The organism is Bradyrhizobium frederickii, from assembly GCF_004570865.1.
GTDB classification, from domain to species: domain Bacteria; phylum Pseudomonadota; class Alphaproteobacteria; order Rhizobiales; family Xanthobacteraceae; genus Bradyrhizobium; species Bradyrhizobium frederickii.
Genome location: NZ_SPQS01000002.1, coordinates 226192 through 283369 on the forward strand (window position 1 = coordinate 226192; position 57178 = coordinate 283369).

General features: G+C 64.8%; 51 protein-coding genes and 1 pseudogene (2 of these 52 running past the window's edge). 31 read left to right on the forward strand and 21 right to left on the reverse strand.

Going from position 1 to position 57178, the window contains the following annotated elements:
• On the forward strand, nt 1-873 hold the 3' portion of the coding sequence (locus E4K64_RS03870; RefSeq protein WP_135162252.1) for an FAD-dependent oxidoreductase. The gene continues 858 nt to the left of window position 1, outside the view; 873 of the gene's 1731 nt are visible here — the last part of the coding sequence; its start codon lies beyond the left edge, outside the window; the stop codon is at nt 871-873.
• A gap of 193 nt (nt 874-1066) precedes the next feature.
• On the opposite strand, the gene E4K64_RS03880 is transcribed toward E4K64_RS03870, so the two are convergent.
• Complete coding sequence (locus tag E4K64_RS03880; RefSeq protein WP_135162253.1) at nt 1067-4543, reverse strand: indolepyruvate ferredoxin oxidoreductase family protein; 3477 nt, start codon at nt 4541-4543, stop codon at nt 1067-1069.
• Nucleotides 4544-4709: 166 nt separating this feature from the next.
• Between E4K64_RS03880 and E4K64_RS03885 the strand changes: the two genes are divergently transcribed.
• The 3 genes from E4K64_RS03885 to E4K64_RS03895 all read left to right on the forward strand — a co-directional run bounded on the left by E4K64_RS03885 (nt 4710) and on the right by E4K64_RS03895 (nt 8366).
• The gene (locus tag E4K64_RS03885) at nt 4710-5663 is read left to right on the forward strand and encodes a hypothetical protein (RefSeq protein ID WP_135162254.1); all 954 of its coding nucleotides are present in this window, start codon (nt 4710-4712) and stop codon (nt 5661-5663) included.
• A 324-nt stretch (nt 5664-5987) separates the two neighbouring features.
• Nucleotides 5988-6686 (forward strand): cysteine hydrolase family protein, encoded by a 699-nt coding sequence (locus E4K64_RS03890; protein WP_135162255.1) that lies wholly within the window; start codon nt 5988-5990, stop codon nt 6684-6686.
• 12 nt (nt 6687-6698) lie between these two features.
• Nucleotides 6699-8366, forward strand: a complete 1668-nt coding sequence (locus E4K64_RS03895) for a regulator (protein ID WP_135162256.1) — start codon at nt 6699-6701, stop codon at nt 8364-8366.
• Nucleotides 8367-8418: 52 nt separating this feature from the next.
• On the opposite strand, the gene E4K64_RS03900 is transcribed toward E4K64_RS03895, so the two are convergent.
• From E4K64_RS03900 to E4K64_RS03945, 10 genes are all read right to left on the reverse strand, one after another.
• Complete coding sequence (locus E4K64_RS03900; RefSeq protein WP_167771790.1) at nt 8419-9243, reverse strand: carbohydrate ABC transporter permease; 825 nt, start codon at nt 9241-9243, stop codon at nt 8419-8421.
• Entirely contained in the window at nt 9240-10178 is a 939-nt protein-coding gene (locus E4K64_RS03905) for a carbohydrate ABC transporter permease (protein WP_135162257.1), read from the reverse strand. Before E4K64_RS03905 ends, E4K64_RS03900 begins: the two co-directional genes overlap by 4 nt.
• Entirely contained in the window at nt 10175-11500 is a 1326-nt protein-coding gene (locus tag E4K64_RS03910) for an ABC transporter substrate-binding protein (RefSeq protein WP_135162258.1), read from the reverse strand. Before E4K64_RS03910 ends, E4K64_RS03905 begins: the two co-directional genes overlap by 4 nt.
• An 80-nt stretch (nt 11501-11580) precedes the next feature.
• Nucleotides 11581-12360 carry a sulfur oxidation c-type cytochrome SoxA gene (gene soxA / locus E4K64_RS03915; protein WP_167771791.1) on the reverse strand — a complete coding sequence of 260 codons (780 nt, stop codon included), beginning with the start codon at nt 12358-12360 and terminating at the stop codon, nt 11581-11583.
• Nucleotides 12357-12674 carry a thiosulfate oxidation carrier complex protein SoxZ gene (gene soxZ, locus E4K64_RS03920; RefSeq protein WP_126256588.1) on the reverse strand — a complete coding sequence of 106 codons (318 nt, stop codon included), beginning with the start codon at nt 12672-12674 and terminating at the stop codon, nt 12357-12359. Before soxZ ends, soxA begins: the two co-directional genes overlap by 4 nt.
• Complete coding sequence (locus tag E4K64_RS03925; RefSeq protein WP_135162260.1) at nt 12674-13141, reverse strand: SoxY-related AACIE arm protein; 468 nt, start codon at nt 13139-13141, stop codon at nt 12674-12676. Before E4K64_RS03925 ends, soxZ begins: the two co-directional genes overlap by 1 nt.
• Before the next feature lie 8 nt (nt 13142-13149).
• Complete coding sequence (soxX, locus tag E4K64_RS03930; RefSeq protein WP_430642463.1) at nt 13150-13560, reverse strand: sulfur oxidation c-type cytochrome SoxX; 411 nt, start codon at nt 13558-13560, stop codon at nt 13150-13152.
• 255 nt (nt 13561-13815) lie between these two features.
• Nucleotides 13816-15087, reverse strand: coding sequence for an NAD(P)/FAD-dependent oxidoreductase (locus E4K64_RS03935; RefSeq protein ID WP_135162262.1), 1272 nt, complete (start codon nt 15085-15087; stop codon nt 13816-13818).
• A gap of 55 nt (nt 15088-15142) precedes the next feature.
• Nucleotides 15143-17329 carry a xanthine dehydrogenase family protein molybdopterin-binding subunit gene (locus E4K64_RS03940; protein ID WP_135162263.1) on the reverse strand — a complete coding sequence of 729 codons (2187 nt, stop codon included), beginning with the start codon at nt 17327-17329 and terminating at the stop codon, nt 15143-15145.
• A 12-nt stretch (nt 17330-17341) separates the two neighbouring features.
• Nucleotides 17342-17791 (reverse strand): (2Fe-2S)-binding protein, encoded by a 450-nt coding sequence (locus tag E4K64_RS03945; protein ID WP_167771792.1) that lies wholly within the window; start codon nt 17789-17791, stop codon nt 17342-17344.
• A gap of 313 nt (nt 17792-18104) precedes the next feature.
• Between E4K64_RS03945 and E4K64_RS03950 the strand changes: the two genes are divergently transcribed.
• On the forward strand, nt 18105-19709 hold the full coding sequence (locus tag E4K64_RS03950; RefSeq protein WP_135162265.1) for a B12-binding domain-containing radical SAM protein: 1605 nt from the start codon (nt 18105-18107) through the stop codon (nt 19707-19709).
• Nucleotides 19710-19713: 4 nt separating this feature from the next.
• Here the strand turns inward: E4K64_RS03950 and E4K64_RS03955 are convergent, their stop codons facing one another.
• Complete coding sequence (locus tag E4K64_RS03955; protein ID WP_135162266.1) at nt 19714-21102, reverse strand: MFS transporter; 1389 nt, start codon at nt 21100-21102, stop codon at nt 19714-19716.
• Between the two features lie 638 nt (nt 21103-21740).
• Here E4K64_RS03955 and E4K64_RS03960 point away from each other — a divergent pair.
• Complete coding sequence (locus E4K64_RS03960) at nt 21741-22496, forward strand: SDR family oxidoreductase (protein WP_135162267.1); 756 nt, start codon at nt 21741-21743, stop codon at nt 22494-22496.
• Between the two features lie 46 nt (nt 22497-22542).
• Here E4K64_RS03960 and E4K64_RS03965 read toward each other — a convergent pair whose 3' ends face one another.
• A complete protein-coding gene (locus E4K64_RS03965; protein ID WP_135162540.1) occupies nt 22543-22818 on the reverse strand; it encodes a hypothetical protein in 276 nt (91 codons plus the stop codon).
• Between the two features lie 248 nt (nt 22819-23066).
• On the opposite strand from E4K64_RS03965, the gene E4K64_RS03970 reads away from it, so the two are divergent.
• The 4 genes from E4K64_RS03970 (at nt 23067) to E4K64_RS03985 (ending at nt 27074) form a co-directional block, all read left to right on the forward strand.
• On the forward strand, nt 23067-24698 hold the full coding sequence (locus E4K64_RS03970) for a coiled-coil domain-containing protein (RefSeq protein ID WP_135162268.1): 1632 nt from the start codon (nt 23067-23069) through the stop codon (nt 24696-24698).
• Nucleotides 24699-24762: 64 nt separating this feature from the next.
• Complete coding sequence (locus E4K64_RS03975; RefSeq protein WP_135162269.1) at nt 24763-25806, forward strand: TAXI family TRAP transporter solute-binding subunit; 1044 nt, start codon at nt 24763-24765, stop codon at nt 25804-25806.
• Complete coding sequence (locus tag E4K64_RS03980; RefSeq protein WP_235884537.1) at nt 25803-26432, forward strand: hypothetical protein; 630 nt, start codon at nt 25803-25805, stop codon at nt 26430-26432. Before E4K64_RS03975 ends, E4K64_RS03980 begins: the two co-directional genes overlap by 4 nt.
• A gap of 24 nt (nt 26433-26456) precedes the next feature.
• Nucleotides 26457-27074, forward strand: coding sequence for a DsrE family protein (locus E4K64_RS03985; protein ID WP_235884539.1), 618 nt, complete (start codon nt 26457-26459; stop codon nt 27072-27074).
• A 113-nt stretch (nt 27075-27187) separates the two neighbouring features.
• Here the strand turns inward: E4K64_RS03985 and E4K64_RS03990 are convergent, their stop codons facing one another.
• Nucleotides 27188-27931: an SDR family NAD(P)-dependent oxidoreductase gene (locus tag E4K64_RS03990; RefSeq protein ID WP_135162270.1), complete on the reverse strand. Its 744-nt coding sequence runs from the start codon at nt 27929-27931 to the stop codon at nt 27188-27190.
• A gap of 144 nt (nt 27932-28075) precedes the next feature.
• On the opposite strand from E4K64_RS03990, the gene E4K64_RS03995 reads away from it, so the two are divergent.
• The 5 genes and pseudogenes from E4K64_RS03995 to E4K64_RS04010 all read left to right on the forward strand — a co-directional run bounded on the left by E4K64_RS03995 (nt 28076) and on the right by E4K64_RS04010 (nt 34171).
• Nucleotides 28076-28846: a methyltransferase domain-containing protein gene (locus tag E4K64_RS03995; RefSeq protein ID WP_135162271.1), complete on the forward strand. Its 771-nt coding sequence runs from the start codon at nt 28076-28078 to the stop codon at nt 28844-28846.
• A 194-nt stretch (nt 28847-29040) separates the two neighbouring features.
• Complete coding sequence (locus E4K64_RS04000; RefSeq protein ID WP_135162272.1) at nt 29041-30042, forward strand: DctP family TRAP transporter solute-binding subunit; 1002 nt, start codon at nt 29041-29043, stop codon at nt 30040-30042.
• 154 nt (nt 30043-30196) lie between these two features.
• Nucleotides 30197-30676 (forward strand): annotated as a pseudogene (locus tag E4K64_RS41590) (TRAP transporter small permease); the annotation flags it as partial.
• A gap of 216 nt (nt 30677-30892) precedes the next feature.
• On the forward strand, nt 30893-32173 hold the full coding sequence (locus E4K64_RS41075; protein ID WP_235884546.1) for a TRAP transporter large permease: 1281 nt from the start codon (nt 30893-30895) through the stop codon (nt 32171-32173).
• Nucleotides 32174-32242: 69 nt separating this feature from the next.
• Entirely contained in the window at nt 32243-34171 is a 1929-nt protein-coding gene (locus E4K64_RS04010) for an alkyl/aryl-sulfatase (RefSeq protein WP_135162274.1), read from the forward strand.
• Nucleotides 34172-34335: 164 nt separating this feature from the next.
• Here the strand turns inward: E4K64_RS04010 and E4K64_RS04015 are convergent, their stop codons facing one another.
• Nucleotides 34336-35406 carry a glycosyltransferase family 4 protein gene (locus E4K64_RS04015; protein WP_135162275.1) on the reverse strand — a complete coding sequence of 357 codons (1071 nt, stop codon included), beginning with the start codon at nt 35404-35406 and terminating at the stop codon, nt 34336-34338.
• Between the two features lie 273 nt (nt 35407-35679).
• Here E4K64_RS04015 and E4K64_RS04020 point away from each other — a divergent pair, with 273 nt between their 5' ends.
• The 4 genes from E4K64_RS04020 to E4K64_RS04035 are packed head-to-tail and all read left to right on the forward strand — an operon-like array spanning nt 35680 to nt 41554.
• Nucleotides 35680-37443: an ABC transporter ATP-binding protein gene (locus E4K64_RS04020; RefSeq protein WP_135162276.1), complete on the forward strand. Its 1764-nt coding sequence runs from the start codon at nt 35680-35682 to the stop codon at nt 37441-37443.
• Nucleotides 37444-37500: 57 nt separating this feature from the next.
• Nucleotides 37501-39705: an amylo-alpha-1,6-glucosidase gene (locus tag E4K64_RS04025; protein ID WP_135162277.1), complete on the forward strand. Its 2205-nt coding sequence runs from the start codon at nt 37501-37503 to the stop codon at nt 39703-39705.
• Between the two features lie 20 nt (nt 39706-39725).
• On the forward strand, nt 39726-40244 hold the full coding sequence (locus E4K64_RS04030; RefSeq protein WP_167767313.1) for a PRC-barrel domain-containing protein: 519 nt from the start codon (nt 39726-39728) through the stop codon (nt 40242-40244).
• Between the two features lie 23 nt (nt 40245-40267).
• Nucleotides 40268-41554, forward strand: a complete 1287-nt coding sequence (locus tag E4K64_RS04035; protein ID WP_167771793.1) for an MFS transporter — start codon at nt 40268-40270, stop codon at nt 41552-41554.
• Between the two features lie 52 nt (nt 41555-41606).
• Here E4K64_RS04035 and E4K64_RS04040 read toward each other — a convergent pair whose 3' ends face one another.
• The 4 genes from E4K64_RS04040 to fixL all read right to left on the reverse strand — a co-directional run bounded on the left by E4K64_RS04040 (nt 41607) and on the right by fixL (nt 45006).
• Nucleotides 41607-42305 (reverse strand): helix-turn-helix domain-containing protein, encoded by a 699-nt coding sequence (locus E4K64_RS04040; RefSeq protein ID WP_167771794.1) that lies wholly within the window; start codon nt 42303-42305, stop codon nt 41607-41609.
• Nucleotides 42306-42408: 103 nt separating this feature from the next.
• Entirely contained in the window at nt 42409-42825 is a 417-nt protein-coding gene (locus tag E4K64_RS04045; RefSeq protein WP_135162280.1) for a response regulator transcription factor, read from the reverse strand.
• Nucleotides 42826-42868: 43 nt separating this feature from the next.
• Entirely contained in the window at nt 42869-43486 is a 618-nt protein-coding gene (gene fixJ / locus E4K64_RS04050) for a response regulator FixJ (RefSeq protein WP_135162281.1), read from the reverse strand.
• Between the two features lie 2 nt (nt 43487-43488).
• Nucleotides 43489-45006 (reverse strand): sensor protein FixL, encoded by a 1518-nt coding sequence (gene fixL / locus E4K64_RS04055; protein ID WP_135162282.1) that lies wholly within the window; start codon nt 45004-45006, stop codon nt 43489-43491.
• Between the two features lie 216 nt (nt 45007-45222).
• Here fixL and E4K64_RS04060 point away from each other — a divergent pair, with 216 nt between their 5' ends.
• The 10 genes from E4K64_RS04060 to ccoS all read left to right on the forward strand — a co-directional run bounded on the left by E4K64_RS04060 (nt 45223) and on the right by ccoS (nt 54744).
• A complete protein-coding gene (locus E4K64_RS04060) occupies nt 45223-46056 on the forward strand; it encodes a universal stress protein (RefSeq protein WP_135162283.1) in 834 nt (277 codons plus the stop codon).
• Nucleotides 46057-46091: 35 nt separating this feature from the next.
• Nucleotides 46092-46517 carry a CBS domain-containing protein gene (locus E4K64_RS04065; protein ID WP_135162284.1) on the forward strand — a complete coding sequence of 142 codons (426 nt, stop codon included), beginning with the start codon at nt 46092-46094 and terminating at the stop codon, nt 46515-46517.
• 318 nt (nt 46518-46835) lie between these two features.
• On the forward strand, nt 46836-48485 hold the full coding sequence (ccoN, locus tag E4K64_RS04070; protein ID WP_135162285.1) for a cytochrome-c oxidase, cbb3-type subunit I: 1650 nt from the start codon (nt 46836-46838) through the stop codon (nt 48483-48485).
• Nucleotides 48486-48497: 12 nt separating this feature from the next.
• Nucleotides 48498-49232, forward strand: coding sequence for a cytochrome-c oxidase, cbb3-type subunit II (ccoO, locus tag E4K64_RS04075; protein WP_135162286.1), 735 nt, complete (start codon nt 48498-48500; stop codon nt 49230-49232).
• Nucleotides 49233-49245: 13 nt separating this feature from the next.
• A complete protein-coding gene (locus E4K64_RS04080) occupies nt 49246-49410 on the forward strand; it encodes a cbb3-type cytochrome oxidase subunit 3 (RefSeq protein WP_025034779.1) in 165 nt (54 codons plus the stop codon).
• A gap of 6 nt (nt 49411-49416) precedes the next feature.
• Nucleotides 49417-50292 (forward strand): cytochrome-c oxidase, cbb3-type subunit III, encoded by an 876-nt coding sequence (ccoP, locus tag E4K64_RS04085; protein WP_135162287.1) that lies wholly within the window; start codon nt 49417-49419, stop codon nt 50290-50292.
• 122 nt (nt 50293-50414) lie between these two features.
• The gene (gene ccoG / locus E4K64_RS04090; protein ID WP_135162288.1) at nt 50415-51881 is read left to right on the forward strand and encodes a cytochrome c oxidase accessory protein CcoG; all 1467 of its coding nucleotides are present in this window, start codon (nt 50415-50417) and stop codon (nt 51879-51881) included.
• Nucleotides 51882-51896: 15 nt separating this feature from the next.
• Nucleotides 51897-52382 carry a FixH family protein gene (locus E4K64_RS04095; RefSeq protein ID WP_135162289.1) on the forward strand — a complete coding sequence of 162 codons (486 nt, stop codon included), beginning with the start codon at nt 51897-51899 and terminating at the stop codon, nt 52380-52382.
• A gap of 11 nt (nt 52383-52393) precedes the next feature.
• A complete protein-coding gene (locus E4K64_RS04100; RefSeq protein ID WP_135162290.1) occupies nt 52394-54577 on the forward strand; it encodes a cation-translocating P-type ATPase in 2184 nt (727 codons plus the stop codon).
• Nucleotides 54577-54744 (forward strand): cbb3-type cytochrome oxidase assembly protein CcoS, encoded by a 168-nt coding sequence (gene ccoS / locus E4K64_RS04105; RefSeq protein ID WP_135162291.1) that lies wholly within the window; start codon nt 54577-54579, stop codon nt 54742-54744. The genes E4K64_RS04100 and ccoS overlap by 1 nt, the downstream gene beginning before the upstream one ends.
• Here the strand turns inward: ccoS and E4K64_RS04110 are convergent.
• Both E4K64_RS04110 and E4K64_RS04115 read right to left on the reverse strand, forming a co-directional pair.
• Complete coding sequence (locus E4K64_RS04110; protein ID WP_135162292.1) at nt 54741-55943, reverse strand: MFS transporter; 1203 nt, start codon at nt 55941-55943, stop codon at nt 54741-54743. The two genes, ccoS and E4K64_RS04110, sit on opposite strands and share 4 nt — an antisense overlap.
• A 93-nt stretch (nt 55944-56036) precedes the next feature.
• Nucleotides 56037-56519, reverse strand: coding sequence for a cupin domain-containing protein (locus E4K64_RS04115; RefSeq protein ID WP_135162293.1), 483 nt, complete (start codon nt 56517-56519; stop codon nt 56037-56039).
• 15 nt (nt 56520-56534) lie between these two features.
• Between E4K64_RS04115 and E4K64_RS04120 the strand changes: the two genes are divergently transcribed.
• Complete coding sequence (locus E4K64_RS04120; protein ID WP_167771795.1) at nt 56535-56708, forward strand: hypothetical protein; 174 nt, start codon at nt 56535-56537, stop codon at nt 56706-56708.
• A gap of 97 nt (nt 56709-56805) precedes the next feature.
• Nucleotides 56806-57178, forward strand: partial view of a peroxiredoxin-like family protein gene (locus E4K64_RS04125; protein WP_135162294.1) — the 5' portion only. Its footprint extends 344 nt past the window's final position; 373 of the gene's 717 nt are visible here — the first part of the coding sequence; it begins with the start codon at nt 56806-56808; the stop codon falls past the right edge of the window.

Below are 57178 nucleotides of genomic sequence, written 5' to 3' on the forward strand. Positions count from 1 at the left end.
GCCGGATTTGTCTCGGCGGCCAACACCTCCAGCAGCGGGGATGGGCTCCGGCTCGCGGCAGCGACAGGTGCCGCGCTCAACACAGACGCGACCAGCCCGGCCTATTGGGCGCCGGCCTCGCTATTCGCCCGGGCCGACGGCAGCCGCGGCGTATTCCCGCACATGGTGACCGACCGCGCCAAGCCGGGCGTGATCGCCGTCAATGCGGCGGGTCGGCGTTTCGTCAACGAGGCGCTGTCCTACCACGACTTCGTGCTGGCCATGCTGCGCGATGGCAAGGGCGAGCCGGACCGGCCGTTCTATTTGATCTGCGACCGCCGCTTCCTATGGGCTTACGGTCTCGGCCGTATCAGGCCGTTCACGCGCCTCTATCGGCGTTATGTAGCGAGCGGCGAATTGATCGAGGCGGCTGACATCGCGCAGCTCGCCGCCAGGATCGGCGTCAGGCCGTCCACCCTCACGGCGACGATCGTGAACTACAATGCCGATGCCGAGGAGGGCCGCGACCCCGAGTTCGGCCGCGGCAGCACCATCTATCAGCGCCATCTCGGCGACATCAGCCACAAGCCCAACCCTTGCGTGGCCCCGATCAGGCGGGCGCCGTTCTTCGCGATGCGCATTCATCCGGCCGATCTCGGCACCGCGATCGGCATGAAGGTCGACGCGCAGGCCCGCGTGCTGCGCGCGGACGGCACGCCGATCGCCGGCCTCTATGCCTGCGGCAACGACATGGGCTCGATCATGAACGGGCATTATCCGGGACCGGGGATCATGTTAGGACCGGCGCTGACCTTCGGCTATATCGCGGGACGGCATCTGGCGGAGGGTGGGGCGACACGTGAGACCGCTGCCAGCGTGTTGGCGTCGGTTTAGCCATCTCCACCGCTGTCATGCTCCGCGAAAGCGGGGCATCCAGTACGCCGCGGCCCATCGGTTGAATCATGACCGCCTCGGAGTACTCGATCGCCCGGTCAAGCCGGGCGATGACACGGAGAATGTGCGAGACTCTGGATTGCTTCGTCGCAAGGGCTCCTCGCAATGACGTGGAGAGAGCTGGCCCCAGTCTCTATTCCGCAGCCGCCGCAAAGCGGCTGTTCTCCAGCTCAGCCTCAAGCCGCGCCGTTTCGGCTGCCGCGAGCTTGACGTTGGCTTCTTTGACGTGGCCAAAGCCGCGGATCGTCTCCGGCACGCGGGCGAGCCTTGCCAGCAACGGAATCTGCTCCGCCTTCAGCCCGGCGATCCGCTGGTCGATCATCGCCAGATAATCCGCAACCAGCTTGCGCTCGGTCCGGCGCTCCTCGGTGCGGCCGAACGGATCGAACGCACTGCCGCGCAGGAATTTCAGCCTGGCGAGCACGCGGAAGGCATGGATCATCCAGCCGCCGAACTCCTGCTTCTGGAGTCGACCCGTCGTCTTGTCGCGCTTGGCGAAGATCGGCGGCGCCAGCTGGTACTTCAGCGTGAATTCGCCGTCGAATTTCTCAGACACCTTCTTGGCAAAGCTGCCATCCGTGTAAAGCCGCGCGACCTCGTACTCGTCCTTGTAGGACATCAGCTTGAACAGGTTCTTCGCGACCGTCTCGGTCAGCTCCGTAGACGTGGGCGAGGCGGCATTCTCCGCCTTGCGCACCTTGGCGACGGCTGCGAGATAGCGATCGGCGTAGGCCTTGTCCTGATAGGAGGTCAGGAATTCGGCGCGGGTCGCGATGATGTCGTCGAGCGACTTGGTCGGCGCGGACGCACGGTTCTTGAACTGCAGCACGCTGCGCACCCGCGACATGTCGTGGGCAGCGAGGCGGCCCCAGGTGAAGGCGAGCTTGTTCATCTCGATCGCGGCGCCGTTGATCTCGATGGCGCGGAGCAAAGCCTCCAGCGACAGCGGAATCGCGCCCTTCTGGAAGGCGAAGCCGAGCATGAAGGGGTTGGTCGCGATGGAATCGCCCATCAGCGCCGCGGCGATGCCGGTGGCGTCGATGATGTCGAGGTTCTTGTCGCCGACGGCATCGCGCAGCACGGTCTGCATCGTGCCCATCTCGAAGTCGAGATCGGGATTTTGCACGAAGCTGGCCGTGGGCTGCAGGTCGGCGTTGATATACGCTTTCGTCACGCCGCGCTCGGCGCGGCTGAGGGCGGCGGGGCCGGCCGAGACGATCATGTCGCAGCCGAGAATGACGTCGGCGCCGCCCGTGGTGATGCGGACGGCGGAGATGTCCTCCGGCTTCGGAGCGATGCGGACATGGCTCATCACCGCGCCGTTCTTCTGCGACAGGCCGGTGAAATCGAGCGCCGAGCAGCCGCGGCCGTCGACATGAGCGGCCATGCCGAGCAGCGCGCCGATGGTGATGACGCCGGTGCCGCCGATCCCGGTAACGAGGATGTTGTAGGGACCGTCCAGCTCACGCGCCGGCGGCAGCGGCAGGTCGGCGAACAGCTGGCCGGTGTCCACCGCCGAGGTCTTCATGCGCTTCAGCGTGCCGCCGTGCACGGTGACGAAGCTCGGGCAGAAACCTTCGACGCAGGAAAAATCCTTGTTGCAGTTGGACTGGTCGATCTGGCGCTTGCGGCCGAACTCGGTCTCCAGCGGCTGCACCGAGACGCAGTTGGACGCCTGCGAGCAATCGCCGCAGCCTTCGCAGACCAGCTCGTTGATGAAGGCGCGCTTGGCAGGATCGGGATAGAGCCCGCGCTTGCGGCGGCGGCGCTTTTCGGCGGCGCAGGTCTGGTCGTAGACGATGACGGTGAGGCCCTTGATGTCGCGCAGCTCGCGCTGCACGGCATCGAGCTCGCGGCGGTGATGGATGGTCGCGCCTTGCGGGAAGTAGTTGCCTTGGGGATACTTCCCCGGATCGTCCGAGACGATCGCAAGCCGCTTGACGCCCTCGGCCCAGACCTGGTGCGCGATCTGCGCGACGTTGAAGGCGCCCTCGGCCGGCTGGCCGCCGGTCATCGCGACGGCGTCGTTGTAGAGGATCTTGTAGGTGATGTTGATGCCGGCGGCCGATGCCGCGCGCAGCGCCAGCAGCCCGGAATGCGTATAGGTGCCGTCACCGAGATTCTGGAAGATGTGCTGCTCGCTCGTGAAGGGCGATTGGCCGATCCAGTTCACGCCCTCGGCGCCCATATGCGAGATCAGATCGGTGCGGCGGGTCGGCATGCTCAGGGCCATGCCGTGGCAGCCGATGCCGGCCATGGCGCGGCTGCCTTCGGGCACGCGCGTCGAGGTGTTGTGCGGACAGCCCGAGCAGAAGAACGGCGTGCGCGCGAGCTTGATCTGCGTGCTCGTGGTGACGGGATGGTCGAAAGCCTCGAGCCGGGCGAGGCGCTGCTCCAGCACCGGGCTGTGATGGCCGAGCTTGCGCAGGCGCGCCACCAGCGCTGATGCCACGATGGTCGGCGTCAGTTCGCCCTCGCTTGGCAGCAGCGGCGCGCCGCTTTCGTCGCGCTTGCCGGTGACGGTCGGGCGCTTTGAGGCATCGATGTTGTAGAGGATGCGCATCAGCTGGTCTTCGATGAAGCCGCGCTTCTCCTCGACCACGAGCACGTCCTGCAGACCTTCCGCAAAGCGCTTCGCGCCGCTTTCCTCCAGCGGCCAGGTCAGCGCGACCTTGTAGATGCGAAGGCCGAGATCCTGCGCGTCCTTGTCGGTGATGCCGAGGTCGGCCAGCGCCTGCCGCAAATCGAGATAGGCCTTGCCGGTCGCAACGATGCCGAGCCGCGCCGGCTTGGAATCGAGCACGATGCGGTCGAGCTGGTTGGCACGGGCAAAGGCCTGCACTGCGGCCATCTTCGGCCCGAACAGGCGCTTCTCCGCTTCCAGCGGCGGATCGGGCCAGCGGATGTTGAGGCCGCCGGGCGGCATCTCGAAATCGTCGGGCAGCACGATCTTGACGCGTTCAGGGTCGCTATAGATCGAGGCCGAGCTCTCGACGGTCTCGCTGATCGCCTTGAAGCCGACCCAGCAGCCGGAGAAGCGCGACAGCGCGAAGCCGTAGAGGCCGAGATCGAGATAGTCCTGCAGCGTCGCGGGGTTGATCACCGGGATCAGCGCCGCGGCGAACACCTGCTCGCTCTGATGCGCCAGCGTCGAGGACTGGCAACCATGGTCGTCACCGGCGAGCGCGAGCACGCCGCCATTGAGCGAGGTGCCCGCTGCATTGGCATGCTTGAGTGCATCGACCGAGCGGTCGACGCCGGGGCCCTTGCCATACCAGATGCCGAACACGCCATCGACCTTGGCGCCGGGAAACAGGCCGACCTGCTGGCTGCCCCAGACGGCGGTCGCGGCTAGATCTTCATTCAAGCCCGGGACGAACGCGATGTCGTGCTGCTGGAGGTGCGACTTCGCGCGCCACAGCGCGTGGTCGTACATGCCGAGCGGGGAACCGCGATAGCCGGAGATGAAGCCGCCGGTGTTGAGCCCCTGAAGCCGGTCGCGTTCGCGCTGCAGCATGGGCAGGCGGACCAGGGCCTGTGTGCCGGACAGGAAGATCCGCTTCGATTCGAGCCGGTATTTGTCGTCCAGCTCGACCTGCATCAGCGTCATTTCAAGAGTCCTTGGTGGCCTGGTTCGGCGGGAATATTGCGCTGCGGGAGGAGTCGCAGCTTGTGAGGCGGGGTGAGCGCAGTCAAAGGCATGGGCCGGCGAAGTCAATACGGCTAGCCGCATCCGTGGCGCTCCTGCTAGTCATGGCTTGCGAGCGGAGAACATCATGACTGCAAACGCATTCGACACCGAAATCACAGAGACGACCGAGACCCTGATCGGGCTGTGGCGCCAGCCGCGTCAGATGCTGCAGGCACAAACTTACGACGCACATGCCTCGATCCACGACGACGCCACCGCGCAGAAGCTCGGTTTCAAGGGCGGCACCATCGAAGGCCCGACGCATTTTAGTCAGTTCGCCCCGCTCGGCGCGCGATTGTGGGGACAGGCCTGGTTCGAGACCGGATGTCTGTCCGCGCACTATCGCAGCGTCTGCTACGAGGGCGAGGAGGTGCAGGCGATCCTGTCGAAGCCATTGCCCGGCACCAGCCAGTGCCAGATTCAGATGGTCAAGCGCGACGGCACCGAGGTGCTGCGCGGTACGGCTTCGGTCGGTGAACCGCACGCGGCGACGGCGCTGGAGGCCCGCCTTGCCGAGCTCAAGCCGCTGGCCGACCCCGTGATCCTGCGCGATGTGAAGGTCGCTCAGACCGGCAAGCGCCAGACGGTGCGAATGGCGTTCGACCAGATCATGGGTGATCTCTATCCCTTCTCGCTGCGCCAGAAGCTTGCCGCCATCACGGAGAACTCGCCGTATTACTCGGGCGCCGACAATCCGTGGCGCAGGCCGATCATCCCGATGGAGATGCTGAGCGTGCTATTCCAGTACCGCTCCAAGGACGATCCGCTGCCGGCCAAGGGTCCGGCCGTCGGCCTGTTCGCCGACCAGGAGATCCGCCTAGTGAAGGGCCCGCTCTTCGTCGACGAGGATTACGAGCTCGAGCGCGAGGTGATCGCGCTCTCCGGCAGCCGCCGCACCGAAAGCGCCTGGGCCAAGACGCGCGTGTTCGACAAGGCCGGTGCGGTGGTGGCGACCATGCTGCTCAACATGGCGACGCTGAAGGATTCCTATGCGCCCTATGAAGAAGAGCATCGGCGGCTGTATGGGGCGGGGCGGTAGACGCGAGGCGTCGCCATAGTCACTCTTCGTCATTCCGGGGCGCGCGTAGCGCGAACCCGGAATCCATTTCACCTCGCGTACTGCCGCCCGATGGATTCCGGGCTCGACGCTTCGCGTCGCCCCGGAATGACGGCGAAGGCCGCTCATCCTTTAAGCAATTGCACGCCGCAAAGCCGTCGCACAGGGAATGAGCAGGCGCCGACCGCTCGCGTAACCTTCTGAGCACGCAGCAAATTCTTCCGCGGCCTGAGCGCCATCGCAATTGTACACAATGGCACGCCGCTTGCAGAACTCCTGGCGCAGTTCTCGCAAGGGGCGGGCGTCATGCTGGACTTGAGCAAGCCGACATTGGGCGTCATCAGTGCCGAGCCCGAGCCGATCAGACTCGACTGGTCCGCCACCGCCCTTTTGATCATCGACATGCAGCGCGACTTCATGGAGCCCGGCGGCTTCGGTGAGACGCTCGGCAACGACGTCAGCCAGCTTGCGCGCGCGGTGAATCCGATCGGCGCGGTGCTGAAAGTGGCACGCGACACCGGCATGCTGGTGGTTCACACCCGCGAGGGCCATCTGCCCGATCTCTCCGACGCGCCCCCGGCGAAAGTCGAGCGCGGCGCGCCGTCCTTGCGTATCGGCGATCCCGGCCCGATGGGCCGCATCCTCATTCGCGGCGAGGCCGGCCACGACATCATCCCCGCGCTTTATCCGCTCGACAGTGAGGTCGTGATCGACAAGCCCGGCAAGGGCGCGTTCTACGCCACCGAGCTCAATGACGTGCTGGAGAGATACGGCATCGAAAACCTGCTGGTCTGCGGCGTCACCACTGAAGTGTGCGTCAACACCACGGTGCGCGAGGCCAATGACCGCGGCTACCGCTGCGTCGTCATCTCCGACGGCTGCGCGTCCTACTTCCCCGAGTTTCATGAGATGGGCCTGAAGATGATCAAGGCCCAGGGCGGCATCTTCGGCTGGGTCGCAACCTCAGCCGCAGTCTTGGAGGCAATGAGAATTTCGACCACTTGAGGGGGTGACATCATGAGCACATTGACGGGGACGGCCGGCAAGTCTGAGATCGATACGTCCGGGTTCAAGCCGGCATTATGGACGTCGGGCGACTGGAATGCGTTTTTCGGCTTCGGCACCAACATCCTCGTCAACATGCTGGTGCTCACGGGCCTGTTGCGCTTCGTCCTGAAGATGCCGGACAGTCTGGTGTTCGGCCGCATCCTGCCCGCGCTCGGGCTGATGATGTGCCTCTCGACCTTCTACTACGCCTACCTTGCCTACCGTCTGGCGCAGAAGACCGGCCGCAACGATGTCTGTGCGCTGCCCTCGGGCGTCAGCGTGCCGCACATGTTCATCGTCACCTTCGTGATCATGCTGCCGATTACCCTGAAGACTGGTGATCCGCTCAAGGGCTGGTCCGCGGGCCTGGTCTGGGTGTTCTTCCAGAGCTTCATTCTGATGATCGGCGGCTTCATTGCGCCGTTCATTCGCAAGATCACGCCGCGCGCGGCGCTGCTCGGCACGCTTGCCGGCGTCTCCGTCACCTTCATCTCGATGCGGCCGGCGCTGGAAATGTACATGACGCCGCAGATCGGTCTCGTCTGCTTCGCCATCATCCTGGTGAGCTGGTTCGGCGGTGTGAAGTACTGGCGCGGCATTCCCGCAGGCCTGGTCGCCATTGCCGTCGGCATGGTCATCGCCTGGGGCTCCAACCTGTTCGGGCTCGGCCTCGGCGGCTTGAGCATCGCCGGTGTTGGCGCTGCCTTCGCCAATTTCGGCTTCTCGGTGCCGATACCGGCGCTGGGCTACGTCTTCTCCGGCTTCGAATTCCTCGGCATCATTCTGGTCACCGCCATTCCGTTCGGCATCTACGACCTCGTCGAGGCCATGGACAATGTCGAAAGCGCGGAAGCGGCCGGCGACGAATATCCGACCACGCGGGTGCTCACGGCCGACGGCGTCGTCAGCCTGATCGGCTGCCTGATGGGCAATCCCTTCATCAACGCCGTCTATATCGGCCATCCCGGCTGGAAGGCGATGGGCGGCCGCATCGGCTACTCCGCCGCGACCGGCATCATGGTGGTCGTGCTGTCCTGGTTCGGCATCATCTCGGTGCTGCTGGCACTCGTGCCCGTCGTCGCGATCTCGCCTATCCTGCTCTATATCGGCATGCTGATCGGCGCGCAGGCGTTCCAGACCACGCCGGTCAAGCACGCGCCCGCGATCGTGCTGGCGCTGACGCCGCATCTGGCCGCCTGGGCCAAGCTCCAGATCGACACGATGCTCGGCTCGACCATGAATGCGGCGGCGACCGTCGGCGGCATGGCCGCCGACAAGGCCGACGCGGTGAAAGCGGCCGCGATCGCCGCGCTGCCGCAGCAGGGCGTGTTCTATCACGGTCTTGAGGTGATGGGGGGTGGCTCCATCCTCGGCGGCCTGGTCCTGGGCGCGATCGGCGTCTTCATCATCGAGCGCGATTTCGAGAAGGCCGCGGCATTTGCTCTGGTCGGGGCGGTGCTGACCTATTTCGGCTTCATGCATGGCGAGGCCGTCGGAATCGGCGGCGGCTTTGGCGTCACGCCGGCGGTGGCGCTGGCGTACGCTGCGATGGCCGCCGGCCTGTTTGCGGCCAGCAAGCTCGGCGCCAGCGAGCCCTACGCCGCGCATCCAGAGATGTCGGCGGCGCCGGCGGAATAGAGCACAGGCATTGATGGCGGGCGGGCGACGTTGTGTCGCCCGGCCGCTGTTTCTATCCGCCCTTGACCGCCCCCGCGGTCAGCCCGGCAACGATCTGCCGCTGCGCCAGCACCGTCAGCAGCAGCACCGGAAGTGTGACGATCAGGGCGGCGGCGGCGAGCGGTCCCCAACTCAACTGGTCGAACGAGATCATGTTGTAGACCGCGACGGGCAGGGTACGTGTCTCGCGCCCGGCCAGCACGATGCCGAACACGAAATTGTTCCAGGAGAAGATTACGGCCAGAATGAAGGCGACCGCGATGCCCGGCCGCGCGATCGGCAGCGCGACGTGGCGAAACACCTGCCAGCGGCCGGCACCATCGATGAGGGCGGCTTCCTCCAGCTCCATCGGAGTCGTCTCGAAATAGCCGATCATGATCCAGATCACGATTGGCACCGTCACTACGAGGTGGATGATGATCTGCGGAACCAGCGTGCCGAGCAGGCCGAGCCACTGGAATAGCAGAAACAGCGGGATCAGGTATGACAGGCCCGGCGTGATGCGGGCGATCAGGATCACGATCGCGGATTTATGCGCGGCCATACGCGCGATGCCGTAGCCCGCGGGCACGCCGACGAGCAGCGCCAGGGCTGTCGCGCTCCCGGTGACGATCAGGCTGTTGACGAAATAGGTCAGGAAGCGGTTGGAGGCGAGCACGTCGGCATAGTTCTTCCAGGCGATGCGCTCCGGGAAGAACACTGGCGGGTAGGCGGCATTGTCGACCTCGAATTTAAGTGACAGCGAGATCATCCAGAGGAAGAACAGGATTGCCGGAGAGACAATGACGAAGACGCAGAGCCACAGGCCGATCCTGCGGATGATCTGACGGGGCGTCATGCGCCGCTCGCGATTTCGGTCCAGAGCATGCGCTGGCGGGCGTAGAGCATGACTGCCGCAAGCAGGACAATCAGCAGGAAGAACACGACGGCAATCGCCGAGCCGTAGCCGAGGTCGTAATAGCTGAAGGCGACGCTGTAGAGATAGATGTTGATCGTCTCCGACGCGGAGCCGGGGCCGCCTTGGGTGATCGCAAAGATGATGTCGAAGCTCTTGACCGCGTCGATCATGCGGATCATGCCGGCGATGAACAGGAACGGCATGATCAGCGGCAGCGTGATGAAGCGGAACACCTGCCACAAGCTCGCGCCGTCGATCTGCGCGCTCTCGTAAGGTTCGGTCGGGATCGCAGCGAGGCCGCCGAGCACGATCAGCATCACCAGCGGCGTCCATTGCCAGGTCTCAACCAGCACCAGCGACGGAATCACGGTCGCGGGGTGGAAAACCCAGAGCTGTGCGGGAATCCCGACCAGCGACATCAAGTAGTTCAGCACGCCGAGCTGTGGATGGAACATCATGGTCCAGACCAGCGCGATCGCCACCGGCGTCGCCATCATCGGCATGATGAAGACTCCCCGCAAGAAACCGCGGCCGGCGAAGTTCTGGTGAAACACCACGGCTGAGAGCGTACCGAGAACCAGCGGCAGCACCACGGACAGCGCGGTGTAGACCAAAGTGTGGCCGGCGGCCTCGAGAAAGCGCGGATCGCTCGTGAGCCGCAGATAATTGGCGAACCCGACGAAGGTCGTGGGCGAGCCGACCTTCCATTCGTTCAGGCTCATCCAGATCGTGAAGACCCACGGGAAGATGATGATAGCGAGCACGACGACCAGCGCCGGCACCACGAAGGCCCAGTAGGACGGCGGCCGCAGCTCCTTCTCCGGCGTGGCCTCGGTCGAAGCCGCGGTTGGAGTCGATTGTATCAGCGCACTCACGTTTTCTCGCTGCGCTCCAGGATTGGCCGGAACTGGTCGTGAGCTTTCTTCAGTTCGGCTGCGGGATCGGCGCCGGACAGTGTCGAAGTGAGCGCCGCACCGACGAGATCGCGGAACTCGGCGACGGGAATCACGACGGGCAGACCGAGCTTGCTGATCTTGGCGGAATCGATCACCGATTGCAGCCACTCCCTGGGCATCTTCACACCCTGCTGGATCTCGGGATCGTTCAGGATCGAGTTGCGGAACGGCACACCGCCGCCGGCCTGCAGCAGCCGCGCGCCCTGTTTCTTCGAGACCACCCATTGGCAGAGCAGATACGCGGCTTCCTTGTTCTTGCTCGCCGCAGCAATGCCGATGCCGTCGCCATAGGTGGCCGAATATTGGCCCTTCGGTCCGGCCGGCACGACGGTGTAGCCGACCTTGCCCGCCACGCGCGAGGCCGCGGGATCCTCCAGCGGCGGCGCCCAGCCGACACCGTCGATCCACATCGCCGACCGCCCTTGCGTGAACGAGGCCATCGACTCCATCCAGTTGAAGCCGGCGACACCAGGCGGGGCGACTTTGGTTAGCAGCGTCTGGTAAAGTTTCGTCGCCCCGATGGCTTCCGGGCCGTCGGTCAGGATGTTGCCCTTGGCGTCGAGGAATTCGCCGCCATAGTTGAGGAAGAAGTTGGTCCACAACGTCATATTGGCGTTGCGCAGACCGCGCCCGACGAAGCCGTAGGTACCGTCCTTGGCGTCGGTGAGCTTTTCGGCGGCCAGGACCATCTCATCGAGAGTCTTCGGGATGGCGACGCCCTTCTTCTGGAACAGCTCCTTGTTGTAATAGAGGATGAAATAATCGACCGACCAGGGCAGAGACATCATCTGGCCCTTGTCGTTCTTGGCGTATTGCAGGCCGGCGGCCGAAAAATCGCTCTCGACGAGATCGGGCGCAGTCAGCGTCGGGTCTTTCATGAACGGCGTCATGTCGGCGAGCCAGCCGGCCTTCTCGAATTGCCGCTTCTGCACGTGATAGCTCAAATGCACGACGTCGAAGCTCGGCCGTCCCGAGGTGAGCTCGATCACGACCTTCTGGCGTTGCTGCTGCTCGGGAATCTGCTCAGACTCGACCTGGATGCCGGTGAGCTCGGTGAACTCCTTGATGTTCTTTTGCAGGTTATCGCCGCGTGGACCCTTGGCGAGGATCACCTCCAGCTTGGTCCCGGCGTATTTCTTCCAGTTCACCTCGGCGCGTGCCGGCAGGCCGGTCAGGCTGAGCGCACCCGCCGCGGCGGTGCCCGTCAGCAGCGTGCGGCGCGAAATCTTGTGGTCAGCCACTTTAGTCCCTCCCTGAGACTCGTTTTCTCGGGGGGATACTAGCGACCGTGTTGCGCCTGCCTAGTCCTAATCACGCGAAATCAGGGCCGCACCGCCGGCGTCTCCATCGGCAGGCCGCGCGCGCGCGACATCAGATAGAGCTCGAGCGCGACCAGTTCGGGCGAGCCGTAATCATAGGCCTGGGCGCGCACGCCGCTCATGCAGCTGCGTAAGCGCCGCTCCAGCGAACCCAGTGTCTGCCATTCCAGGCGGTAGAGCGGATAGCCGGTCGGTTGTCCCTGCGTGATCGGCGCGCCCGCGAGGCGCTTGTCGAAATTGTCGTCGTGGCAATTGGTGCAGGCGAGATTGAGCTGGCCCTCGCGCTGCATGAAGAGCTCGCGGCCTTGCTCCACGAAGGGTTTTGCCTGCGGATCGTCGCCGGCGGTGATTGCGGCGCCGCGCGATTGATGGGCGACGAAGGCGGAGAGCGCAAGGAGGTCGCGGCTCTCGTAGGGCAGCGGCGTTGCCTGCTGATGATTGGCGCGGCAGAGATTGATGCGCTGCTCGAGCGTGACGGGGCGGTGGAGCGTTTTGTCGATGGCGGGATAGCGCGCCGCGACGCCCTTCATGCTGTCGCGCGCCTCACCATGGCAGTCCGCGCAGGCCTTCTCCGCGCTGCCGGTTTTCTTGCCCCAAAGCTGTTCGCCATCGAGCACGAACAGCATGCCGGGATTGGAGGTGTCGTCATCCTGCATCGCGCGGGTGTCGTGACCCATGAACGAATAGCCGGACCGGCGCGCATCGCGCGGGATCTCACCGGCGAGCAAGGCAGGGGCCGCGGCGAACAGTGCCGCCGCTGCTATCGCACGCCAAGCGCTCATTCGACCGTGATCGATGCCGAGGCGGTGGACGAATAGCCGTTGTCGCCGATCCATTCGAATTCGAGCTTGCCGCTCTCCTTGGCGACGGTGAAGAACGACAAATACGGATTGGCCGCGATCGCCGGAAAGAGATCGGCGCGAAAGATCTCGGCGCCGTTGTAGCGGCAGGTGAAGCTGGTGATGATGTCGCGCGGCACCAGCTTGCCGTCCACAGTGTGGCGAAATCCAGTCTCCATGATGTGCGAGGTCAGCGCGCGGATCTCGATGACGTCGCCGCGCCTGGCCTTGGCGGGAACGTTGATGAGCGCGGCCATCAGTTCATCTCCTCGGTGCAGGCGGCCAGCGTCACGACCACGTCGGCGGCGACCTGCCAGAACGTGTCGTCGGACAGGCGCGCGATCGCCACCACTTTCTGGGTGTCGGCGAGGCGGATCCGGGTCGAGACCTGGGCCCGGCCGGAGGCGGGGCCGAGACAGAAATTGCCGATGTTCGGCTGCGGGTTCTTCTCGTTGAAGACGTGGATGCTCTTGACGTGGTCGTCTGCCGTCATCGGGCTTGCGACGCTCACGGTCATCGGCACCACGTTGCCGTTCTCGACCAGCGGCGGAATGTCGAGCTTCACCCTGCCGGTGCGAATCGGCGCCTCGCCGACGATATTGCGGATCGCGTGATTGAGCATCGCCGGCGTTGCTTGAAGCGGACGCAGGGTGACGACCGGGACCGTCCCGGCGGCCGTGACGCCTCCGGCGAGGCTCAGGAATTGTCGTCTCGTGGTTGGCATGAACAGTCCTAGTCGCGAAGCGTTGCAAGAAAGGCCACGATGTCCTCGATCTCGGAAGCCGACAATATCGGCTTGCCGGCGAAATTGCGTCCGACCCGCACGAGGCCGTCGGTGCGATAATAGGACGGCATGATGGTCTCAGCGTTGAATCGCGACGCATCGACCAGTCGAAGCCGCAACTGGCTCACCGTCCATCGGTTCCCGGCGCCGGCAAGGTCGGGCGCGAGGTCGCCTTGGAACCGCGTCTCTGGAAAGGGGCCGGAATGACAGAGGATGCAGGTTGTGGTGCGCGTGAGCACGAGTGCGCGTCCGCGCGCGGCATCGCCGGGTGAGCCGGTGAGCGATTGCGGGATGCCGTCGCCCACGATTGTGTAGGGGACGATCTCGTCCGCTTTGGCGTGCGAGGAGAAGCTCGCCACGATCAATGCCGCGATCGCAAGTGCCCGATGGGGCGACCGAGATCGCCGCGAACTCCTCTTGCCTCTCCCGCTTGCGGGAGAGGTCGCGCCCAACGGGTCGCGCCGAGGGCGCGCCCGATGACAGGCTCCGGCGCGGGTGAGGGTTCTTTCCTCTTGGGGGTTCTCGCCCGCGGGGACACCCTCTCCCCAACCCTCCCCCGCAGGCGGGGGAGGGAGCGCACCTTCGTCGTGGCGACAGCTTGCTCTCATCTTGCGCTAGCCAAAACATTCCGCCGTGATGGCTTCAAACCAACGCTCCGCCTCAGCGGCTTCGCGCACCCGCAATTCGCGCGGCGCTTCGAGCGGACTGGTGGCGCCGCCCTCGACCTCGGCGAAGATGTCGCCTTTTGGCTGGTAATTGCCGGCAAGGGAGAAGCCGTAGCCGGGTGCGACAATGTTGTAGCAGATGCCGGTCAGCCGTGGCGGCTCCGGCGTGCGGCCCGCGAGCAAAGCGACGATGGCGGCGGCGCAGGCCTTGCCTTGTCCGCTTGCGGCCGATGCCGATTTGGGAATGCCGCCGCCAAGGCAGGCATCGCCGATGACGTGGATGTTCGGGGCGAGTTTCGACTCGAAGCTCACGGGATCGATCGGGCACCAGCCGGTCGCATCTGCAGCGCCCGCAATCTCGGCAACGCGCCCCGCACGTTGCGGCGGGATGACGTTGGCGACATCGGGCGTGTAGTTGCCGAACTCGGTGACGATCGTCATGGTCGCCGGATCGACCGAGGTCACGCGGCCGCCTTGCGACAGCGCGATGCGCTCGATCATGTCGCCGTAGAGCTCCTTCCAAGCCTTCTCGAACAGCCGCTGCTGGGAGAAATTGTCCTTGGCATCGAGGATCAGAACCTTGGAGCGTGGCTTGTTCGTCTTCAGATAATGCGCGATCAGGCTGGCGCGCTCGTATGGCGCAGGCGGACAGCGCGAGGGATTGGCCGGGATTGCAATGGCGACCGTGCCGCCATCTTCCATCGCTTCCAGCTGCTTGCGCAGCAGCAGCGTCTGCGCGCCGGCCTTCCAGGCATGCGGCATCTTCTCCGATGCCGCCTCGTCGTAGCCGGGCAGGGCTTCGACATGGAAGTCGATGCCGGGCGACAGCACGAGACGATCATAGGCAAACGCGGTGCCATCGGCTGTGGTCACGCTACGCTTTTGCGTGTCGATGGTCGTCGCGGCCTGAGCGACGACGGCGATGCCCTCGGCAGCGAGCTTGCCATAGCCGAAATGTTGCGTCTCCATCTTGCGCAGGCCGGCGATCACTTCGTTGCTGAACGGGCAGGAGGTGAAGACCTTGTTCGGCTCGATCAGGGTGACCTGCAGGTCCGCGCCGGCGCGCTTGAGCGCACGCGCGCAGGCCGCGCCCCCGAAGCCGCCGCCGACCACGACGATGCGGCCTGCCGATTGCGCGCGCAGGATCGAAGGTGTGGCGAGCGATGCGGCCGCGGCGGTGATGCCGAGGACGGCATTCCGCCGTGTCACCGGCACATTCATGGGACTTGTCCGGAAAAGCGTGCGGCGGCGGCCATCGTGGCCGCCGCCGCGTATCTCAGGCGAAGGTGATGTTCTGGTCGCGCAGCGGCACCGAGCGGATGCGTTTGCCGGTCGCGGCGAAGTACGCGTTGAGCACCGCCGGCGCCGCGACGCCGATGGTGGGCTCGCCGACGCCGCCCCAGAACCCGCCGCTCGGCACCATCACCGATTCCACCTTCGGCATCTCGCTGATGCGCATCGAGTTGTAGGTATCGAAGTTGGTCTGCTCGATCTTGCCGTCCTTGACGGTGCAGCCGCCATAGAACAGCGCGGAGAGGCCATAGACGAAGGAGCCTGCGATCTGCCGCTCCACCTGCGCCGGATTGACGACGTAGCCGGGATCGGTGGAGGCGACGATGCGATGCACCTTGATCTTGCTGCCCTCGGTCACCGAAATCTCGGCAGCGCCGGCGACATAGCTGCCATAGCCCATCACTTGCGCGATGCCGCGATAGACGCCCTGCGGCGCCGGCTTGTCCCAGCCGATCTTCTCGGCGACCGCATTGAGCACCGCGAGGTGCTTGGGGTGATTGCCCATCAGCTTGCGACGGAATTCGAGTGGGTCCTGGCCTGCGGCCTGGGCCAGCTCGTCCATGAAGCATTCCATGTAGATCGCGTTGTGATTGACGTTGACGCCGCGCCAGAAGCCGGGCGGAACGTGCGGGTTGCGCATCGCGTGCTCGATCAACAGATTCGGCACCGAATAGCCGAACGCGGCCTCGCCGGATTGGGCGACGCCCTGGAAGGCGGCCGGATCCATGCCGTTCTGCAGCGCTTCGGGACGCAGCGAGAACAGGATCGATTGCCCGGACAGGCGATAGTGCAGCGCGACCAGATTGTTGTTGGCATCGAACGCGCCGGTCATCTTGCACTGGGTGATCGGGTGATACCTGCCGTGCGCCATGTCCTCTTCGCGCGACCACAACAGCTTGACCGGCGTGCCCGGCATCTGCTTGGCGATCATCACGGCCTGACGGACATAATCGGTCTGGCCGCGCCGGCCGAAGCCGCCCCCGAGCATCACCTTGTGGACGTCGCACTTCTCCGCCGGCAGGCCGGACGCCTCCAGCACCGCTGCGAACGCCGCTTCGCCGTTCTGCGTGCCGCACCAGACCTCGCATTTGTCCGCGGTGTAGAGCGCGGTGGCGTTCATCGGCTCCATGGTGGCGTGGTTCTGGTAGGGATAGGAGTAGACGGCCTCGACCTTCTTGGCCGCGCTGGCAATCGCCGCCTTGGCATCGCCGTTCTTGTTGCCGACATAGGCCGGCTGCGCATCGTCGAGGCCCTCGGTCAGCCATTTCGCGATCGACTCGCTCGAGACCTTGGCGTTTTCGCCCTCGTCCCAGACGATCGGCAGCGCGTCGAGCGCGGTCTTGGCGTGCCACCAGGTGTCGGCGACCACAGCAACCGCGGTGTCGCCGACCTTGACGACCTTCTTGACGCCTTTCATGCCGGCGATCTTGGCTTCGTCAAAACTCTTCAGCTTGCCGCCGAACACCGGGCAGTCCTTGATCGCGGCGTTCAGCATGCCCGGCAGCTTGACGTCGGCGCCGTAGATCATGGCGCCGGTGGTCTTGTCGAGGGTGTCGAGCCGCTTCACGCCCTTGCCGATCAGCTTCCAGTCCTTCGGATCCTTCAGCTTGACCTCGGCCGGCGGCGTCAGCTTCGCGGCGGCTTCGGCGACCTTGCCGTAGGTCGTGGTTCGGCCCGACGGCTTATGGGTGATGACGCTGTTTTCGGCCGTGCATTCGGAGGCCGGCACTTTCCATCCGTCGGCGGCGGCCTGGATCAGCATCACGCGCGCGGTGGCGCCGCCCTTGCGGACATAGTCCTGCGAGGAGCGGATGCCGCGGCTGCCGCCGGTCGAGAAATCGCCCCAGACGCGCTTGCGGGCGACGCTCGTGCCGGGTGTCGGGTATTCGGTCGTGACCTTGGTCCAGTCGCACTCGAGCTCCTCGGCGACGAGCTGGGCAAGGCCGGTCAGCGAGCCCTGGCCCATCTCGGAGCGGGCGATGCGGATCACCACGGTGTCGTCCGGCCTGACCACGACCCAGGCGCCGATCTCGGGCGAGCCGTCGGCGGCGCGGACCACGGCGGGGCCGCCGAAGGGGATGTCGAGACCGATGGCGAGGCCGGCACCGACCGCGGCCGTGCCGATGACGAAGGCGCGGCGGTTGAGCCGCGGCGAGACATGCTTGTTCATGTGGGGATTTCCTTACGCGCTGGCGATCGTGTGGATCGCTTCGCGCACCTGCTGGAAGGTGCCGCAGCGGCAGATGTTGGTGATGGCCTCGTCGATATCGGCGTCGGTCGGTTTCGGGTTCTCGTTCAGCAGTGCGGCCACCGCCATGATCATGCCGCTCTGGCAATAGCCGCATTGCGGCACGTCCTGGGCGATCCAGGCCTCCTGCACCTTGTGCAGCGTGTCGCCCGAGGCGAGCCCCTCGATCGTGGTGATCTTCTTGCCTTCGGCCTCGCTGACCGAGACCCCGCAGGAGCGGGTGGCGACGCCTTCGATGTGAACCGTGCAGGCGCCGCATTGTGCGATGCCACAACCGTATTTGGTGCCGGTCAGGCCGGCATTCTCGCGAATCGCCCACAGCAGTGGCGTATCCGGCTCGACGTCGAGGGTGAAGGTTTTTCCGTTGATTGTTAGGTTAGCCATCGCAGTCCCCTGATTGGCCCAATCCACCGATTGAACTCAGGCGCGCAATGTGTCCGGCAAACTGGAACGGTTCAAATCAACAGTCCGAGGGGTGGCGGCCCAAGAATCTGGTCGCCGCGTGAAGAACAGGGATCAAGCGGGGTTTGCCTTGCCCGGCTGTCGCCGGCCGCAAGACCCCTCTTCAGGCGCCAGTTGCCGGGCCTGAGGCGACCTCCGCGGTTCCAGCGCATGGGGCCAAGCGACAGTTTGTCCGTTTTGCCGGGATGCAAGACGACCGCGCTTTGCTACACTGCATCAACGCAAAAGGAGTTCCATCGACGTGCCAAGCCCCTGCAACGTGCTGATGCTCTACCCGCTGTTCTCGGCAGAGTCCTTCTGGAGCTTTGGCGAATCCTGCAAAGTGATGGGCGTCAAGCGCCCTGCCGCCCCCTTGGGCCTGATCACCGTTGCCGCGATGTTGCCCGAGAGCTGGACGGTCCGGCTGATCGACTGCAACACGGCGCCGCTCGGCGACGACGATCTCGCCTGGGCCGACGTCGTCTTCACCGGCGGAATGATGCCGCAGCAGGCCGACACGCTGCGCCTGATCGAGCTCTGCCGCGCGGCTGGCAAGCCGGTGGTGGTCGGCGGTCCCGATCCCACCTCGAGCCCCCACCTCTATGAGCGGGCCGACTTCCGGGTGCTCGGCGAGGCCGAGAGCGTCATCGACGAATTCATCGCGGCCTGGGAAAGCGGCGCGCGATCCGGCGTCTTCACCGCGCCGAAATTCCAGGCCGACGTCACCAAGACGCCGGTGCCGCGTTTCGACCTGCTCAGGTTCGAGGACTATCTCTATCTCGGAGTGCAATATTCGCGCGGCTGCCCCTTCACCTGCGAATTCTGTGACATCATCGAGCTCTACGGCCGCGTGCCGCGGACCAAGACGGTCGAGCAGATGTTCGTCGAGCTCGAGACGCTCTACAAGATGGGCTACCGCGGCCATCTCGACTTCGTCGACGACAATTTCATCGGCAACAAGAAGTCGCTGCGGCAATTCCTGCCAAGGCTCGCCGAATGGCAGCGCACGCACGGCTATCCCTTCGAATTCTCCACGGAAGCCTCGGTCAACCTCGCCGACGACACTGAACTCTTGGAGCTGATGGGGGCGGCCAATTTCTTCGGCATCTTCGTCGGCATCGAAAGTCCGGACCCGGCGACGCTAGTTGCGATGCGGAAGAAACAGAACACGCGGCGCAACATCGCCGAGAGCATCCACAAGATCTACGCCGCCGGCATGCTCGTCACAGCGGGCTTCATTGTCGGCTTCGACAACGAGAAGGTCTCGATGGCGGAGGCCATGATCGAATTCATCGAGGAGGCCGCGATTCCCGTCGCCATGGTCGGCCTGCTCTATGCCTTGCCGAACACGCAGCTCACGCGCCGCCTTGAGCGCGAAGGCCGGCTGCATCCGGGCCACGACGTGGCGCCGACCATCGGTGCCGATCAATGCACAGCCGGCATCAACTTCGATCCGGTCCGCCCGCTGCGCGACATTCTGACGGACTACAAGCGGGTGCTGGAGCACACCTACAGCCCCGCAGCCTATGCAGGACGCGTCGACCGCCTGATGACGCTGCTCGACCGATCCAGGCAGCGTCCCGAGCTCGCCGAAGGAGATATCCGCGCCAGGCTCGGGGCGATGGAGACGGTGCACAAGGTGGTCTCCGCCCTTCCCGAGGCACGGGGGCCGCTGTGGCAGACCTTCATGAATTGCGCCAAGCGTGACACCTCGTCCGCACGCATCGCCGTGCAGATGATCGCGGCCTATGCGCATCTCGGACCGTTCTCGCGCAAGGTGATCGCTGCCATCGATGAGCGTTTGGCGGCGCTGGACAGTGAGACCGTCATTCCGGCGAATGTCGGCGTGACGGCGGCCTGACGGCTTACTTCACCGCGAGCCGCAAGAAGCTCATCACGCTGCCGAGGGCGGCAAAGCCGGCACCGAGCGCCAGTGCCAGCGTTGCGCCCTCGTGGCCGGCGAGCGCAAAGCAGGCGGCGGCAAGCGCGGCGCCTGTCGTCTGTCCCGTCAGGCGTGCGGTGGCGACGATGCCCGAGGCGCTGCCGCTGCGATGTGGCGGCGCGCTCGACATCACCGCCTTCATGTTCGGCGCCTGGAAGAAGCCGAACCCCATCCCACAGATCACCATCCGCCAGATGATGTCGGCAATGGCGGGGTTGGCCGGAAGCGTCGCGAGCAGCGCCATGCCGAGGCCGAGCAGCACGAGGCCGATGCCGCCGAGCAGGCCGACGGCATAGCGGTCGGAGAGGCGTCCGGCGATCGGCGCCATGATGCCGACCACCAGCGGCCACGGCGTCATGAAGAACCCGGTCTCGACCTGCGAGCGGCCGAGCACGTCCTCGAAATAGAACGGCAGCGAGACGAAGGCGAGGCCCTGGACCGCGAAGGAGCACACGGCCGTCGCCGCCGACAGCGCGAACATCGGCCGGGCGAACAGGTCGATCGGCAGCATCGGCGCCGGGTGATCGGCGTGGCGGCGCATCAGGATGAATCCGAGCGCGAGCGCCGAGATCAACTCGGCGCCCACGACGACCGGCGAGAGGTTATGCGCAGCGCTGCCGATGCCGGTGATGAACAGGCCGAGGCAGGCCGACGCCAGGATCGCGCCGAGGAAATCAAAGCCGTGATCGGCGCGCGGCGTTTTCGGCAGCATCGCAAAGCCGATGCCGATCGCGACGAGGCCGAAGGGGATATTGACGGCGAACAGCCAGGGCCACGGGCCGAACGCCAGGATGGCCGACGCAATCGACGGCCCGAAGGTGAACGCCGTCGCGACCACCAGCGCGTTGTGGCCGAAGCCGCGGCCGAGCATCCGTCCGGGATAGACGAAGCGCACCAGCGCCGTGTTGACGCTCATGATGCCGCTGGCCCCGAGGCCTTGCAGCGTGCGCGCGACCAGGAGGCTGTCCAGCGACCACGCCAGCGCGCAGAACAACGAGGCGATGGTGAACAGGATCAAGCCGCCGAGATAGATGCGCTGGTGCCCGACGATCTCGCCGAGCGCTCCGAGCGGCAGCAGCGTTGCCACCAGCGCGATCTGGTAGACGTTGACGACCCAGACCGACTGCTCCGGGCTGACATGCAGATCGGCGGCAATGGCGGGCAGGGCGATGTTGGCGATCGCGGTGTCGAGCGAGGCCATCGCCAGCGCGGTGAAGATCGCGGCGATCGCCCAGCGCCGCCGCGCGGTCGGCAGGCCATCGGAGGCGGGGTGATCGGGCTCGCGCGCGGCGGCAGGTAACGTGATTGTCATTGCGTTGGCGCGTGGCTCCGGCGGCGCGGCTCAAGAAGGCATTTGGCATGTACTACGGCGGCACGGCCTTCCACAGGCATATGCGTGCATGCTGTGTATGCGCGAAGGTCGGGCGGTGCGCGGCGAGCGCACGCGCGCGCCGCATGGCGATGAAGCGGCGCGGGGGATCCTGCAGGCGGGGTGAGCGGTGCTTGCAGATTTTCTCGGGGGCAAGACAAAAAGTCGAAAAACAACCCCATGCACAGTAGAACGCCCCTTGATTGACAAGGGATTTTCGAATCGCGTCACGACTACATTCGCCGCCGCCACGACGTTGACCTGTCGGGCAAAACACTGGCAGGATGCCAACGTGACGGCGATCCGGGAAAGGATCGCTCGCGAGCGAGCGGCGACGCAGGCCGATTCGGCGCGCAACCTCCAGAGCTGCCGGTCGCGTGCCCCACCAAACTCCTACTGACCATCGACTTGATGACGGCCAAGGCGCTTGACCTCGTCATCCCCGAGAGTTTTCTGATCGGGCCGACCAAGTGATGGACTGAAGCGCCACTCGCGTTCGGCCCGGAGCGGAGACCCGGTACGGGTGATGGATGATCGATGCGCAGACATGGGATGGATCCTGGCTGTAGGGAGTCGAGCCGATGAATCTCGGACTGAAAGGCAAGACGGCGCTCATAACGGCGGCCAGTGGTGGAATTGGCAGCGGTATCGCCGGCGCGCTTGCGGACGCCGGCGTGCGTGTCGCGATCAGTGCTCGCAGCCGCGCTGCGCTGGAGCAGGTGGCCGCCTCGCTCGCCTCGCGTGCTGGTGGTCGTCCGGCCATCGTGGTGGGAGACGTCTGCGCGCAAGGCGGTCCGGCTCAAATCGCTGCCGAAGCCTCAGTCGCACTCGGCGGGCCTGTCGATATCCTCGTCAACAATGCCGGTGGGGCAAGGCCGGTGACAGGCGAGGTTGACGATGCCTTTTGGGACGAGGCAATGACGCTCAACTTTCTCGCGGCACGTCGGCTGACAGATATCATCTCGCCGGGAATGAAGGCTCGAAATTGGGGACGGATCGTCAACATCTCGGGCGCGCTGGTTGCGCCCAAACTCAATGGAGCGGCGCCGGCCAAGGCCGCTCTCGTCAGTTGGTCCAGAACATTGTCGTCAGAGCTCGGTCCATATGGTGTCACGGTCAACACGATCGCACCAGGTCGCATCAACTCGGTCCAGATTCAGAAATTGCATCCAACGGAGCAATCGAAGGCGGACTTCATCAAGCAGAACATCCCTGCCGGCTATTTCGGGGAGCCCTACGACATCGGGCATCTCGTCGCGTTTCTCGCCTCCCCGCTCGCCCGCTACATCAATGGTGCCGCGATCCCCGTTGATGGCGGCGCGGTGCGTCGCGTCTAGAGCGCCGTCATAAGGCGTTGGCAGGAAATTGGCTGCATTCCCGGCTTCACGGCAGAAGGGTCATGAACTCATAGCCGACGACGGCGGCGCCGAGACAGCGCCGCCAAGGATTCACGCCGCGAATGATCTCGTCGACGCCCCAGATAATGAGGCCGCCTTTCAACACGATCGTCAAGCCGACGCTGGCTTTGCCTGCGGAAGGCCAAATCCAAAGCAGAACGCCCGCAACGATCACGATCCACAAAAGGAGATTGGGCCACTGCGCGACGGTGATGGCACCGGTCTCGCGGTTCCGGAAGAACCATTGAAGACATCGTTGCACGATCACCTGACCAACCAGAGCTCGATTTCGCTTGCCCATGTGTTCAGGAAAGCCATCGGCGGTCGGCTTTCAAGCGCGGCGCGCCTCGGCGGCCGACGAATCCCTCCCGGCACTGATTATTTAATTTGACTTGGCGTACAGTTAAATTATATATAGTTTATATATTTAATAAATTTAAATCATGGCGGCATGCGAACAGGCCGAGCCATCCGCTCCATTTGGAGTTGCCGTCGAGGGAGGCGTGATGCATGCGCCGACTAATTGATACAGCACCGAGGAGCGGAGAAGACATCTGGTTAGAGGATGCGACCGGGGCTGCTGAGCTCGGCCACTGGTCACCTGGGGCGGGTCAATGGGTCTGGCGGGACGGCTCCCCAATCAATCCTGCGCCCACCCATTGGCATCCCGCAACGGAGGATGTCGATCCGGAAGACGAAAAATCGGGCGGCTGGCTCGTGGCGGCTGCAATTCTGATCCCCTTCATCTGCCTCGGAGCTTCACTGCTCGGCGTGTTCACACCATTCACGGCTCAACCGAACATGACGCGCATCGGCGGCGAGAGCGGCCTTAGCCTTGATCAGCGGCTGGAGATCACGACCGGTTCGCTGGCGCTCCTTCAGCGCGAAGCGACCGAGGCCCTGATGCAGGCGGAGCCGGCAAGCGTGGTGCAACCAAGCCCGCGACTGGACGAGGAGGCGCCGCGCATCGAAGCGCCCGCCAACGAGCTGGCCGAGGCGCGCAGGGAGCTCGACGAGGCGGTCCAGCGCACGCACACGGCGGAAATCGCCGCGGACGAGCTGCGGAAATCGCTTCAACAGGAGCGAGCCCACAACGCCGAGCTCGCGAACGAACTTGCCGGAGCGCGCCGCGAGATCGACGCCGGTAACGCGCGATCCCGCAACGCGGAAGATGCGGCCGCGCAGCAGAGAGATGCGGCGGCGCGAGAAATCGCGGAACTGCAGCAGTCCCTGCAGCAGGAACGGCAAAGAAGTGGCTTCCTCGTGAAGCAGGCCAACGCCGCGCGGGCGGCAGCGGCGAGCGCTCAGCAAGAGCGCCACGAGGCGCAGTCGCGTGCCGCCGCGCTCGCGAGCGAACTTGCCGGAATACCCCGTGGATCGCTCATGGCGGAAGCTGCGGCCACGGAACTGAAGGAGGCAGAGGTTGCGGAGCTCCGGCAGTCTTTGCAGGGCGAGCGGCAGAAGAACGCCGACCTCGTTGTCCAGGCCAAAGCCGCGCAAGCGGTAATGGCCAATGCCGAACCACAACGCCGCGCTCTCGAAGACGCTCAGGCGCATGTGGCCGCGCTGACGAGGGAACTTGCCGAAACGCGCCGTGAAATCGAAACCCGGAACGTGCAATTGCGCGAGGCGAATGATGCGGCCTCGCAGCAGAGACAGGCAGCGAACCGGGAGATTGCCGAACTGCGGCAGTCGCTGCACCAGGAGCGGAGCGGGACCGAAGCCAGGCAAAAAGACCGTGCATCGGCATCGGCTCCCATCGATGCCCGCCTCGAGGTGGCGAAAAAAGATGAAGGCCCGATCGTGCCGGCGACGCGGAGCGTGGAAGTGGCCCTCGGGGAGCCTCTGACAGCCGCAAACCAAAGCCAAAACGAGGCGGAGGCCCGATTGATCCCGCGCGCCAGGGCGTTGCTCGATCAGGGAAATATCGGCGCAGCGCGGATCGTACTCGAGCTCGCGGCTGAGAAGGACATTGCGCAGGCAAGCTTCATGCTCGCGGAGACATACGATCCGGCAGTTCTGTCCGCCTGGGGTACCTATGGAACGCGCGGCGAAGCGGCCAAGGCGCGAGAGCTCTACGCGAAGGCACACCGGGGCGGTATTCGCGAAGCGAAGGAACGGCTGGATGCGCTGCAGCGGTGAGAGTGCACTTGTTGCAGCCCTGCGGGACCACAGGTTGCGGTGACGAATTCGGAAGGGAAACGACATGAACAGAGCGCCAAAGTCACTCTCGTTGCTCCTGCTCACCTGGTTGGTGCCGGTCGCGATGATGCTTCAGACGTCCTGCTTGGAAGCGCAAACGGCGAGACATGCCAAGGCCGATGCTCAGCCCGTCCGAAGGTCGCTCCCCCAGGAGAATGAAAAGGACCGGATGAACGCCTGGACGGTCGGGCTCGCCGGTGGTCTGCTCGAGGGCGCACCGATCCGCCTCGCCGCAGAAATGGCGCGTGTCGTGGACGACGGAGCAGACCTGCATCTCCTGCCGATCGTCACGCGGGGAGCCACCGATAATCTGAATGCGCTGCTGTATCTGCGTGGCGTCGACACCGCCATCATCAATTCCGATGCGCTCGAAGAGTACAAGGTCCAGGCACCGCAGATCCGAAGCCGCATCACGTATCTGCTCAATCTCTTCCCATCCGAGCTGCATATCTTTGTGCGGCCTGAAATCACAAGCCTGCAGGATCTCGCCGGCAAGAAGGTGAACTTCAACACCCTGGGCACCGCAGCCGCCTATTCAGGACCACTGATCTTCAGCCGTCTGGGCATCGATATCGACAAGACGTTCATTCCGCATCAGGTGGCCCTCGAACAGATGCGCAAAGGCGAGATGTCTGCCGTCGTGTTCATTACCTCGAAACCCGTCGACGCCTTCGTAAAGGGCCGTTGGGAGGCTGGATTCAAGTTCCTGCCGGTCAACTACGACAGCAAGTTCGAGGACTATTATCTGCCCGCGACTCTGGATGCCAGCGAGTATCCCAATCTGATCAGGCAAGGCGAGCGGATCTCGACCATCGCGGTGCCGACAGCGCTCGTTGCGTTCAACTGGCCACAACATTCGAATCGCTATCAACGCGTGGCGCGCCTTGTCGAATATCTGTTCTCGCGAGTCGACCGGCTGCAGGCGCCTGGCTTCGATCCGAAATGGCAGTCGATCAATCTCGCGGCGACCGTGCCAGGGCTCACCCGCTTTCAGGCCGCGCAGGATTGGCTGGATCGCAAGGCGCGCAATGCACAGGCGCGGCCATGAAGCGTGCGGCTGCTCCGCTCGCCGTCGCTTTCAATGTGGCTTGCGGAATCGCCTACGCGCAAAACCCGAGCGATCCCATAGCAATACTTCGGTCTTGTTCGGCGATGGAGGGGCAAGCTCGGCTGGAATGTCTGCAAGATCTGTCACGTAAGATTCCACCGCCCGGGCGGCGGGCCTCAGACGATAACTGGCTGATCAGCGAGACCACTTCGCCAGTCGACTATTCACCAATCGTCACCGCCACGACCTCTTCCGTTGGCGGCTCGGATGGTGCCGCGATGCTACTCGCAATCCACTGCCGCAAAGGCCGTACGGAAGTCGTAGTCGCAGGACCGACGGTGGCACGCAGTGCCAATGAATATGCCGTCTCCCTTCAGCTCAATGCGGAGCAGCCAATGCAACTCACGGCAGCCTTGCCGCTGTTCGGTTCCGGCGTCGCTTTCGGCGGCGACGTCGTGCAGTTGCTGAAGTCGCTACCCGACGACGGGCACATCATCGTGCGTCTCACCATCCGCACCGGCGCGGTGCAAGAGGGAAAATTCTCGCTCAGCGGATTCAAGAACGTGCGCGAAAAAGTGGGGACGGCATGCAAATGGCCGCATGCCGTTGCCAGACCAGGACGGTGACCATCAGGTAACGGGAGAAACGAGATGATCAATCCAAAGTCGGCGATGGCAATTATCAGCGCCTTGGCGATGCTGCTTCTGGCCGGACCAAAGGCGCAGGCGCAGCAGGACAACCCGTGGATCCCGCAGGCGAGTGCGAAGAGCAAAGCGAGCAGTCCGAAGCAGTCAAGCACACATAAACAAGCGGGCAAGCCGGGGCAGAATCACACAGGCAAGCGGAACCCTGCGAGCGAGGGAGCGCTGGCTCAGATGATCAAACCTGAGGTCGCCCGCAAGCCCCATCGGTTGATCTTGCAGGTCAACTCCAACGAACCTGCGATGATGAACCTCGCCCTCAACAATGCGACCAACGTCGCGCAATATTACCGCGATGCTGGTGAGCCGGTGTCGATCGAGGTCGTCACCTTTGGTCCCGGGCTTCACATGCTGCGTGAAGACACCTCGCCGGTAAAGCCGCGCATCGAGGTTCTCGCGATGAGCCATCCCGAAATCTCCTTCAAGGCTTGCGGCAACACGCAGGAAAACATGCATAAGGCGGAGAACAAGGACATCAGCCTGATTCCGCAGGCCTCGGTTGTCAAATCCGGTGTCGTCCGCGTCATGGAGCTGCAGGAACAGGGCTGGAGTTACGTCAAACCGTGAGATCCGGCGGCAAGTCGGGCACGGCAGGCCTTCGCGAGCCGAGCCAGGGGGCATTCGCTGCCCGTCCTGCGGGCTTCCAAAGCGTGCGAAGATTGCCTCGCGGTTCGCAGCCTCTAGAACTGATACCGCCGCAAGCCCCCGTCCACCGGGATCACCGTCCCCGTGATGTACCGCGCCACCGGTGAGGCCAGGAAGACCGCGAGCGCCGCCAGATCCTCCGGCTCGCCCCAATAGCCGACCGGGATCTCCTCTTCCGCAAAGCGCTCGCGATAGTCGGGTGCGTAATTGCGGCGGATCTGCTCGCTCATGATGCGGCCGGGCGGGATGCAATTGATGGTGATGCCGTGCTCGCCGATCTCGCGCGACAGGCCCTTGGCCCAGGCGTGCACCGCAGCCTTGGCGGCGAACGCGGCGTTGAGGCCTTCCGGCTCGGACTTGCCGGTGATGTTGACGATGCGGCCCCATTTGCGTTCGATCATCTGCGGCAGCAGCGCATGTGCGATGCGGCGGTAGCTGGTGAAGTTCAGCGCGATCGCCTCGTCCCATTTGCTGTCAGGCGCGTCGACCGGCAGCGGACGGCTGCCGCCGGCATTGTTGACGAGGATGTCGACATGGCCGAGCTCCTTCAACGCGAAGGCCGCGATCCGCTCCGCCGCGTCCTTGGCCATGACGTCCTGCTCGAACGGCGTGATCAGCCCGCCGCCGACCTCCTTCACGAGCTCTGCGAGCAAGTCACCGCGCCGCGCCACGCCGACGACGCGCACGCCCTCGGCCGCGAGGCCCTTGGCAATGGCGCGTCCGATTCCGATGCTCGCGCCGGTGACAACAGCGGTTTTCGATTTGAGACCGAGGTCCATGGTCACACGCTCTCTTGGTTGTCTTCTTGCTTGTTGCTGATCGTTTCCTGTCCCGTCCCGCCTTGCGAATTGCCTGAGCGGGACGAGCAGTGGTAACCAAGGGCGACGTTGAAGGAAACACGAAAAAGAAAAAGGCGTTGAGCGATGGTCTGGGATCCGCAGCAATATCTGAAATTCTCCGGCCATCGGCTCCGGCCCGCCGTCGACCTCTTGATGCGGATTCCGGATTTCGGCCCACGCGAGATTGCCGATCTCGGCGCGGGCGCCGGCAACGTCACGAAACTGATTAGGGAGCGTTGGCCGGACGCGACGGTGACGGGTGTCGAGGGCTCGGCCGAGATGGTCGCCGCCGGCCGCAAGGCAGCACCGGATGTGGAATGGTTGCATGAAGATCTCGGCCATTGGCATCCGGCCAAGCAATACGACCTGATCTATTCCAATGCCGCACTGCACTGGCTGCCCAATCATGCGGCACTGTTTCCATCGGTGATGGAGAGGGTGAAGCCTAGCGGCATGCTTGCGGTGCAGATGCCGCGCAACTTTCTGGCGCCGTCGCATGTGTTGATCGGCGAGACCGCGCTCGATGGTCCGTGGCGGTCCAAGGTCGAGCATCTCGTCACGCCGCCGCCGGTCGAGGGACCGGCCTACTACCATGATCTTCTCGCGCCGATGTCGGCCAACATCGACATCTGGGAGATCGAATATCTGCAAGTCCTCGAAGGCGAGAACCCGGTCAAGGAATGGACCAAGGGGACCTGGCTGACGCGCTATCTCGACGTGCTCGCTGGCGACGAGAAGATCGCGTTCGAGGCCGCCTATGGCGCGCGCGTTGCGAAAGCCTATCCGAAGAATGCGGCGGGACAGACCCTGTTCCCGTTCCGCCGCCTCTTCATTGTCGCGCAGCGCAAGGGTTGATGCATTGCCGCAATGCGACATAAGCGCTCCTCGCCACGGACGGGCGCGCGTGCCGGGTTGCGCAGACAGCCTCCGTCAAGATAGCTTGGCTGCGGCAAATTGGGCTTAGGTCTAGTTGTTCGGCTTGCGGATTGCTGCCAGTACGGACCGCAAAACAAAAAGAACCCGGTTTCGAGGTTGTTGGGGAGGTCTTCATGCGCAAACTGCTTCTTGCGGTCGCGGCGGTCGCATTAGGTCTGGCGCCTGCCGCTGCGCCGGCCCAAGCTCCGATCGCCATCAAGTTCAGCCATGTGGTCGCCAACGACACCCCGAAAGGGAAGGGCGCGCTGAAGTTCAAGGAGCTGGCCGAGAAATACACCGACGGCAAGGTCAAGGTCGAAGTCTACCCGAACTCCACGCTCTACAAGGACAAGGAGGAGATCGAGGCGCTGCAGCTCGGCTCGGTGCACATGCTCGCGCCTTCCACGGCGAAATTCGCGCCGCTCGGCGTCAAGGAATTCGAAGCGCTGGACCTGCCCTGGCTGTTCAAGGACGATGCGACCTATGCCAACGCGATGAAGGGCACGATCGGCAAATGGCTGTTCCAGAAGCTCGAGGCCAAGGGTATCACCGGGCTTGCCTATTGGGACAACGGCTTCCACATGCTCTCCGCCAACCGCCCCTTGCTGAAGCCGACAGATTTCCAGGGACTCAAATTCCGCATCTCCGGATCGAAGATCGCCGACCAATATCTCCGCATCATGGGCTCGATCCCTCAGATCATGGCGTTCTCGGAAGTGTACCAGGCCCTGCAGACCGGCGTGGTCGACGGCTGCGAGAACACCGCGTCGAACTACCTGACGCAGAAGTTCTACGAGGTGCAGAAGGACATCACCGTGTCCTATCATGCCCATCTGCAATATGCCGTGATCGTCAATTCGAAGTTCTGGTCGGGCCTGCCGCCCGACATCCGCACCCAGCTTGACAAGGCGATGGCGGAGGCGACTGACTACACCAACTCGATCGCGCGCCAGGAGAACGAGGACGCACTGGCCGAGATCAAGAAGACGGGCAAGACCAATCTGCACTATCTCACCGACGCCGACCGCAAGGCGTGGCAAGAGGCGATGCAGCCGACGTATAAATGGGCAAAGGGGCGGGTCGGGCAGGAGGTGCTCGATCTCCTCGCCAAGGAACTCGACGTCAAGATGAACTGACGGCCGCGGGCCACAAGAACAACGCCAACGGTCGGGGGTGATCGCACTCCCGGCCGTTTCACTCTTGAATGGACGAGCCAATGCTGGGGGGACGAAGGTGCTGCGTGGGCTGAACCGTGTGCTCAATCATCTCGAGGAATGGCTGATCGCGACGATGATCGCGGCTGCGACGTCGCTGATCTTCGTCGCCGTGCTGCATCGTTACGGTGCCGGGCTGTCGATCGACATCGCCAAATGGGCGGAAGCCCGCAATCTGGCCTTCCTGGCCGTCCCGGCCCGCGCGGCGTTCGTCTGGCTTGCCGCGCTCGACCTGTCCTGGGCGCAGGAGCTCTGCATCTACATGTTCATCTGGATGGCGAAGTTCGGCGCCGCTTACGGCGTGCGGACCGGCATCCATGTCGGCGTCGACGTGCTCGTCAACATCCTTCCGGGCGGATCGCGCCGGCGCGTCATCACCTTCGGGCTGTTGTGCGGCGCGCTCTTTACCGCCATCGTCGCCTATTTCGGCGCCGCCTTCGTCGGCCAGATGTGGCAGACCGGCCAGCAGTCCAACGATCTGGAGGCGCCGATGTGGATGGTGTATCTCACCATCCCGCTCGGCTCCGGCTTGATGTGTTTCCGCTTCCTGCAGGTCGCCTGGTCGTTCTACCGCACCGGCGAGCTGCCGCATCACGACGTGGCGGGCGTCGAAGGCGTCGAGGTCGACCCGGTGCATCCAGCCCCGGTCACGCCTACCCAGGTGATCCGGGACGAGCGCAGCCCGCTCGGCTGGATCCTGATGCTGCTGCCGGTGCTGATCGTCGCCGTGTGCTTCGCGCATGCAGGCCACATCATCACGCTGCCGGAAGGCCTGCGCGTCCTCATCGTGTTCGCACTGCTGCTCTCCTTGATGCTGACGGGCATGCCGATCTCGATCGCGCTGGGTCTCACCGTGCTCAGCTTCATGTTCACGCTGACCGACGTGCGAACCGAATCGGTGGCGCTGAAGCTGTTCACCGGCATCGAAAACTTCGAGATCATGGCGATCCCGTTCTTCATCCTCGCCGGTAACTTCCTGACCCATGGCGGGGTGGCGCGGCGGATGATCGCCTTCGCAACTTCCCTGGTCGGCCATTGGTACGGCGGTCTCGCTCTGTCGGGCGTCGTGGCCTGCGCGCTGTTCGCCGCGATCTCCGGCTCGTCGCCGGCGACCGTGGTGGCGATCGGATCGGTGATCCTGCCGGCGATGGTCGCGCAAGGCTTCCCGAAGCGGTTCGGCGCCGGCGTGATCACGACCTCTGGTTCGCTCGGCATCCTGATTCCGCCGTCGATCCCGATGGTGCTCTACGCCGTCTCCACCAACAGCTCGGTGGGCAAGCTCTTCATCGCCGGCATCGTGCCGGGACTGGTGCTGGCCTCGTTGCTCGGCGCCACGACGTTCTATCGGGCCTGGCGCAACGACTATCCGCGGATGCCGAAGGCCACCTTCCTCCAGCGACTCGACGCCTTCCGCAAGTCGATCTGGGGCATCCTGCTGATCGTGATCGTGATCGGCGGCATCTACAGCGGCCTTTTCACGCCGACGGAAGCCGCCGCCGTCAGCGCGGTCTACGCCTTCATCGTCGCGGTGTTCATCTACAAGGATCTGAAGCTGAGCGACGTGCCGCGGGTGCTGCTGTCATCGGCGAACCTTTCGGCGATGCTGCTCTACATCATCACCAACGCCGTGCTGTTCTCGTTCCTGATGACCTACGAGAACGTGCCGCAGGCGCTGGCGCAATGGATGATCGACCAGGGCCTGGGGTGGATCGGCTTCCTGCTGCTCGTCAACCTGCTGCTGCTGGTGGCGGGCAACGTGATGGAGCCGTCCTCGATCATCCTGATCATGGCGCCGATCCTGTTTCCGGTCGCGATCAAGCTCGGCATCGATCCCATTCATTTCGGCATCCTGATGACGGTCAACATGGAGGTCGGCCTGTGCCATCCGCCTGTCGGTCTCAATCTCTACGTCGCCTCAGGAATCGCCAAGATGGGCATCACCGAGCTCACGGTCGCGGTGTGGCCATGGCTGCTCACCATGCTGGGCTTCCTCGTGGTGGTGACGTACTGGCCCGGCCTGTCGCTGTGGCTGCCGCGGCTGCTGGGAATGTAGCCGCCGCGGGCGGTGTACCTTCTCCCACAAGGGAGAAGGGAAGAGACCACCGTCCCGGGAGGAGCAAGCATGACCGAACTCAGCAATGAGCCGAAGGACGCAACGCCCTCCGTCATCGCGCAGCAAGCGGCGATGCTGAACGCGTTGCCGTTTTCCGACACGCGGGATTTCGACGATGCCGCACGCGGATTCCTCGGCACCATCGAGAACGCGGAGATCACGAATCCGCAAGGGCGGACGGTTTGGAGCCTTGAGCCCTATGGCTTCCTGTCCACCGAGGAGGCGCCGCCCACAGTCAATCCGAGCCTGTGGCGGCAATCGCGTCTCAACATGCAGCACGGCCTGTTCGAGGTCGTGCCCGGCGTCTACCAGGTGCGCGGGCTCGACATCGCCAACATGACGCTGATCGAGGGCGACAGCGGCGTCATCGTCGTGGATACCCTGACCTCGATCGAAGGGGCCCGCGCCGCGCTCGACCTCTATTTCAGGCATCGGGGCTTGAAGCCCGTTGCGGCCGTCATCTTTACCCACACGCACACCGACCATTGGGGCGGCGCCCGCGGCGTGCTGGAGGAGGATGCGCTCGCGACCTGCGGCGTGCCCATCATCGCGCCGAACCTGTTCATGGAGCATGCCGTCTCCGAGAACATCATTGCGGGACCGGCGATGCTGCGCCGGGCGCAGTACCAGTTCGGGCCGCTGCTCGCCAAGGGGGCGCGCGGACAGGTCGATTGCGGTCTCGGCAAGTCGATGGCGGCGGGATCGGTTGCGCTGTTGCGCCCCACCGACCTGATCATGGCGACCGGCGATACGCGCGTGATCGATGGCGTCGCGTTCGAATTCCAGATGGCGCCGAACAGCGAAGCGCCGGCGGAGATGCACTTCTTCATCCCGCGCTACAGGGTGCTGAACCTCGCCGAGAACTGCACGCACAATTTTCACAATCTGCTGCCGTTCCGCGGCGCCGACGTGCGCGACGCGCTGGCCTGGTCGAAATATCTGGGCGAGGCGTTGCAATTGTGGGACGGCAAGGCCGAGGCGGTGTGCGGCCAGCATCACTGGCCGGTGTGGGGACGTGAGCGCATCGGCACGATGATCCGGCAGCAGCGCGACCTCTACAAATTCGCGCATGACCAGACCATCCGCCTGATGAATCACGGCCTCACCGCGGCCGAGATCGCCGAGACGATCAAGCTGCCGAAGAGCCTGGAAGGCGCCTGGCACGGCCGCGGCTATTACGGCCACATCCGCCACAATGTGAAAGCGATCTACCAGAAATATCTCGGCTGGTACGACGCCAATCCGGTCAATCTCGATCCGCTGCCGCCGGTCGAATCCGGCAAGAAGTATGTGGAGTACATGGGCGGGGCCGACGCGATCCTGGCGCGGGCGCGCACCGATTTCGACAAGGGTGAGTTTCGCTTCGTCGCGCAGGTGCTCGGCCATCTCGTCTTCGCCGAGCCTGACAATGCGGCGGCACGCGGTCTCCTGGCCCATACGCTGGAGCAGCTCGGCTACGCCGCCGAAAGCGCGACCTGGCGCAACGCCTATCTGTTCGGCGCCCAGGAGCTGCGCCATGGCATGCCGAAGGTGCCGGCACGCCCGCCGATGCCGCGCGAGACGCTGGCCGCGCTGCGCACCTCCCAGCTCTGGGACGTGCTCGGCATCCGCCTCAACGGTCCCAAGGCGGACGGCAAGCACATCGTCTTGAACTGGAGCTTTTCCGACACCGGCGAGACCTTCGTGCTCAATCTGGAGAACTGCGCGCTGACTTACACCGAGGGCGCGCAGGCGGAAAACGCGGACGCCAGCTTCACGCTCGCGCGCGCAACGCTCGATGAGGTGATCGCGAAGCTGACGAGCTTTCCGGAAGCGGTCGCCGCCGGCAAGATCGAACTATCGGGCAACCCGATGCGCCTCGCCGAGCTGATGGGCCTGATGGATGAATTCCCGAGGATGTTCGAGATCGTCGAGCCGAAGCGGGCGGTGGTGAGATAGGCGGCTCGTGCCCCGGACGCAGCGCAGCGCTTCTTCAGCGGTGCGCTGCAGAGCCGGGGCCCATGTTTCCGCGAGCATGCCCGACCGCGTGGGTCCCGGCTCTGCGCCGCAACGCCAAAGAGCGTTGCAGCGCGTCCGGGACACAAGAGTGGTAAGTGGCTGCGCTACTCCGCGCTGCTCACCAGCTTGATCCGCGGCGCCTTTTCTTCGGCGAGGCTGCGGTAGGCCGCGAGATAATCCAGCGCCATGCGCCGCGCCGTGAAGCGCGTCTCGAATTGCTTGCGGATCGCGGCGCGGTCGAGTTGCGGAAGGCGGTTCACCACGCCCGCCGCGCTGATCACGTCCTCGACGATGAAGCCGGTCAGGCCTTCGTCGATGATCTCCGGCACCGAGCCGCGGTTGAAGGCGACGACCGGCGTTCCGCAGGCCATGGCTTCGATCATCACGAGGCCGAACGGCTCCGGCCAGTCGATCGGCAGCAGCAGCCCGAGCGCGCCGCTGAGGAAATCCGACTTCTCGTGATCGCCGATCTCGCCGATGAACTCCACCAGCGGGTTGTTCTCGATCATCGGCCGGATCAGCTCGTCGTAGTAATCCTGATCGGCACGATCGACCTTGGCCGCGATCTTCAGCGGAATGCCGCAATGGGTCGCGATCTTGATGGCGCGGTCGACGCCCTTCTCGGGCGCGATGCGGCCGAGCACGGCGAGATATTCCTGCCGCATGGGCTTCGGCGTCAGCAGGTTCTCCGGAAGACCGTGATGGATCGTCGTCACCCAATTGGCCTGCGGCACCGGCCGCCGCTGTGCGTTGGAGATCGAGATGACGGGCATCTTGGAGAAGGTGTTGAAGACCGGCTGATGCTCCGGCAGGTCGAGCCGGCCGTGCAGCGTGGTCAGGAACGGCGTCGGCTGCCGGTGGAACAGCGACCAGGGATAATAGTCGAGATGGAAGTGGAGGAAGTCGAATTCCTCGTCATCACATTTCTGCCGCACACGCTCCAGCAGCACCATGTGCAGCGCATTGGGATCGCGCACGGAACCGTCGAGGCGAAGCGCCTTCGGCCACAGGGCATCGAGCTTGGCCGAGGTCTGCGAGTCGCCGCTGGCGAACAGCGTCACGTCGTGTCCAAGGGCCACCAGCTCCTCCGTCAACCAATGCACCACCCGCTCGGTGCCGCCATACAGCTTGGGTGGAACAGCCTCCGTCAACGGAGCTACCTGCGCGATGCGCATCTCACCATCTCCTCTGCGATCATGATTGTCGAAACCCCCCGCCAGTACGGCACCGGCATGCCAGATAGGGGAACGTTCCCGCAGTTGCGAAGTTCCTTCTCCCAAATGTTACTTCTTCGACACGTTGGAGAGCGCCGCGATCCTGCCACCACATCTTCGCAGATCGTCCGCATCCGCATGTCGTGATCGTCGAGCCCGGGAACCCGGGCGAAGAGATCGATGTTCAGTCGATCAGTCACCAACGAAAAACCAGCATAATGGGGCGATAGCCATATGGATCAGCTTTCTGGATACGCGCGCAGGCCATTTGCCTTTGTCTTGCGCTATCTCCGGCGTCGTCTCGCGTCGCATTTGGTGATCCTGACCGCGGTCGTTGCCGCGGTTGCCTGCTCGGTAGGCACCCAGTACGGGGTCAAATCCCTGGTCGACAGCCTGTCGGCCGGCCCCTCGCATGGAGGCAGCGTATGGCTGGCATTCATTTTACTCATGTCGCTGATCGCTGCCGACAACTTCCTGTGGCGGATCGCGAGCTGGACGGCGAGCTTCACTTTCGTTCGTGTCACGGGTGATCTGCGCCGCGACATCTTTCGTCATCTGACCGGGCACGCGCCGAGCTATTTCTCCGACCGCATGCCGGGCATGCTGACGAGCCGCATCACGGCGACGTCGAACGCGGTCTTCACGGTCGAGAACATGTTCGTCTGGAACGTGCTGCCGCCCTGCATCGCCACAATTGCGGCAATTGCCCTGATTGGAACCGTCAGCCCTTATATGGCGCTCGGGCTGACCGTGATTGCCGGCGGCATGGTGGTCGCGATGTTCCACCTGGCCGCCGCCGGCAAGCCCCTGCACGACGATTTCGCCGACAAGGCGGCGGTCGTGGACGGCGAGATGATCGACGTCATCAGCAACATGCCGCTGGTGCGGGCCTTCTGCGGCATCGGCCACGAACATGAGCGGTTCGACGCGACGGTGAATCGGGAACTCACCGCGCGAAGCCGCAGCCTGCGTTATCTGGAGAAGCTGCGGCTGTTGCATGCCGCTGTGACCGTGCTCCTGACGGTGGCGCTGATGGCCTGGGCAGTCACGCTCTGGCAGAAGGGGGAAGCGACCACGGGCGACGTCGTGTTGGTCTGCACGCTCGGCATCTCCATCCTGAGCGCCACGCGCGATCTCGCGGTGGCACTGGTCGACGTCACCCAGCACGTCGCCCGTCTGACCGAGGCAATCGCCACGCTGCTGGTGCCGCACGAGCTGCGCGACCACCCCGAGGCGGAGCCGCTGGTCAAGAGCGGCGCCTCGATCGCGTTCAACAACGTCACCTTCGGCTATCCCGGCGGGGAGAAGATCTTCGAGCGGTTCAGCCTTCGCCTGCAACCCGGCCAGCGCGTCGGCCTGGTCGGCCAGTCCGGCGGCGGCAAGTCGACGCTGTTCACGCTGCTGCAGCGCTTCTACGATGTCGACGACGGCAGCATCACCATCGACGGGCAGGACATCTCGAAGGTCACGCAGCTCAGCCTGCGCGAGGCGATCTCCGTCGTGCCGCAGGACATCTCCCTGTTTCATCGCTCGATCCGCGAGAACATCCGCTACGGCCGCCCGAACGCGACCGACGACGAGGTGCTGCGCGCCGCGATCGCGGCACGCTGCGATTTCGTCGAGAACCTGCCGGATGGTCTCGACACCATGGTCGGCGACCGCGGCGTCAAGATGTCGGGCGGCCAGCGCCAGCGCATCGCGATCGCGCGCGCCTTCCTGAAGGACGCGCCGATCCTGCTGCTGGACGAGGCCACCGCCGCGCTCGACAGCGAATCCGAGGAGGCGATCCGCGAGGCACTGTCGCGCCTGATGCGCGGCCGCACCGTGGTCGCGATCGCGCATCGGCTGGCAACGCTGCGTAATTTCGATCGCGTGGTGGTGCTCAGAAATGGTAAGATCATCGAAGACGGATCGCCCGAGCGCCTGATGCAGGGTCACGGACCCTATCGTGAACTGGTCACGCAGGAAATGAGTAGGCTGGCGCAAGCCGCCGCGTAAGCCAACAATCGCGTTCTCGAGTCGGTCGCGTTTCAAACAAGCGCAGGGGAGCTGCTCATGTCGGCCGAAGCCGTAACCCAACTCGTCTCCGTGACACGGACCTCCGAACAGGTCGCGGAGCAACCTTTCTATATTCCGATGACCGGGCCCTCGGCACGGCCGCGGCGGTCCCTCAAGCACGACGACATGTTCATCGTGCTCGACAGCCATGGCGACATCGGCGCCTCGGCAGGCGGGCCGGATGGCCTGTTCCATCACGATACGCGCTACCTCGCGCGGCTCGAGCTCGTGCTCGACGATCTCCAGCCGCTGCTGCTCGGCTCCAACCTGCGCGACGACAATTCGGCGCTGACCGTCGATCTGACCAATCCGGACATCTACCGGCGGGAAAGTCTCGTCCTGCAGAAGGATCTGCTGCACATCGTGCGCACGATCTTCCTGTGGCGGGGCACCGCCTACCAGCGCATCGGCGTGCAGAACCATGGCGAGCAGCGCACCAGCTTCGAGCTGACGCTGCTGTTCGACAACGATTTTGCCGATCTGTTCGAGGTTCGCGGCGAGCGCCGCCCGCATCGCGGGACCGGCACGAGCAGATTGCTCGGGCCGACCGACGTGCTGTTCGAATATCGCGGTCTCGATGACATCGAGCGCACCACGGGGCTGCATTTCGACCCGCGTCCGACGCGGCTGTCGGTGAACGCGGCGACCTGGCAGATCGAGCTGGACCCGCACGAATCGACATCGCTGTTCGTGGCCGTGTCCTGCAACCGGCCGATGGCGGAGAGGCCGGCGCGCTTCTTCCGGGGACTGCTCGCTCATCGCCGCGAGATGCGCCATTCCACCATGGGCGCCGCCAGCATCGAGACCTCCAACAACATCTTCAACGAGGTGCTGTGCCAGGCCATGGCCGACCTCAACATGCTGATGACGGAGACGCCGCAGGGGCGTTATCCCTATGCCGGCATTCCCTGGTACTCGACGACGTTCGGCCGCGATGGCCTGATCACCGCGCTCCAAATGCTGTGGGTCGATCCGCGCATCGCCAAGGGCGTCCTGCGCCGGCTCGCGCATTTCCAGGCCAAGGCGGTCGATCCGCTTGCCGATGCCGCGCCCGGCAAGATCCTGCATGAGATGCGCGGCGGAGAGATGGCGGCGCTGCGGGAGGTGCCGTTCGCGCAATATTACGGCAGCGTCGATTCCACCGCGCTGTTCGTCCTGCTCGCCGGCAGCTATTTCGAACGGACCGGCGACGAGAAGACCTTGCTCGAGCTATGGCCGGCGATCGAGGCGGGGCTGGCCTGGATCGACGGTCCCGGCGATCCCGACCAGGACGGCTTCGTCGAATATCAGCGCGCGACCGAGAAGGGGCTGGCCAACCAGGGCTGGAAGGATTCCTACGACGCGATCTTCCACGCCGACGGCCAGCTCGCGGAAGGCAATATCGCGCTCGCCGAAGTCCAGGGCTACGTCTATGCCGCCAAGCAGCTCGCCGCGCGTTGTGCCTTGCGGCTCGGCAAGCCGGACCGCAGCCGCAAGCTCGAGGCCGAGGCGAGCGCGCTGGCCGAACGCTTCGAGCAGGCGTTCTGGTGCGAGGAGCTCGGCACTTATGCGGTCGCGCTCGACGGCAAGAAGCGGCCGTGCAAGGTGCGGACCTCGAACGCCGGTCAGGTGCTGTTCAGCGGCATGATCCGCGAGGACCGCGCCCGCCTCGTCGCCGCCGATCTGATGCGGCCGCACTTCTTCTCGGGCTGGGGCATCCGCACCGTCGCGCAGGGCGAAGTGCGCTACAATCCGATGTCCTACCATGACGGGTCGATCTGGCCGCACGACAACGCGCTGATCGCGCTCGGGCTCGCGCGCTACGGCCTCAAGCACTCGGTGGCGCATGTCTTCAAGGGGCTGTTCGACGCGGCGACCTACATGGACCTGCGGCGGCTGCCCGAATTGTTCTGCGGCTTCCGGCGCGAGAAGCGGCGAGGTCCGACGCTCTATCCGGTCGCCTGCGCGCCGCAGGCCTGGGCCAGCGCGACGCCTTTCACGCTGCTGGAAGCGGCGCTCGGTCTCGAGTTCGACGTGGCGCGCGGTGAGATTCGCCTGCGCAACCCGCATCTGCCGGCGTTCCTCAACGAGGTGTTCTTGCGCGATCTGCGCCTGGGCGATTCCAGCGTCGATCTGCGCGTCAGCCGCCACGGCGACGACGTGGCGCTGGAGGTGATGCGCACGCGCGGCCAGATCCAGGTCTCGATCGTGCTGGCGCGCTAGCGGCGCGCAAGGAGGGCGTCATGCGTGCGATCGGAGCCTTGATCCTTGGTGCAGCCCTCGTTGCGAGCCTGGCGGTCGCCACCTCGTACGCCGCAGACGAGCCGCCGACAGGCCCGCATGAGGCCAATGCGCCGGCGACCCACCCGCCGGCCTCGACCGTGCCCGTCACGCCGAAGGATGCCGCCCCGCCGCCGTCGGTGACCATCATCGGCGCCAGCGAGGCCCATGGCGTGCTCGGCCGCGACGTGCGCAGCGCCGCCGGCGAGGACATGGGCCGCATCGTCGACGTCATCGTCGATCGCACCGGCCATGTGCGCGCCGCCGCGATCGATTTCGGCGGGTTTCTCGGCGTCGGCAGCCGCAAGATCGTGGTGGACTGGAACGCGCTGCGCTTCGGCAAGATTGCCAACAAGAAGGACAGCATCACGCTGGAATTGACCAAGGCGCAGGTCGCGGCCGCGCCGGAATACAAGGAAGACACGCCGATCGTCGTGCTCGGCGCGTCCGGCAGCCTTCAACCGCTGCAAGCGATCCAGTGAGGTGCGGGGAGGGCGGACCGCCTGTGCTGTTGTCGAGGAAGCTGAACCATGCAGATCGCGACGGCCGCGTTGACCAGGACGACGTCGCCGCGCCATCGGTCAACGGCATCCCGGCGCCGTCGCGCCAGAGCCTGCGTGGCCTCGACTGGTTCATCTTCTTCCTTGCCGACGTGCAGACCGGATTCGGTCCCTTCATCGCGGTCTATCTGACCACCCAGAAATGGACCCAGGTCGAGATCGGCCTCGTGCTGTCGATCGGCGGCATCGTCGGGTTGATCGGGCAGATGCCCGGCGGGGCGATCATCGATGCCGCGAAGTCGGAGCGTCTGGTTGCCGCCCTCGCGATCGCGACCATCGGCGCTTGCGCGCTGGCCTATGCCGCGATGCCGATCTTCCCGATCGTGGTGGCGGCGGCCACCTTGCACGCGGCGGCGAGCTGCGTGCTGGGGCCGGCGATTGCGGCGATCAGCCTTGGCCTGGTCGGTCCACTCGCGATCGGCGAGCGGCTCGGCCGCAACGCGCGCTTTGCCTCGCTCGGCAACGGGGTCGCGGCGGCGGTGATGGGCACCGCGGGCTATCTGCTGTCGAGCCGCTCGGTGTTCCTGGTCACCTTTTTGCTCGCGATTCCTACCCTGATCGCGCTCTCGCGTATCCGCGAGAACGAGGTCGATATCAGGCGCTCTCACGGCGAGATGCCGCCTGAAGCCGCCGACCGTGCCGACACCAACATCTGGCACCTGATCCGGCAGCGTCCGCTGATCGTCTTTGCCCTGAGCGTTCTGCTGCTGCAACTGGCGAACGCCTCGATGATGCCGCTGATGGCAAGCGCGGTGACGGCGCGGTCCGCCCAATGGGCGACGGTGCTCGTCGCCTTTTGCATCGTCGTCCCGCAGGCGATCGTGGCGCTGCTGTCGCCGACGGTCGGGCGCAAGGCGCAAGCGTGGGGCCGGCGACCGCTGCTGCTGATCGGTTTCGGCGCGCTGGCGATTCGCGGCCTGTTGTTTGCGACCGTGCGCGATCCCTATCTGCTGGTCGCCGTGCAAGTGTTCGACGGCATCACCGCCGCAGTATTCGCGGTGATGATTCCGCTGATCGTCGCCGACGTCGCCTTCGGCAGCGGCCATTTCAATCTGGCGCAAGGAATCGTCGGCACCGCAACGGGCATCGGCGCGTCGCTGAGCACCGTGCTCGGCGGCTATGTCAGCGACAAGTTCGGCAACGCAACCGCCTTCATCGGGCTGTCCGGCGTTGCCGCGACCGGGCTCTTGCTGATTCTCCTGGTGATGCCGGAGACGCGGCGCACGGCATGATCGGCGGCCAAAAAGAAAATGGCCGGCCGAAACGAGTTCGGCCGGAGGAAGATCAGGCGTCGAGATGTTGCAGGCGCTGACGGTTGCGCAGCACGATCTGGCGGGCGCCGGAGAAGCCGAGGATACCCTGAGTGTGCAGCTGCGACAGCGCGCGCGACACGGTTTCAAGGGTGAGGCCGAGATAGTCGCCGATGTCGCGGCGGCACATCGGCAGCGCCATCATGCCGGCAACGGCGAGGCGGCGGTCCATTTCGAGCAGGAAAGTCGCGACCCGCTCCATCGCGGTCTTGCGGCCCAGCAGCAGCATGTGGTCCTCGGCATGGCGCAGCTCGGAGGCAGTCATCGCCCAGAGCTTGCGGGCGACCTGGACGTCGGTGCCGGCGGCCTTCTCGAGGCTCGCGCGCTTCACGAGGCGCACGGTGGTGTCGATGATGGCTTCGGCGGCAAGGCGGTGGGCGGGACCGGATTCGAGGCCGAACACGTCGCCGGGAAGATGGAAGGCGCCGATCTGGCGGCGGCCGTCGGAAAGCAGCTTGTAGCTGCTCACTGCCCCTGAAACGACCTGGTAGACATATTCGGCCGGCTCGTCCTCGCCATAGATCTCCTCGTCCTTGCGGTAGGAGAACTCGGTGGCGACCAGACCCACGTGGCCGGTGATGGCGCCGAACTGGTCGGTGACGGGATGGGCGGGCGCAGCCTTGCCGATAATCTGGGTGTTGATCGCCGGGGTGTTGATCGTCTGGGTCAGCATCTGCGCCATCTCCGTTGTGATGGCGCCTTGGTACGCGGTATCCGGGGCTTCGAAAATTTCGATCGATATCTTAAGGGGGGTGCCTTACGTAGAATCCCGTAGGTCAGGCGCCGGGACGGTCCTGGATGGCGTGGCGGATGCACTTGACCAGGTTTTCGTCGAGAAGCGGCTTCAAAACCACGTCTTTGATGCCTGCCGTCGCAGCCCGGGCCGAGATGTTCTCGTCGGGATAGCCGGTGATCAGGATCACGGGCACATCGCGGTCGGATTTGCGCAAGCGGCCGGCCAGCTCGATGCCGTTGATGTCTGGCATCTTGTAGTCGATGACGTAACAGTCCGGTCCAGCCGCGCCGCCGATGTTGAGCAGCGCCGTGCCGCTCCTGAAGGTCCGCACGGCAAAGCCGTCGGTCTCCAGCAGGAACCGCAGGGATCCCAGGACGGCGGCGTCATCGTCGACCACAAAGACGGTGGGTCGTGCCGGGGATGACGCACGCGCAGGATGTGAGCTGACCTCGATCATGTTGTCTGGCTAGCATTGCGCCGGGAAGGTGCCTTGACCTGCCTCAATCGTTGAGCATGCCGGCGCGCATCGCCAGCCTGACCAGTTCCGAGAGGCTGTTGGCCTGCATCTTGGTCATGACATTGGCGCGGTAGACCTCGATGGTGCGCGGGCTGATGTCGTATTCGCGGGCGATCAGCTTGTTGGAGAGGCCCGCAATCAGCCCTTCCATGACCTGGCGCTCCCTGGGACTCAAGGACGCGACGCGGGCGGCGATGTCCTGCGCGACGACTTCATTCTTGGCGGCGGGCTCGGCCTGGCGGATCGCCGACTCGATCATGGCGGTGAGACGGTCGTCATCGAATGGTTTTTCCAGGAAGTCGACCGCCCCGAGCTTCATCGCCTCGACCGCGAGCGGCACGTCGCCATGACCGGTCATGATCAGGATCGGGAACGAGCTCTGCTGCGCCTTCATCCGCTTGAGCAGCTCGATGCCGTCGAGGCCGGGCATGCGCACGTCGGAGACGACGCAGCCGAAGCCGAGGCCGGGCAGGGCTTCGAGAAAAGCGAGGGCGTCGTCGAACAGCGTGACGTCGAATCCGGCGGAATCCAGCAGGAAATTCAACGAATCGCGCATCGCTGCATCGTCGTCGATGACGTAGACATGTCCCTTGGTCGTCATGATCAGCTTTCGTCAGTTGCCGGCAAGGTGAAGCGGAATGTCGCTCCGCCCGCTGCGTTGCTCTCGGCCCACATGCGGCCGCCGTGGGCCTCGATGATCGAGCGGCTGATGGAGAGCCCCACGCCCATGCCGGTATCTTTGGTGGTGAAGAAGGTCTGGAAGAGATTTGGAAGAACGTCGTCCCGGAAGCCGGAGCCGGTGTCGGAGACCTCCACCTCGATCATGTCGTCGGCGACGCGGGCGTTGGCAACGACGAGCTCGCGGCGCGGCGACTGCGCCATGGCCTCCAGCGCGTTGCGGAACAGGTTGACCAGCACCTGCTGGACCTGCACCCGGTCCGCGAGCACGAGATCGGCGTCGGGATTGAGGCTGAAACGGAGCTGCACGTTCTGCTCGCGCGCGCCGGCAAGCCCGAGCGCGCCGGCCTCCTCGATCAGCTTGGACAGGCTCTCGACCCGCTTCTCCGACTCGCCGCGCGAGACGAAGTCGCGCAGGCGCCGGATGATCTGGCCGGCGCGCAGGGCCTGCTCGGCCGCGCGATCCAGCGCGTTTTCGACCTTCGGCGTGTTGGGATCGCTGCTGCCGGCGAGAAGGCGCCGCGACCCCTTCATGTAATTGCTGATCGCCGCCAGCGGCTGGTTGAGCTCGTGGGCGAGCGCCGAGGCCATTTCACCCATCGCGGTCAGCCGCGAGACGTGGACCAGCTCGGATTGCAATTCCTGGAGCCGGGCCTGGGTCTGCTGGTGCTCGGTGAGGTCGCGGACGAAGCCGGTGAAATAGGGCTCGCCCGCGCGTTGCGTCTGCCCGACGGACAGGTGCATCGGGAAAGTCGTGCCGTCGCGGCGCTTGCCCGTCACAATCCGGCCGATGCCGATAATGTGCGGATCATTCGTCCTGAGATAGCGCACGAGATAGCTATCGTGACGCGACTGATCGGGCTCCGGCATCAGGATGCTGACGTTTCGGCCGATGGCTTCCTGCTTGCTGTAGCCGAACAGCCGCTCCGCGGCGCTACTGAAGAGCTGCATGATGCCGCGGGAATCGATGACGATCATGGCGTCGGGCACGGTCTCGAGAATCGAGCGAAGATGATTCTCCTGGGAACGCAGGGCGTCCTCGAGTTGCTTTTCCTCGTTGATGTCGAGGAAGATGCCGCTGAGATGACGTGGCGTTCCTGAATCGTCGCGGATCACGCCGGCCCTGGCCCGGATCCACTGACCGGTCCCGGAGGCGACGCCCAGCCTGAAGGACAGGTCAAGTCCCCCGCCGCCTTCCAAGGCGCGCCCGATCGCCTTCAGGAAGAGGTCCCGATCGCCCGGCTCCAGCAAAGAAAGAAAGAGATCGTAGCTGACGGTCTGGTCCCGCTCGAGGCCAAACAGCCGCCTGGCCATGTCCGACCATTCGAGTTCGTGCGTCTTGAGATCAAGGTCCCAGGTGCCGACCCCGAATCCCTCGATGCGGACGCGGAAATGGTCGCCCCGACCGTCGTCTGCCGGTTGGGTTACCCGGGTCGGCGCCAATCTCTGCTCCTCATCTCAGAACGGTCGGCAGGATGCCGTTACCGCTAGCACAATTTCGCCCAAGGCGCGTTCCGAGGCAAGCGCGGACCTTGAATTCACTGGCGTATTCCTTTGGGCAACGGCCGGGGAGCCACAACGCTCATTTTGATCTATCTCATCCTGCTGCACGGCAGCGGGCTTAGGCTTCAACAAAACCCGGTGATGTGGAGATACCCGATGACATACGCGACGGTGATGGTCAGCCTGGCGCTCGATCAGCCCAACGAGGCGCGTCTTCAGGTCGCCGGTGAGCTCGCCGAACGATTCGAGGCGGCCATCGTCGGGGTCGCTGCGGCGCAGTTCGCGCCGCCGCTCTATTTCACCGACGGCGCCGAGGCACAAGCGCTGATTGACGAGGGCGAAGCTTCGGTCAAACGGCGGCTGGCCGGCCTCGAGGCGCAATTCCGGGCGGCGACCAAGAATCGCGGCGGACATGCGGAGTGGCGCAGCGCCATGGACTTCCCGGCGCGATTCGCCCTGGCGCAGGCGCGTTGCGCCGACATCATCGTCAGCGGCGGGCAGAGCCCGGCCTTCTCTGACGCGTTCGCGCTCGCAAGCGCCAAGGATCTGGTGATGCAGGCCGGCCGCCCGCTTCTCGTCGTCCCCGATCGGGTCACCTGGCTCGACCTGCGCAGCGTGCTGGTGGCCTGGAAGGACACGCCGGAGGCGCGGCGGGCGGTGGCCGACGCGCTGCCGATGCTGCGCAAGGCGAGGGACGTCACCATCGCAACAATTCCCGAGCGCGACGAGGACCGTTTGGTGGTGATGGCCGGCGTCACCGACGTTGCCGCCTGGCTCGCCCGCCATGGCGTCACCGCGACGGCGCGCATCTGCGAAGGCGCCCGGAATGAAACTGCCGCGGCGCAGCTGGAAAAAGTCGCAGGCGACGTTGATGCCGGCCTGATCGTTGCGGGCGCTTATGGTCATTCGAGGTTTCGTGAGCTGATCCTGGGAGGCGTTACCCAGTATCTGGTCACGCAGACCGCCCGCTGCGTGCTGCTGTCGCACTGACGGCCCGGCCGGAATCGAATCGAGGAGGACGCGCCGTGTACAGATTTCTTGAACAGACCGTCGACGGCTACATGACGCGCAACGTCAAGGCGGTGCAGCGCGACCGTGACTTGTTCGAGCTCAGCGAGATGTTCGAGACCGACGATTTCAACTCCTATCCGGTCGAGGACGACGGGCAGGTGGTCGGCATCGTCACCAAGTTCGACATCCTGAAGTGCTTCGCCTTCACGCCGAGCCAGATGATGCCCCGCTATCACGACCTGATGAGCCGCAAGGTCGGCGACGTCATGACGCCGGAGTTCATCTATGTCGGCCCCGATACGCGGCTGACGCGCGTGCTTCAGATCATGGTCGAGCACCGCATCCGGAGCATCATCGTGCTCAACACCGCGCAGAAGCTGGTTGGAATCATCGCCCGCGAGGACGTCATCGCGGCGCTCAAGGCCACGGCACGCGACTGACGGGGCCCCTTCCTGATCGAGAAGCTCATTGTGGCCTCCGTGATCCTACGGAGGCTGTTTCCGTTTGCGGCGTCACGCCGGACCAGCTCCCGCGGAAAGACGCCCGATGTGGCGCCAGCCCCACATTCGGTTGAGTTTCCCCCATGGTCCTTGCCTCACGAAGGGACAAGGCAATTCGTGTCGCCCACGGCGGAAATGCGGGGAACCAGCGAGATCTTCGGCCGCCGCGGAGAACTTAAGTGCCGCTCTTGATTTCAATCAATTCCCGGTGAGAGTGAATGTGGTTTCTGGCGGTGTGTTCTTTCAGAGAGAATCCGCATGAGCCAGCCCTCCATTTCCAAATCCATGACTATCGGTGAAAGCGGCTTGGCTGTCGTGTTCGCAGTCACCGCCTTCCTCTGCGTGGTCGCTTCGGCCAAGGCGCTCGATGCGCCCTTCGCCTTCCATGCCGCGCTCAGCGCGGCGGCGAGCCTCGCGGCGCTGTTCGTCATCGTCAACCGCTACCTCGATCGCCCGGCGGCGCTGCCGCCGGCGGAGATCAACGGACGCCCCAACTACAATATGGGCCCGATCAAGTTCTCGGCGTTCATGGCGATGTTCTGGGGTATTGCCGGCTTCCTGGTCGGCCTCATCATCGCCTCGCAGCTGGCCTGGCCCGCGCTGAACTTCGATCTGCCCTGGATCAGCTTCGGCCGCCTGCGGCCGCTGCACACCTCCGCCGTGATCTTCGCCTTCGGCGGCAACGTGCTGATCGCGACCTCCTTCTACGTGGTGCAGAAATCCTGCCGCGCGCGCCTCGCCGGCGACCTCGCGCCGTGGTTCGTCGTCCTGGGCTACAATTTCTTCATTCTGATCGCCGGCACCGGCTATCTGCTGGGCGTCACTCAGTCGAAGGAATATGCCGAGCCGGAATGGTATGCCGATTTGTGGCTGACCATCGTCTGGGTCGTCTATCTGCTGGTCTTCCTTGTCACGATCATCAAGCGCAAGGAGCCCCACATCTTCGTCGCGAACTGGTTCTATCTCGCCTTCATCGTGACGATCGCGGTGCTGCATCTCGGCAACAACCCCGCGCTTCCCGTCTCGGTGTTCGGCTCGAAGTCCTACGTCGCCTGGGGCGGCATCCAGGACGCCATGTTCCAGTGGTGGTACGGCCACAACGCGGTCGGCTTCTTCCTGACCGCCGGCTTCCTCGCCATCATGTACTACTTCATCCCCAAGCGCGCCGAGCGGCCGATCTATTCCTACCGGCTGTCGATCATCCACTTCTGGGCGCTGATCTTCCTCTACATCTGGGCAGGTCCCCACCATCTGCACTACACGGCGCTGCCTGACTGGACGCAGACGCTGGGCATGACCTTCTCGATCATGCTGTGGATGCCCTCCTGGGGCGGCATGATCAACGGCCTGATGACGCTGTCGGGTGCCTGGGACAAGCTGCGCACCGACCCCGTGCTGCGCATGCTCGTGGTCTCCGTCGCCTTCTACGGCATGTCGACCTTCGAAGGCCCGATGATGTCGATCAAGGTGGTCAACTCGCTCAGCCACTACACCGACTGGACCATCGGCCACGTGCATTCCGGCGCGCTCGGCTGGGTCGGCTTCGTCTCCTTCGGCGCGCTCTACTGCCTGGTGCCGTGGGCCTGGAATCGCAAGGGCCTCTACAGCCTGAAGCTCGTCAACTGGCACTTCTGGATCGCGACCCTCGGCATCGTCCTCTACATCTCGGCGATGTGGGTGTCCGGCATCCTGCAGGGCCTGATGTGGCGCGCCTACACCTCGCTCGGCTTCCTCGAATATTCCTTCATCGAGACCGTCGAGGCGATGCATCCCTTCTACATCATCCGCGCCGCAGGCGGCGGCCTGTTCCTGATCGGCTCGCTGATCATGGCCTACAATCTCTGGATGACGGTTCGCGTCGGCGAGCAGGAAGTCCAGATGCCCGTCGCTCTCCAGCCGGCGGAATGAGGAGCTAAAGCAATGTCGTTCTGGACACGCCACCAAGTCTTCGAAAAGAACTCGATCATCCTGATCGTCGGCATCCTGCTGGTGATCGCGATCGGCGGTCTCGTCGAGATCACCCCGCTGTTCTACCTCAAGAGCACGATCGAGAAGGTCGACGGGGTCAGGCCCTACACGCCGCTGGAGCTGGCAGGGCGCAACGTCTACGTCCGCGAGGGCTGCTATCTCTGCCACTCGCAGATGGTCCGCCCGCTGCGTGACGAGGTCGAGCGCTACGGCCACTTCTCGCTGGCGGCCGAGAGCATGTTCGACCACCCGTTCCAGTGGGGCTCCAAGCGCACCGGTCCGGACCTTGCCCGCGTCGGCGCCAAGTATTCCGACGACTGGCACGTGACCCATCTGACCAACCCGCGCGCGATCGTGCCGCAGTCGGTGATGCCGGGCTATCCGTTCCTCAGCAGGAGCGAGGTCGATCCGGACGCGATCGCCGACCACATGCGGACGCTGCGGACCGTCGGCGTGCCCTACACCGACGATCAGATCGCCAGCGCGGCTGCCGATTTGAAGGCCCAGGCCGATCCGGACAATGCCGGCGGCGACGCCTTCACCAAGCGTTACGCCAAGGCCGTCGTGCGCAATTTCGACGGCAAGGCCGGTACGCCGACCGAGATGGACGCGCTCGTCGCGTACCTGCAGATGCTCGGCACGCTGGTCGACTTCAAGATCTACAACGAGAAAGCCAATCTTCGCTGAGAAGGCATGAACGATGAAAGCCATCCTTACAGTCCACAATCTTGCGTCAGATCTCGTGACGACGATCTGGACACCGGTGTTCGTCGCGATCTTTCTCGCGATCATCGCCTACGCATTTTGGCCCCGTAACAAGGCTGCGTTCGACAAGGCAGCGCACCTGCCCTTGCGGGAGGAGTAGAGAACCATGACCGATCATTCTAGCGACATCGATTCCGTCTCCGGCAAGTCAACGACCGGCCACGAATGGGACGGCATCAAGGAGCTCAACACGCCGCTGCCGCGCTGGTGGGTGATCGCCTTCTACCTCACCATCATCTGGTCGATCGGCTATTGGGTCGTCTATCCGGCCTGGCCGCTGATCTCCAGCAATACCACCGGCATGTTCGGCTACTCCTCACGCGCCGACGTCGCGGTCGAGCTCGCCAACCTCGAGAAGATCCGCGGTGACAAGATGGCGGCGCTGGGCACGGCCTCGCTCGTCGATATCGAGAAGGACCCGGCCTTGCTGGCGCTCGCCCGCGCCAAGGGCAAGACCGTGTTCGGCGACAATTGCGCGCCTTGCCACGGCTCCGGCGGTGCCGGCGCCAAGGGTTATCCGAACCTGAACGACGACGACTGGCTGTGGGGCGGCACGCTCGACCAGATCATGCAGACCATCCAGTTCGGCGCGCGTTCCGGTCATGCCAAGACGCATGAGGGCCAGATGCTCGCCTTCGGCAAGGATGGCGTGCTGAAGCCGGACGAGATCGTCACGGTCGCCAATTACGTGCGGTCGCTGTCGGGCCTGTCGACCCGCAACGGATTTGACGCCGCCAAGGGCCAGAAGATTTTCGCGGAAAACTGCGTCGCCTGCCACGGCGACGCCGGCAAGGGCAACCCGGAGATGGGCGCACCGAACCTGACCGACAAGATCTCGCTTTACGGCTCCGACGAAGCGAGCCTGATCGAGACCATCAGCCAGGGTCGTGCCGGCGTGATGCCGGCCTGGGAAGGGCGGCTCGATCCCGCCACCATCAAGGCGATGGCGGTCTACGTCCACTCGCTCGGCGGCGGAAAATAGCGGATCCGCGACACAAAGGCTTCAAACGGGGGTGAACAAAAGTGCCCCCGTTTGAGCTGGATCAACTGACGCGGCGGTGTCGGGTCTAGGTTTAATCGCACCTCTTTTAGAAGTTCCAAGCGATGAACAAGACCGTCAATCCGAACGAGCTGAAGCCTGTGGACGACGTCGGGCCGCTCTATGCGGCCCACCAGAAGGTCTACCCCCAGAGCGTCTCCGGCACGTTCCGCCGGATCAAGTGGAGCCTGATGGCGATCTGCCTCGGCATCTACTATTTCCTGCCCTTCGTGCGCTGGAACCGCGGCCTCGGCGCCCCCAGCCAGGCGGTGCTGATCGATCTGCCCAACAGCCGCTTCTACTTCTTCTTCATCGAGCTGTGGCCGCAGGAGGTCTACTACTTCACCGGCCTGTTGATCGTGGCCGCGGTGGCGCTGTTCCTGATGAACTCGGTCGGCGGCCGTATCTGGTGCGGCTATCTCTGTCCGCAGACGGTGTGGACCGATCTGTTCTACGCGGTCGAACGCCTGATCGAGGGCGACCGGCGCGAGCGGATGAAAAAGGCCAAATCGTCCGATCCGTTGAAGCTCGAGCGCGTCTCCGAGATCGTGCTCAAGCATTCGATCTGGCTGATGATCGCCTGGTGGACCGGCGGCGCCTGGGTGCTCTACTTCAACGACGCGCCGACCCTGGTGAAGGAGCTCGTCACATTCCAGGGGCCGATGCTCGCCTATATCTGGATCGGCATCCTCACCGCGACGACCTATATCCTCGCCGGCTACATGCGCGAGCAGGTCTGCACCTATATGTGCCCGTGGCCGCGCATCCAGGCCGCGCTCACCGACGAATGGGCGCTCAACGTCACCTATCGCTACGACCGCGGCGAGAAGCGCACGTCGGTCAAGAAGGCCGCCGAGCTGCGCGCGCTGGGCCAGCAGGTCGGCGATTGCGTCGATTGCTACCAATGCGTCGCGGTCTGTCCGACCGGCATCGACATCCGTAACGGACCGCAGATGGAATGCATCCAGTGCGGCCTCTGCATCGATGCCTGCGACAACGTGATGGCCAAGATCGGCCGGCCGAAGCGGCTGATCGGCTACGACAACGACATCAACATCCATCGCCGCCAGGAAGGCAAGGCGCCGATCTACCGGATCGTCCGGGCCCGCACCATCGTCTACAGCGCGATCATCGCGGCGGTCGGCAGCTTCATGGTCTATACGTTGGCGACCCGCAGCCTGCTCGACGTCAACGTGCTGCACGACCGCAACCCGGTCGCGGTCAAGCTCAGCGACGGCTCGATCCGCAACGCTTACACGGTGCGGCTGCTGAACAAGAGCGGCTACGATCGCGCCATCGCCATCGACGTGGAGGGACCGATCAATCCCACGATGCACGTCGTTGGCGTCGATTCGGTGACGCCGGATCGGCCGATCATCGTGATCCCGCGCGACTCCACCAGCGAGCTGCGGCTGCTCGTCACCGCGCCGGCCGAGAACAATCCGGAGAAGTCGATTCCGGTCCGCTTCCACGTCATGGACATCGGACTGGGCGTGGCCGCGAGCGCCACCGACAATTTCGTCGCGCCGTAAGTCGAGGAGACCATCATGTCATCCAAGCCGCTGACCGGAACCAAGGTCTTCCTGATGCTGGTCGCTTTCTTCGGCCTCGTGATCGGCGTCAACGTCACCATGATGAAGCTGGCGATCGCGACGCTGCCCGGCACCGAAGTCGACAGCGCCTATGCTGCCGGCCTGACCTACGACCGCGAGATCTCGGCGGCGCAGGACCAGGCGCTGCGCAAATGGAAGGTCAATGCCCATATCGAGCGCCGCAACGACGGCGGTGCCGTGGTCCAGGTCGAGGCGCGCGATGCCGGCGGCCAGCCGATCTCGGGGCTGAAATTCGGCGGACGCCTGGAGCGGCCGACCGACAAGCGCGCAGATCTCGCCGTCGAGCTCACCGAAGCCGGTATCGGCCTCTATCGCGGCGATGCCGCATCCGTCGCGCCAGGCCAGTGGGACCTGGTGATCGAGGGCGAGGCGCGGGGGACGCGCGTGTTCCTGTCGCGCAACCGCGTGATCCTGAACTGAAGGATTTTGTCATGCACGTCACGCGGGATTTCTCGCACTACGTCCGGGCCGCGGGCGAGGGCGTCCAGCACATCGATCTCGCGGTCGAAGGCGTTCATTGCGCCGGCTGCATGGCCAAGATCGAACGCGGCCTGTCCGCCATCCCCGACGTCACGCTGGCGCGCGTCAACCTCACCGACCGCCGGGTCGCGCTGGAATGGAAGGCGGGCACGCTCGACCCCGGCCGCTTCATCGATCGGCTCGAGGAGCTCGGTTACAAGGCCTATCCGTTCGAGACCGAGAGCGCGGAGGTGGCGGAGGTCGCCGAATCGCGTTTCCTGCTGCGCTGCCTCGGCGTCGCCGCCTTCGCCACCATGAACGTGATGATGCTGTCGATCCCGGTGTGGTCGGGCAACGTCTCGGACATGCTGCCGGAGCAGCGCGACTTCTTCCACTGGCTGTCGGCGCTGATTGCGCTGCCGGCGGCGGCCTATGCCGGCCAGCCGTTCTTCCGCTCGGCCTGGCGCGCGCTGTCGGCGAAGACGACCAACATGGACGTGCCGATCTCGATCGGCGTGATCCTCGCGCTCGGCATGTCCGTGGTCGAGACCATCCACCACGCCGAGCACGCTTATTTCGACGCGGCGATCATGCTGCTGACCTTCCTCCTGGTCGGCCGTTTCCTCGACCAGAACATGCGGCGGCGGACCCGCGCGGTCGCCGGCAATCTCGCCGCGCTGAAGGCGGAGACGGCCGCCAAGTTCGTCGGTCCCGACGAAATCTCGCAGGTGCCGGTGGCGGCCATCAATCCCGGCGACATCGTGCTGCTCAGGCCCGGCGAGCGCTGCGCGGTCGACGGCACCGTGATCGAGGGGCGTTCCGAGATCGATCAGAGCCTGATCACCGGCGAGACGCTCTATGTCACGGCCGAGCAGGGCACGCCGGTCTATGCGGGATCGATGAACATCTCCGGCACGCTGCGGGTGCGGGTCTCGGCCGCCTCCGAGGCGACGCTGCTCGCCGAGATCACCCGGCTGCTCGACAACGCGCTGCAGGCCCGTTCGCGCTACATGCGCCTCGCCGACCGCGCCTCGCGGCTGTACGCGCCCGTGGTGCATGCGACCGCGCTTCTGACCATCCTCGGCTGGGTCATTGCCGGAGCGTCCTGGCATGATGCGATCGTGACCGGCGTCGCCGTGCTGATCATCACCTGTCCCTGTGCGCTGGGGCTTGCGATTCCGACCGTGCAGACCATCGCCTCCGGCGCGATGTTCAAGTCCGGCGTGTTGCTGAATTCCGGCGACGCGATCGAGCGGCTGGCCGAGGCCGACCACGTCATCTTCGACAAGACCGGCACGCTGACGCTGCCCGATCTCGAAGTGATGAATGCCGCCGACATCCCCGTCGACATCTTCGAGCTCGCCGGCCGGCTCGCGCTGTCGAGCCATCATCCGGTCGCCGCCGCCGTCGCGCAGGCCGCCGGCGCCAGATCGCCTGTCGTCGGTGCGGTCGAAGAGGCCGGGCAGGGCGTCCGTGCGATCGTGGACGGCGTCGAGCTTCGCCTCGGTCGCCCCTCCTTCTGCGGCGCGGAGGCACTGGTCGGCAGCGTCGATCCCGAGGCCTCCATCGTCGCGTTCAGCAAGGGCAGCGAGAGATTCGTCCTCTCGGTCCGGCAGGGCCTGCGTCCGGATGCGAAGGCCGTGATCGCCGCGCTCAAGGCGCGCAACGTTGGCATCGAGATTCTCTCCGGCGATCGCGAGGCGGCCGTGAAGTCGGCGGCCAGTGCGCTCGAGATCCCCGAATGGCGCGCCGGCGTCACGCCGGCCGACAAGATCGCGCGGATCGAGGAATTGAAGCAGCGCGGTGCCAAGGTGCTGATGGTCGGCGACGGCATGAACGACGCGCCCTCGCTGGCGGCGGCCCATGTCTCGATGTCGCCGATCTCGGCCGCGCATCTGAGCCAGGCCACCGCCGATCTCGTCTTCCTCGGCCGGCCCCTGGCCCCGGTCGTTGCCGCGATCGACGCCTCGCGCAAGGCGCTGCATTTGATGCGGCAGAACCTCTGGCTCGCGATCGGCTACAACGTCCTCGCCGTGCCGGTCGCCATCAGCGGCGTCGTGACGCCCCTGATCGCGGCGGCTGCCATGAGCGGATCGTCGATCCTGGTCATGCTGAATTCGCTACGCGCGCGCAGCACCTCGCGGGAGATCGTGTGATGGAGATCCTGGTCATCCTGGTCCCGCTGGCGCTGATGCTCGGCGGTGCCGGTCTCGTCGCCTTCCTGTGGTCGCTGAAGAGCGGCCAGTACGATGATCTCGACGGTGCCGCCTGGCGCGCCATCGCCGACGACGAGCCGGCGCCGAAAGCCCCAGCCAAGCGCTAGCGCTTCAGGGCGAAGGTGAGCAGGGCCGCGGCGGCAAGGGCCGCGCCGACGCCGACCACGCATGCGGGCCATCCGAAAGCGTCGAACAGGCGCCCGAGCATGGCCGTACCGACCAGCCCGCCGCCGAAATAGCATGCAAGATACGTCCCGCTGGCAATGCCGCGGTTTTCAGTCGCCGCCTGTCCGACGAAGCCCGTGGCGGCGGCCTGCGCGAAGAATGTGCCGACGCCGACCAGAACCATGCCGGTGAGCACCTCAGGCAGCCGCGCTGTCAGCATCAGCGGCAGGCCGATGCCAGCAACGGCGAGCGCCCCCCAGATCGTGGGACGCGTTCCGAGCTTTGATGCCACCCTGCCGGCCAGAAGCGTCGTGACGACCGACGGCAGGAACACGAAATAGACGAGGCCGAGATCCATCATGCCCAGCGCCAGCGGCGGGCGCACTAGCACGAAATTGACGAAGGTAAAGGTGCCGATGAAGGCGAACAGGATGCAGAAGCCGATGCCGTAGGCCGCGCGCAATCGCGGATCGCGCCAATGCGCGATGGTGGCGGCAAGCGGCGAAGCCGTCGGCGTCATCGCATGCATCGGTTGCACGCGCCGAATGGTGAAATAGACCAGCGCCGCGCCCGCCAGATTGAGGGCCGCGAACAAATAGAAATTCCAGGCGAGGCCAAGGCCATCGGCAACCGCCGCCGAGATCAGCCGGCCGACCAGATTGCTGGCGACGTTTCCGGTGATGTAGGCCGCGAAGGCGCTGCCGGCGTCCATCGCGCTGCATTGCTCCCCGAGATGGGCGAGGGTGAGCGCGAAGGCGGACGCCATGCACAGGCCCTGCGCGACCCGCAAGGCAGTAAAGACGGCAAGATTTGGCGCCGAGGCGAGCAGGCTGGTGGGGATCGCCAGCAGCGTCAGGCTGAGCAGGATGCCGGTCCGCCGATCGATGTGCGGACTGAAGAAGCCGACGACGAGGCTGGCTATGGCCATGCCGAAGGTGCCGGCGTTGACGGCAAAGCTCATCGCAGCGGGCGTGACGCCGTAGTGCCGCGTCAGCGAAGGCAGGATCGCCTGCGTCGCGAACAGGTCGACGACCGTCAGGAATGCGGTCAGCCCGATCACGACCGAGCGAAGCACGAGACCGGACAAATGCGCGTCCATCGCCATTGCGGACGGCTTGATCGGCGTGGAAAGGTCGGTCATGGCGTGATTGTCCGCATATTGTGGGTGGTCATTCCGGGATGGCGCAGCAGCGCCAGGCCCGGAATGGTGGGGATGCAAGCCCCAAGCGCGTCCTTACATGTGGTGGTCGTTGGGATCCTTGCGGACGTCGCCGACATAGAGGATGACGGTCTCCTTGCCGAGGTTCTTCCACCAATGCGAGGTGCCGTGGACCTCGGGACGGATGTCGCCGGCCTTGTGCATGATCGGATCGACGCAGTTGGAGGCGTATTCGACGATCTCGCCCTGCTGCACGAAGATCAACGCGGGACGGTCGTCATGGCTGTGCCACGGCACGATGCCGCCGGGCGCGATGGTCAGCTTGCGGAAGCGCAGCTCGCGACCCTCGATATGGGCGGGCTGCTTGCCGAGGTCGATGGCGCCCAGCGTCACGTCGGTGACGCCCACCGGCTTGTAGTCGACCATCTGTTGTGCGTTCGGCTTGACCTTGTCGGCTGGGCATTCACCCGCGACGACCGGCTGCGACGCGAATGTCAGCGCGCCGACGACGGCGAGGCCGGACCAGACCAGGCGCGACAATGTGGGATGCTTGGACATGGGAAGTCTCCTGTGTTGGCCGCAACCTCGCTGGTCGCCGGCTATGACGGGAGCTTGGTCGAGATCGCGTCGATCCTGAAATGCCGGCTTGCTCTCGATGCGATAGCGATGCGCTATGTTGATGCGCGGCGGCTATCGATCCGATTGGGTAACGGCATTTCCGCATTCGTCCCTTTCGGCGTCCGATGACAGGGCGGGCTCGATTGGCGCCCGGTTTCGCGGCCGCCCCTTGCGGTCGGCCGAACCGGGAAACTAATATTCACCGAATGCAATGCCGGAGCAGAAGATGACATCTCTCTCGCCAGCCGATGCCGAACAGCTCAGGCTTGCCTTCCAGCGCTGCCGCGACATGGACGGCACGCTGAACGAGCAGCTCCGCGCCTATGCCGATGCCAGTCGTGCGGTCTTTCCGGCCTATGGCGAGGCAGTCGATCGCCTGGTCGCGAGATTGGGCGGGAACGGCGGCGGCGAGACCGCGCCGCGTCCGGGCGATGCGATGCCGCCGTTCATGCTGCCGGACGAGGGCGGACGTCTGGTCGCGATGCCTGCGCTGCTGGAGCGCGGTCCGCTCGCCGTGATGTTCTTCCGCGGCCATTGGTGTCCCTATTGCAGGCTCAATGTCCGTGCCGTGGTCCAGGCACTCGACCGTATCAAGGCCA

Bases quoted from the DNA above. Each gene is read 5' to 3' on its own strand.
- E4K64_RS03985 (WP_235884539.1), top strand. From the start codon at position 26,457: ATGATCAATCCAAAGTCGGCGATGGCAATTATCAGCGCCTTGGCGATG.
- E4K64_RS04100 (WP_135162290.1), top strand. From the start codon at position 52,394: ATGCACGTCACGCGGGATTTCTCGCACTACGTCCGGGCCGCGGGCGAG.
- E4K64_RS04115 (WP_135162293.1), bottom strand. From the start codon at position 56,519: ATGTCCAAGCATCCCACATTGTCGCGCCTGGTCTGGTCCGGCCTCGCC.
- E4K64_RS04095 (WP_135162289.1), top strand. From the start codon at position 51,897: ATGTCATCCAAGCCGCTGACCGGAACCAAGGTCTTCCTGATGCTGGTC.
- E4K64_RS04080 (WP_025034779.1), top strand. From the start codon at position 49,246: ATGAAAGCCATCCTTACAGTCCACAATCTTGCGTCAGATCTCGTGACG.
- soxZ (WP_126256588.1), bottom strand. From the start codon at position 12,674: ATGGCCGCGCTCATCAACGTTCCCGCCAAGGCCAGGCGCGGCGACGTC.
- E4K64_RS03935 (WP_135162262.1), bottom strand. From the start codon at position 15,087: ATGAATGTGCCGGTGACACGGCGGAATGCCGTCCTCGGCATCACCGCC.
- E4K64_RS03945 (WP_167771792.1), bottom strand. From the start codon at position 17,791: ATGGCTAACCTAACAATCAACGGAAAAACCTTCACCCTCGACGTCGAG.
- E4K64_RS03940 (WP_135162263.1), bottom strand. From the start codon at position 17,329: ATGAACAAGCATGTCTCGCCGCGGCTCAACCGCCGCGCCTTCGTCATC.
- E4K64_RS03955 (WP_135162266.1), bottom strand. From the start codon at position 21,102: ATGACAATCACGTTACCTGCCGCCGCGCGCGAGCCCGATCACCCCGCC.
- E4K64_RS03970 (WP_135162268.1), top strand. From the start codon at position 23,067: ATGCGCCGACTAATTGATACAGCACCGAGGAGCGGAGAAGACATCTGG.
- ccoP (WP_135162287.1), top strand. From the start codon at position 49,417: ATGACCGATCATTCTAGCGACATCGATTCCGTCTCCGGCAAGTCAACG.
- E4K64_RS04025 (WP_135162277.1), top strand. From the start codon at position 37,501: ATGTCGGCCGAAGCCGTAACCCAACTCGTCTCCGTGACACGGACCTCC.
- E4K64_RS04030 (WP_167767313.1), top strand. From the start codon at position 39,726: ATGCGTGCGATCGGAGCCTTGATCCTTGGTGCAGCCCTCGTTGCGAGC.
- E4K64_RS04045 (WP_135162280.1), bottom strand. From the start codon at position 42,825: ATGATCGAGGTCAGCTCACATCCTGCGCGTGCGTCATCCCCGGCACGA.
- E4K64_RS03900 (WP_167771790.1), bottom strand. From the start codon at position 9,243: ATGACGCCCCGTCAGATCATCCGCAGGATCGGCCTGTGGCTCTGCGTC.
- E4K64_RS03975 (WP_135162269.1), top strand. From the start codon at position 24,763: ATGAACAGAGCGCCAAAGTCACTCTCGTTGCTCCTGCTCACCTGGTTG.
- E4K64_RS03885 (WP_135162254.1), top strand. From the start codon at position 4,710: ATGACTGCAAACGCATTCGACACCGAAATCACAGAGACGACCGAGACC.
- E4K64_RS03995 (WP_135162271.1), top strand. From the start codon at position 28,076: ATGGTCTGGGATCCGCAGCAATATCTGAAATTCTCCGGCCATCGGCTC.
- E4K64_RS04015 (WP_135162275.1), bottom strand. From the start codon at position 35,406: ATGCGCATCGCGCAGGTAGCTCCGTTGACGGAGGCTGTTCCACCCAAG.
- ccoS (WP_135162291.1), top strand. From the start codon at position 54,577: ATGGAGATCCTGGTCATCCTGGTCCCGCTGGCGCTGATGCTCGGCGGT.
- E4K64_RS03960 (WP_135162267.1), top strand. From the start codon at position 21,741: ATGAATCTCGGACTGAAAGGCAAGACGGCGCTCATAACGGCGGCCAGT.
- E4K64_RS03980 (WP_235884537.1), top strand. From the start codon at position 25,803: ATGAAGCGTGCGGCTGCTCCGCTCGCCGTCGCTTTCAATGTGGCTTGC.
- fixJ (WP_135162281.1), bottom strand. From the start codon at position 43,486: ATGACGACCAAGGGACATGTCTACGTCATCGACGACGATGCAGCGATG.
- E4K64_RS03925 (WP_135162260.1), bottom strand. From the start codon at position 13,141: ATGCCAACCACGAGACGACAATTCCTGAGCCTCGCCGGAGGCGTCACG.
- E4K64_RS03990 (WP_135162270.1), bottom strand. From the start codon at position 27,931: ATGGACCTCGGTCTCAAATCGAAAACCGCTGTTGTCACCGGCGCGAGC.
- E4K64_RS04000 (WP_135162272.1), top strand. From the start codon at position 29,041: ATGCGCAAACTGCTTCTTGCGGTCGCGGCGGTCGCATTAGGTCTGGCG.
- ccoO (WP_135162286.1), top strand. From the start codon at position 48,498: ATGTCGTTCTGGACACGCCACCAAGTCTTCGAAAAGAACTCGATCATC.
- E4K64_RS03890 (WP_135162255.1), top strand. From the start codon at position 5,988: ATGCTGGACTTGAGCAAGCCGACATTGGGCGTCATCAGTGCCGAGCCC.
- E4K64_RS04060 (WP_135162283.1), top strand. From the start codon at position 45,223: ATGACATACGCGACGGTGATGGTCAGCCTGGCGCTCGATCAGCCCAAC.
- E4K64_RS04020 (WP_135162276.1), top strand. From the start codon at position 35,680: ATGGATCAGCTTTCTGGATACGCGCGCAGGCCATTTGCCTTTGTCTTG.
- E4K64_RS04110 (WP_135162292.1), bottom strand. From the start codon at position 55,943: ATGACCGACCTTTCCACGCCGATCAAGCCGTCCGCAATGGCGATGGAC.
- E4K64_RS03880 (WP_135162253.1), bottom strand. From the start codon at position 4,543: ATGACGCTGATGCAGGTCGAGCTGGACGACAAATACCGGCTCGAATCG.
- E4K64_RS04040 (WP_167771794.1), bottom strand. From the start codon at position 42,305: ATGCTGACCCAGACGATCAACACCCCGGCGATCAACACCCAGATTATC.
- E4K64_RS04010 (WP_135162274.1), top strand. From the start codon at position 32,243: ATGACCGAACTCAGCAATGAGCCGAAGGACGCAACGCCCTCCGTCATC.
- ccoG (WP_135162288.1), top strand. From the start codon at position 50,415: ATGAACAAGACCGTCAATCCGAACGAGCTGAAGCCTGTGGACGACGTC.
- soxA (WP_167771791.1), bottom strand. From the start codon at position 12,360: ATGAGCGCTTGGCGTGCGATAGCAGCGGCGGCACTGTTCGCCGCGGCC.
- ccoN (WP_135162285.1), top strand. From the start codon at position 46,836: ATGAGCCAGCCCTCCATTTCCAAATCCATGACTATCGGTGAAAGCGGC.
- E4K64_RS03895 (WP_135162256.1), top strand. From the start codon at position 6,699: ATGAGCACATTGACGGGGACGGCCGGCAAGTCTGAGATCGATACGTCC.